The sequence below is a fragment of the Listeria immobilis genome (assembly GCF_014322765.1).
Taxonomy (GTDB): Bacteria; Bacillota; Bacilli; order Lactobacillales; family Listeriaceae; genus Listeria; species Listeria immobilis.
Map to the genome: position 1 here is coordinate 173015 of NZ_JAASTZ010000002.1, position 57671 is coordinate 230685.

General features: G+C 35.6%; 51 protein-coding genes and 1 pseudogene (2 of these 52 running past the window's edge). 33 read left to right on the plus strand and 19 right to left on the minus strand.

What is annotated here, in order from left to right; genetic code table 11:
* From HCJ50_RS02090 to HCJ50_RS02100, 3 genes are all read right to left on the minus strand, one after another.
* Positions 1-127: the 5' end (the start) of a DUF3298 and DUF4163 domain-containing protein gene (locus tag HCJ50_RS02090; RefSeq protein WP_185345945.1), read on the minus strand. 722 nt of this gene lie to the left of the window's left edge; the window shows 127 of its 849 coding nt (coding positions 1-127); its start codon is at positions 125-127; its stop codon lies beyond the left edge, outside the window.
* Positions 120-623, minus strand: coding sequence for an RNA polymerase sigma factor (locus HCJ50_RS02095; RefSeq protein ID WP_185345943.1), 504 nt, complete (start codon positions 621-623; stop codon positions 120-122). The genes HCJ50_RS02090 and HCJ50_RS02095 overlap by 8 nt, the downstream gene beginning before the upstream one ends.
* 219 nt (positions 624-842) lie before the next feature.
* On the minus strand, positions 843-1475 hold the full coding sequence (locus HCJ50_RS02100; protein ID WP_185345941.1) for a Crp/Fnr family transcriptional regulator: 633 nt from the start codon (positions 1473-1475) through the stop codon (positions 843-845).
* A 306-nt stretch (positions 1476-1781) separates the two neighbouring features.
* Between HCJ50_RS02100 and HCJ50_RS02105 the strand changes: the two genes are divergently transcribed.
* Together HCJ50_RS02105 and HCJ50_RS02110 are read left to right on the plus strand one after the other, a co-directional pair.
* Complete coding sequence (locus HCJ50_RS02105) at positions 1782-2465, plus strand: NlpC/P60 family protein (RefSeq protein WP_185345939.1); 684 nt, start codon at positions 1782-1784, stop codon at positions 2463-2465.
* Positions 2466-2651: 186 nt separating this feature from the next.
* Positions 2652-3077 (plus strand): GNAT family N-acetyltransferase, encoded by a 426-nt coding sequence (locus HCJ50_RS02110; protein ID WP_185345937.1) that lies wholly within the window; start codon positions 2652-2654, stop codon positions 3075-3077.
* Between the two features lie 6 nt (positions 3078-3083).
* Here HCJ50_RS02110 and proC read toward each other — a convergent pair whose 3' ends face one another.
* Entirely contained in the window at positions 3084-3884 is an 801-nt protein-coding gene (proC, locus tag HCJ50_RS02115; protein ID WP_185345935.1) for a pyrroline-5-carboxylate reductase, read from the minus strand.
* Positions 3885-4196: 312 nt separating this feature from the next.
* Here proC and HCJ50_RS02120 point away from each other — a divergent pair, with 312 nt between their 5' ends.
* The 7 genes from HCJ50_RS02120 (at position 4197) to HCJ50_RS02150 (ending at position 8199) form a co-directional block, all read left to right on the plus strand.
* A complete protein-coding gene (locus tag HCJ50_RS02120) occupies positions 4197-4679 on the plus strand; it encodes an SRPBCC domain-containing protein (protein ID WP_185345933.1) in 483 nt (160 codons plus the stop codon).
* A gap of 314 nt (positions 4680-4993) precedes the next feature.
* The gene (locus tag HCJ50_RS02125; RefSeq protein WP_185345931.1) at positions 4994-5410 is read left to right on the plus strand and encodes a DUF4064 domain-containing protein; all 417 of its coding nucleotides are present in this window, start codon (positions 4994-4996) and stop codon (positions 5408-5410) included.
* A complete protein-coding gene (locus HCJ50_RS02130) occupies positions 5401-5799 on the plus strand; it encodes a hypothetical protein (RefSeq protein WP_185345929.1) in 399 nt (132 codons plus the stop codon). The genes HCJ50_RS02125 and HCJ50_RS02130 overlap by 10 nt, the downstream gene beginning before the upstream one ends.
* Positions 5800-5903: 104 nt before the next feature.
* A complete protein-coding gene (locus HCJ50_RS02135) occupies positions 5904-6911 on the plus strand; it encodes an inorganic phosphate transporter (protein WP_185345927.1) in 1008 nt (335 codons plus the stop codon).
* A gap of 15 nt (positions 6912-6926) precedes the next feature.
* A complete protein-coding gene (locus HCJ50_RS02140; protein WP_185345925.1) occupies positions 6927-7307 on the plus strand; it encodes a VOC family protein in 381 nt (126 codons plus the stop codon).
* Positions 7308-7371: 64 nt separating this feature from the next.
* A complete protein-coding gene (locus tag HCJ50_RS02145) occupies positions 7372-7764 on the plus strand; it encodes a DUF1149 family protein (RefSeq protein WP_185345924.1) in 393 nt (130 codons plus the stop codon).
* Between the two features lie 12 nt (positions 7765-7776).
* Complete coding sequence (locus HCJ50_RS02150) at positions 7777-8199, plus strand: NusG domain II-containing protein (RefSeq protein WP_185345922.1); 423 nt, start codon at positions 7777-7779, stop codon at positions 8197-8199.
* A gap of 65 nt (positions 8200-8264) precedes the next feature.
* On the opposite strand, the gene ppsA is transcribed toward HCJ50_RS02150, so the two are convergent.
* Entirely contained in the window at positions 8265-10865 is a 2601-nt protein-coding gene (ppsA, locus tag HCJ50_RS02155; protein ID WP_185345920.1) for a phosphoenolpyruvate synthase, read from the minus strand.
* A gap of 200 nt (positions 10866-11065) precedes the next feature.
* Positions 11066-11974, minus strand: coding sequence for a hypothetical protein (locus HCJ50_RS02160; RefSeq protein ID WP_311769588.1), 909 nt, complete (start codon positions 11972-11974; stop codon positions 11066-11068).
* A 427-nt stretch (positions 11975-12401) separates the two neighbouring features.
* Between HCJ50_RS02160 and HCJ50_RS02165 the strand changes: the two genes are divergently transcribed.
* The 3 genes from HCJ50_RS02165 (at position 12402) to HCJ50_RS02175 (ending at position 15060) form a co-directional block, all read left to right on the plus strand.
* Entirely contained in the window at positions 12402-12581 is a 180-nt protein-coding gene (locus tag HCJ50_RS02165) for a hypothetical protein (protein WP_185345916.1), read from the plus strand.
* Positions 12582-12607: 26 nt separating this feature from the next.
* Complete coding sequence (locus HCJ50_RS02170) at positions 12608-13417, plus strand: ZIP family metal transporter (protein ID WP_185345914.1); 810 nt, start codon at positions 12608-12610, stop codon at positions 13415-13417.
* Between the two features lie 260 nt (positions 13418-13677).
* On the plus strand, positions 13678-15060 hold the full coding sequence (locus HCJ50_RS02175) for a polysaccharide deacetylase family protein (RefSeq protein ID WP_185345912.1): 1383 nt from the start codon (positions 13678-13680) through the stop codon (positions 15058-15060).
* A gap of 129 nt (positions 15061-15189) precedes the next feature.
* On the opposite strand, the gene HCJ50_RS02180 is transcribed toward HCJ50_RS02175, so the two are convergent.
* The 3 genes from HCJ50_RS02180 to pbp4 form a co-directional block, all read right to left on the minus strand.
* The gene (locus HCJ50_RS02180) at positions 15190-15960 is read right to left on the minus strand and encodes an endonuclease/exonuclease/phosphatase family protein (protein WP_185345910.1); all 771 of its coding nucleotides are present in this window, start codon (positions 15958-15960) and stop codon (positions 15190-15192) included.
* Positions 15961-15976: 16 nt separating this feature from the next.
* Complete coding sequence (locus HCJ50_RS02185) at positions 15977-17257, minus strand: module of peptide synthetase (RefSeq protein WP_185345908.1); 1281 nt, start codon at positions 17255-17257, stop codon at positions 15977-15979.
* A 209-nt stretch (positions 17258-17466) separates the two neighbouring features.
* Entirely contained in the window at positions 17467-19503 is a 2037-nt protein-coding gene (gene pbp4 / locus HCJ50_RS02190; RefSeq protein WP_185345906.1) for a penicillin-binding protein PBP4(5), read from the minus strand.
* Positions 19504-19673: 170 nt separating this feature from the next.
* Here pbp4 and HCJ50_RS02195 point away from each other — a divergent pair, with 170 nt between their 5' ends.
* The 3 genes from HCJ50_RS02195 (at position 19674) to HCJ50_RS02205 (ending at position 22047) form a co-directional block, all read left to right on the plus strand.
* Positions 19674-19997, plus strand: coding sequence for a hypothetical protein (locus HCJ50_RS02195; RefSeq protein ID WP_185345904.1), 324 nt, complete (start codon positions 19674-19676; stop codon positions 19995-19997).
* A gap of 132 nt (positions 19998-20129) precedes the next feature.
* A complete protein-coding gene (locus tag HCJ50_RS02200) occupies positions 20130-21065 on the plus strand; it encodes an LCP family protein (protein WP_185345902.1) in 936 nt (311 codons plus the stop codon).
* A 235-nt stretch (positions 21066-21300) separates the two neighbouring features.
* A complete protein-coding gene (locus HCJ50_RS02205) occupies positions 21301-22047 on the plus strand; it encodes a hypothetical protein (RefSeq protein WP_185345900.1) in 747 nt (248 codons plus the stop codon).
* A gap of 64 nt (positions 22048-22111) precedes the next feature.
* On the opposite strand, the gene HCJ50_RS02210 is transcribed toward HCJ50_RS02205, so the two are convergent.
* The 8 genes from HCJ50_RS02210 to HCJ50_RS02245 all read right to left on the minus strand — a co-directional run bounded on the left by HCJ50_RS02210 (position 22112) and on the right by HCJ50_RS02245 (position 32212).
* The gene (locus HCJ50_RS02210; RefSeq protein ID WP_185345898.1) at positions 22112-24031 is read right to left on the minus strand and encodes a BglG family transcription antiterminator; all 1920 of its coding nucleotides are present in this window, start codon (positions 24029-24031) and stop codon (positions 22112-22114) included.
* A gap of 78 nt (positions 24032-24109) precedes the next feature.
* Positions 24110-25561 carry a glycoside hydrolase family 1 protein gene (locus tag HCJ50_RS02215; protein WP_185345896.1) on the minus strand — a complete coding sequence of 484 codons (1452 nt, stop codon included), beginning with the start codon at positions 25559-25561 and terminating at the stop codon, positions 24110-24112.
* 2 nt (positions 25562-25563) lie between these two features.
* On the minus strand, positions 25564-26802 hold the full coding sequence (locus HCJ50_RS02220) for a PTS sugar transporter subunit IIC (RefSeq protein ID WP_185345894.1): 1239 nt from the start codon (positions 26800-26802) through the stop codon (positions 25564-25566).
* Between the two features lie 4 nt (positions 26803-26806).
* Positions 26807-27139 (minus strand): PTS lactose/cellobiose transporter subunit IIA, encoded by a 333-nt coding sequence (locus HCJ50_RS02225; RefSeq protein ID WP_185345892.1) that lies wholly within the window; start codon positions 27137-27139, stop codon positions 26807-26809.
* Complete coding sequence (locus HCJ50_RS02230) at positions 27114-27452, minus strand: PTS sugar transporter subunit IIB (RefSeq protein ID WP_185345890.1); 339 nt, start codon at positions 27450-27452, stop codon at positions 27114-27116. The genes HCJ50_RS02225 and HCJ50_RS02230 overlap by 26 nt, the downstream gene beginning before the upstream one ends.
* Before the next feature lie 491 nt (positions 27453-27943).
* Positions 27944-30112, minus strand: coding sequence for a transglutaminase-like domain-containing protein (locus HCJ50_RS02235; protein WP_185395461.1), 2169 nt, complete (start codon positions 30110-30112; stop codon positions 27944-27946).
* A complete protein-coding gene (locus HCJ50_RS02240) occupies positions 30109-31260 on the minus strand; it encodes a DUF58 domain-containing protein (RefSeq protein ID WP_185345887.1) in 1152 nt (383 codons plus the stop codon). The genes HCJ50_RS02235 and HCJ50_RS02240 overlap by 4 nt, the downstream gene beginning before the upstream one ends.
* A gap of 4 nt (positions 31261-31264) precedes the next feature.
* Positions 31265-32212, minus strand: a complete 948-nt coding sequence (locus tag HCJ50_RS02245; RefSeq protein ID WP_185345885.1) for an AAA family ATPase — start codon at positions 32210-32212, stop codon at positions 31265-31267.
* A 143-nt stretch (positions 32213-32355) separates the two neighbouring features.
* Here HCJ50_RS02245 and HCJ50_RS02250 point away from each other — a divergent pair, with 143 nt between their 5' ends.
* The 5 genes from HCJ50_RS02250 (at position 32356) to HCJ50_RS02270 (ending at position 38947) form a co-directional block, all read left to right on the plus strand.
* Entirely contained in the window at positions 32356-33951 is a 1596-nt protein-coding gene (locus HCJ50_RS02250; protein WP_185345883.1) for a PucR family transcriptional regulator ligand-binding domain-containing protein, read from the plus strand.
* A gap of 134 nt (positions 33952-34085) precedes the next feature.
* Positions 34086-35369 carry a cytosine permease gene (locus HCJ50_RS02255; protein WP_185345881.1) on the plus strand — a complete coding sequence of 428 codons (1284 nt, stop codon included), beginning with the start codon at positions 34086-34088 and terminating at the stop codon, positions 35367-35369.
* Complete coding sequence (locus tag HCJ50_RS02260) at positions 35370-36470, plus strand: DUF917 domain-containing protein (protein ID WP_185345879.1); 1101 nt, start codon at positions 35370-35372, stop codon at positions 36468-36470. It begins immediately after the preceding gene.
* Positions 36463-38013, plus strand: a complete 1551-nt coding sequence (locus HCJ50_RS02265; protein ID WP_185345877.1) for a hydantoinase/oxoprolinase N-terminal domain-containing protein — start codon at positions 36463-36465, stop codon at positions 38011-38013. The genes HCJ50_RS02260 and HCJ50_RS02265 overlap by 8 nt, the downstream gene beginning before the upstream one ends.
* Positions 38014-38221: 208 nt before the next feature.
* A complete protein-coding gene (locus HCJ50_RS02270) occupies positions 38222-38947 on the plus strand; it encodes an NADPH-dependent F420 reductase (protein WP_185345875.1) in 726 nt (241 codons plus the stop codon).
* 20 nt (positions 38948-38967) lie between these two features.
* Here HCJ50_RS02270 and HCJ50_RS02275 read toward each other — a convergent pair whose 3' ends face one another.
* On the minus strand, positions 38968-39963 hold the full coding sequence (locus HCJ50_RS02275; protein WP_187127462.1) for an HD domain-containing protein: 996 nt from the start codon (positions 39961-39963) through the stop codon (positions 38968-38970).
* A 250-nt stretch (positions 39964-40213) separates the two neighbouring features.
* Between HCJ50_RS02275 and HCJ50_RS02280 the strand changes: the two genes are divergently transcribed.
* The 8 genes and pseudogenes from HCJ50_RS02280 (at position 40214) to HCJ50_RS02315 (ending at position 51567) form a co-directional block, all read left to right on the plus strand.
* A complete protein-coding gene (locus HCJ50_RS02280; RefSeq protein ID WP_185345871.1) occupies positions 40214-40606 on the plus strand; it encodes a PH domain-containing protein in 393 nt (130 codons plus the stop codon).
* Between the two features lie 269 nt (positions 40607-40875).
* Positions 40876-41979 carry a 23S rRNA (adenine(2503)-C(2))-methyltransferase RlmN gene (gene rlmN / locus HCJ50_RS02285; RefSeq protein WP_185345869.1) on the plus strand — a complete coding sequence of 368 codons (1104 nt, stop codon included), beginning with the start codon at positions 40876-40878 and terminating at the stop codon, positions 41977-41979.
* A 111-nt stretch (positions 41980-42090) separates the two neighbouring features.
* The gene (locus HCJ50_RS02290) at positions 42091-42585 is read left to right on the plus strand and encodes a GyrI-like domain-containing protein (RefSeq protein ID WP_185345867.1); all 495 of its coding nucleotides are present in this window, start codon (positions 42091-42093) and stop codon (positions 42583-42585) included.
* Between the two features lie 158 nt (positions 42586-42743).
* A complete protein-coding gene (gene isdG, locus HCJ50_RS02295) occupies positions 42744-43109 on the plus strand; it encodes a heme oxygenase IsdG (protein ID WP_185345865.1) in 366 nt (121 codons plus the stop codon).
* Between the two features lie 143 nt (positions 43110-43252).
* Positions 43253-43834 carry a nitroreductase family protein gene (locus HCJ50_RS02300; protein ID WP_185345863.1) on the plus strand — a complete coding sequence of 194 codons (582 nt, stop codon included), beginning with the start codon at positions 43253-43255 and terminating at the stop codon, positions 43832-43834.
* A 58-nt stretch (positions 43835-43892) separates the two neighbouring features.
* Positions 43893-44063 carry a 50S ribosomal protein L32 gene (rpmF, locus tag HCJ50_RS02305; protein ID WP_185345861.1) on the plus strand — a complete coding sequence of 57 codons (171 nt, stop codon included), beginning with the start codon at positions 43893-43895 and terminating at the stop codon, positions 44061-44063.
* Between the two features lie 588 nt (positions 44064-44651).
* A pseudogene (locus HCJ50_RS02310) lies at positions 44652-50706 on the plus strand (bacterial Ig-like domain-containing protein).
* Positions 50707-50838: 132 nt separating this feature from the next.
* Positions 50839-51567: an NUDIX domain-containing protein gene (locus HCJ50_RS02315; RefSeq protein ID WP_185345859.1), complete on the plus strand. Its 729-nt coding sequence runs from the start codon at positions 50839-50841 to the stop codon at positions 51565-51567.
* Positions 51568-51604: 37 nt separating this feature from the next.
* Here HCJ50_RS02315 and HCJ50_RS02320 read toward each other — a convergent pair whose 3' ends face one another.
* Positions 51605-52498, minus strand: coding sequence for a LysR family transcriptional regulator (locus tag HCJ50_RS02320; protein WP_185345857.1), 894 nt, complete (start codon positions 52496-52498; stop codon positions 51605-51607).
* Between the two features lie 197 nt (positions 52499-52695).
* Between HCJ50_RS02320 and HCJ50_RS02325 the strand changes: the two genes are divergently transcribed.
* The 5 genes from HCJ50_RS02325 to HCJ50_RS02345 all read left to right on the plus strand — a co-directional run.
* Positions 52696-54690 carry an NAD(P)/FAD-dependent oxidoreductase gene (locus tag HCJ50_RS02325; protein WP_185345855.1) on the plus strand — a complete coding sequence of 665 codons (1995 nt, stop codon included), beginning with the start codon at positions 52696-52698 and terminating at the stop codon, positions 54688-54690.
* Between the two features lie 99 nt (positions 54691-54789).
* Positions 54790-55665: a shikimate dehydrogenase gene (locus tag HCJ50_RS02330; RefSeq protein ID WP_185345853.1), complete on the plus strand. Its 876-nt coding sequence runs from the start codon at positions 54790-54792 to the stop codon at positions 55663-55665.
* Between the two features lie 65 nt (positions 55666-55730).
* The gene (gene aroD / locus HCJ50_RS02335; RefSeq protein WP_185345851.1) at positions 55731-56489 is read left to right on the plus strand and encodes a type I 3-dehydroquinate dehydratase; all 759 of its coding nucleotides are present in this window, start codon (positions 55731-55733) and stop codon (positions 56487-56489) included.
* Positions 56490-56589: 100 nt separating this feature from the next.
* Positions 56590-57183: an SGNH/GDSL hydrolase family protein gene (locus tag HCJ50_RS02340; RefSeq protein WP_185345849.1), complete on the plus strand. Its 594-nt coding sequence runs from the start codon at positions 56590-56592 to the stop codon at positions 57181-57183.
* Positions 57184-57369: 186 nt separating this feature from the next.
* Positions 57370-57671: the 5' portion of a DMT family transporter gene (locus tag HCJ50_RS02345; RefSeq protein ID WP_185345847.1), read on the plus strand. 652 nt of this gene lie beyond the right edge of the window; the window shows 302 of its 954 coding nt (coding positions 1-302); the start codon lies at positions 57370-57372; its stop codon lies beyond the right edge, outside the window.

Sequence of the window (57671 nt, forward strand, 5' to 3'; positions counted from 1 at the left end):
TTGATATAATGCTTCTTTTAATAGAAAAAATCCGTTTCTGTGTTTTTTTATGCAAAGATTGTTGGATTACTCTATCTAGTTCATTGGGAATTGGTGTGTTTTTATAGTTTTGTCGCAATTTATTCATCGTGATTCAACTCCTCATTGTTGAGAGTTTGACGAAGTAACTTAATAGCTTTATAAAGTCTCGTCTTTGTTGTGCTTAAATTTCGGTTGATAATGTAAGAGATATCTTCCAAACTTAAGTCTTCAAAATAACGTAAGACAATCACTGTTTTATATTTTATTGGTAATTTCTCAAGCTGGATTTGTAGATCGATATTTTCATAGTTATCTTCCACCAACCCATGTAAGGAAATGAGATTATCTTGATTCATAACAATTAATTTTTTTCTTTTTCGAAGGAAATCAATCGATGTGCGCACAACGATTTTGTAAAACCAACTCTTCAGGGAGTCTTTATTTTTAACAGTATGTAAACTGATAAGTGCTTTTTGAATAGAATCTTGTATAATATCGAGTGCATCTGCTTCTGTCTTTACGTAACTAAATGCTAAACGATAGAAATCTGCTTTATTCTCCGTAATACAATCTACGAAATAATCTTGCATAGCTTTATTCATATTATGGTGCTCCTCTCACTATCCATATAATAGACGAATAACCCCGACAAAAAGTTTGTTTTTATTTAAAAAAATTTTGTAGCAAGCAAAAATGGGGAAAGCATGCCTGGTGTTACATTAAATATAATCTATTTTTGAATAAATGAACATAACAAAAAAAGGCACTATTTCCGCAAATGTTTTTGGGAATAGTACCTTTTAAAATTGAGTAAAAATAATTTAAATAGCTATTGATTTAACAAATACTTTCTCGTTTTTCCGTTTCACTAGGCTTTTTTCTTCTAAAGTTTCTAATTTGTTATATAAGTTTTTCCGAGACATGGAACCGTATTGAGCCATTTTTGTTTTATTTAAGAAGGTTGGTACTTCATAGTAATCTTTTGTAGTTTCTTCGGGTTTTGTTTTTTCGCATACTCGTTGTAATGTATAAACAATACGTTCGTCAGCAGGTAAATCGTGTTTCATCAATTCGAAACAAAGAGCGGATGTATTAGAAAGCACTGATTTTAATAACCACTCCATATAAGATACTTTGTTAGCTGCAAAATTTAAAAAGTATTCGCGATCAACAAAAATGATTTTGGCATTTTCGTCACAAACTAGTTTCAGTTGCATATCGACATTTAAATCAAAAGGAGATAAAAAGACAATATCACCAGCAGTGAAAAATTGTAAGATTTGTGAATTTTGATTTTCTAGGTGTAGGATTCCTTTTTCAAGAATTAAGAAATGTTTTAATAAATGACTATTTTCTAAAGTCGTACCTTCTGATAATGTATCATAGGTTACCCAGTCGTTGTCAGCTTTATTACTTTCCAAGTCTTCTAAAATTAATTCTAAATTTTTTTCCATAATTTCCTCACCTATCCTTATACATAGATTAACATTCTAGAATGAGAGTCAATCAGTAAAAGTATAAGAATTAAATGAAATTCTACGAAGAAATTCTGTGAAGTAGATGAGAAACTTATATTTTTGTAAGAGGTTTTTAAAACGTTTGTTACTTTGATACTATAATATTAAAAAGAAAATAATCATAAATTTTGCTTCATTTGAAAAATAAAACTGTTACATAATAACGCGAAGTTTTAAAGTGGTTGTTGTATAACTGTAACATTGAGTTGGTATGCTAGCATTATATAAAAAGGGGTGCGTGTATTGAAAATAATAGCAACGAGAAGAAAGATTTTTTTTGTGTGGATAGCTTTAATGATTTCTTTTACAGTACTATTTCTACCGACAAATAATGCATTTGCAGCGACAACTTACAAGATGACAACTACGGCCGATGTAAATATTCGCACAGCTGATAACACAAAAGGGAAGGTTATCGGATTTTACAAAAAAGGCACGACGGTTACTTTTACTGCAAAAACTAAAAATAATTGGTATAAAACAACATTTAAAGGCAAGACTGGTTATGTCTCAGGGAAATGTGTAACTACATATAAAGCTCCTGTCGCTGTGACACAAAGTTTTGCTTCTCTAAATAATGAAGCAAAAAAACATATTGGTAAACGCTATAAAATGGGTGCGACTGGTCCAAGTTGCTTCGACTGTTCTGGTTATACACAGTATGTTTATTCTAAAGGGATTAAGAAGTCCATTCCTCGTACCGCGAAACAACAGTATGCATCTGCCAAGAAAATTAAAGCAAGTGAATTAAAAAATGGCGATTTAGTTTTCTTTAATTATGGTAAAGGGATTGCTCATGTTGGTATTTATGTTGGGAATGGAAAGATGCTTAATGCACAAAACAATGGAGTTAAATATGACACTATCAAATCTGGCTACTGGAAAAAATATATTGCTGGTTATGGTCGTGTAACAAATTTAAAATAAATGATAAAACATCACTTGGTTATAGTGAAGTTTGAACTGTAGACAAAATGAGAAATCAATTTATCTACAGTTTTTTTGTCTTTTAATAAGGGTATTTATATAAAATAACATCGTAAAATGCTTTCGTAACATCAATAAAAGCGCGAAGTTACTAAGAAATTAAAACAGAGGCAAGGAGGAATGGAGATGGCGTTTCAAATAAAAGAATTACCGTTTGAGGAAGTTGGAGCAAAGGTAGCAGAGGGGTTGCTGGATCATAAGGAACGACTTGGTTATGATATACCAAAAAGTGATATGATACCTGTTAGTTTTGCGATATTAAATGATGCTTTAGAAATGGTTGGCGGGGTTACAGCAAAAATTAGCTATGGAGAATTACATATCTCACTACTTTCAGTGGATAAAAAAGTTCAAGGACATGGTTTGGGAACGGCGTTAATGAATAAGATAGAGACATACGCGAAAATGCACCATTGTCATCATATAACAGTAACAACATTTAGTTACCAAGCTCCGGAATTTTATAAAAAATGCGGATATACGGAGCTTGGCCGAGTTCAGGATTTCCCTTTAAAAGGAGTAGAAAAGTATTATTTTGTTAAATATTTATAAATCAACTTACATAGAACTATTTTTTAATGCAGCTGCTTGAACAGCATTTATTACAGCTGAACGAAAGCCGTTATCTTCAAGTGATTTTACAGCTTCAATCGTTGTTCCACCAGGAGAGGTTACCATATCTTTTAATTTTCCAGGGTGTTCCCCGGTTTCGAGAACCATTTTTGCGGCACCTAGAACAGCTTGTGCAGCGAATTTATAAGCTTTATCACGTGGTAAGCCATTCTGGACAGCGCCGTCTGCTAAAGCTTCTATAAACATATAGACATAAGCAGGCGAAGAACCACTTACGCCAACAACGGCATCAATCAAACTTTCCGGAACGACTTCTGCTTTACCAAAACTTGTAAAAATTTTAGAAACGATAGCTGTTTCTTCAGCAGTTACACTTGCGCTAGGCGAAATGGAGGACATACCTTCGCCAACTAGTGCAGGTGTATTTGGCATGACACGAACAATTTTAGTTTCTGAAGTAGTTAGCTGTTCTAAATCAGCAATCGTTACCCCAGCAGCTACTGAAATAATTAGTTTATTTGGAGTAAGCTTTTCTTTTATAGTAGTTAGTACCTCAGAAATGGTATATGGTTTGACAGACAAAATAATAATATCAGCTTGTTCCGCTAAATATTGTGCGTTAGTCGTTAGCTGGATGTCGTTAAATTCTGTTTCAAGTGGCTGTAATTTCTCCATATTTCTACCACAGACAAATAAGTTTTTTTGATCTATAAAAGCCGTTTTTGCAAGACCGCGAATCATTGCTGTCCCCATATTTCCTGCACCGATAAACCCAATTTTAGTCATACTGTAATTCGCCCCAATCAATCTTTTTTTTCTATTATCTCATGTTGTCCGGTTTTGTCCAATATTGGATGATTTTCATAAGAAAAAAACTTTTGCTAAATATCAATAATTAAGTGTAGCTAAAAGGTGACTAATCAAACAACTACAGTTTTATCTGTTTTTGAAATGGAAGTTTCGGTCGCCACTATTCATTTAGCTGTTTTTTTGATGTTCATAGATGCTCAATTAAAGGTTCATTAAAGCCTAATCTTTCTTTTTGCGATAATGACCAAACTATGCGAAAATAAAAGCAAATTGCTAGGGGTGATTTGTATGAAAGAAAGTATTGAAAAGCATGTTGGAAAACCTACAAAAGTTAGCTTCGAACTAGAGATAAATGCACCAGCTGCAAGTGTTTTTTCGTTATTAACTACAAATGATGGATTAGCTCAGTGGTTTAATGAACTAGAAATAGGTGAATCTGGACCTAGCGGACATCTGCTTTTTGTGATGACGCCAGAAGAAAAAATAACCATGCCGATTTTAGCATGGGAAACGGACAGAATAGTGAGTTTTGAATGGGATGAAGATAATGTTACTTTTGAATTATCTAAATTAGCAAAAAATAAAACACTAGTGACTTTCACCGAACAACTTCAAACAATTACCGAGCATACCCCAAGAGACGTGGCAGGCTGGCATATTTGCTTGAAGAAATTACAATCGGTAGCCGAGGGAAGCGACTACGATTTTGATCAAACTGAGTTCGAGTCACTTTTTTCAAAGTATCAAAAAGCATTAAAGAGCGCTATATAAAATAATAATGTCAAGCCTTAAATAAAGCGAAACTAGTTTTATTTAAGGCTTTTTTGGCTGGAACTAAAAAGTGGTTATGTTTAAAAATGAAATATAAGTATGACTTGAAGAAAATACATTTTTCGGAATGATAATACCTACAAATAACTCAATCTAAAGTAATAATTCAGCTTAAAAAGAAATAGTTCACTTTTAATACTATTAGCAAATGGCTTTTTTCGTGAATTTTTCGTGAATTTTTACACTTTTCCATTTGGTCAAGCATGATTTCGTGGTACACTATAGGGAGAATAGTTAAACAAATGGAGGATTTAATGAATAGACAAACAGAATTTATTTTACTAATTATTGGTGCATCATTTAGCATTCTAACTTTTTTCGGAGCTGCTTTATACGCTGTTGTATTTGGATTTAGCACTTTTTTGATGTACGCGGAGCCTTATTCCTATAGCAGTGGTGAAGATACATTTGTGGCTGGGTTATTTACTTTCTTTGCAGTTGTAGCTGCATTGTTCGCTGTAGTTTCTGCAGTTTTCGGTTTTATCGGTGCATTTAAAATTAAGAATAACCATGCAAAAGTAAAGACTTTTGGAACATGTTTTATTGTTCTAGGTGGATTACAAATTTTCACGATTTCAGGAATTTTATTTTTAATCGCTGGAATATTAACAGTTAGCAAAAAGGAATATAAAACAAATTATAAAGAAGATGAGGGGATAAAATGGGAGTAGGAGTACTTTTTCCAATATTGATAATATTTGTGATGATACTTAGCTTAGCTGCAAAAGCGCTTTTAGCTATTTGGGTTTATAAAGACGCTGAACAACGTGGAATGAATGCAATTCTTTGGTGTCTACTTATGGTTTTCGTCAATGTGTTTATTATATTGGTAATCTATCTAATCGTTCGTAGAAAAGGCGAAGTAATGAAGAAAAACCTGGGATTACTAATCAGTGGGATTGGAATAGCAGTTGTTAATACGCTGTTGGTAATTATTTGTTTTGTTGGTCTAATCTTCTTTATCGCAAACGATGGAGGTATGCACAATATGATGGACGGCTATAATTATGATGATGATTATCATTTCGATGATAGCTATGACTATGATGAAGACTTTTAAAATATTACTTAGAATCTGTTGCTAAGATAAGAACAGGTTCTTTTTATTTTTATGATAAAAGGGTATATAGTACAAAAAGGAATTTCGACAAGGGGAACTGCTGAATGGATACAGTTATTTTAATTACGATTATTATCGTGTTTATGGGATTAGCGTTTGATTTTATTAATGGTTTTCATGATATTGCGAATGCTGTTGCTACAAGTATTTCGACAAGAGCTTTAAAACCACGTGTAGCAATAGGATTAGCAGCAATTATGAATTTTCTTGGAGCGATTTCTTTTACCGGGGTAGCAGAATCATTAACGAAAAGTATTGTGGATCCGTTCTCTCTCAATAATGGGGAGTTCGTCGTGCTTTGCGGGCTTATAGCAGCGGTCATTTGGAATTTGATGACTTGGGTTGTAGGTATGCCTAGTAGTTCCTCACATGCGCTTATTGGTGCGATTGCAGGTGCTTCAATTGCTTCTGCCAGCAGTTTTAGTGTACTTAATTGGGCTGGATTTACAACAATTATCATCGCGCTTATTGTATCGCCAATTATTGGTTTTACAGTCGGATATTTGATTTATTCTTTATTTAAAAATTTATTTCACGATAAAAAATTAGGAAAAATGAATCGCCGTTTTCGTTTTATTCAAATTGGGACGGCGGCTCTGCAAGCTTATTGGCATGGGACGAATGATGCTCAAAAAACGATGGGGATTATCACACTAGCTTTGGTTACAAGTGGGTTGTTAAAAGAATCTGCAGGTATACCTTTTTGGGTACAATTGAGTTGTGCTGCTGCGATGGCGATTGGATCATCAGTTGGTGGTTACCGTATTATCAAAACAGTTGGAACAAAAATAATGAAAATCACCCCAGTTACAGGAGTTGCTTCAGATTTAAGTTCTCTCACAGTTATTATGACCGCAACGTTAATTCATTTGCCTGTTAGTACCACACAAGTAATTGATAGTTCGATTATGGGAGTTGGAACAGCTAACCATAAAAAAGAAGTGAATTGGCGGACAGGGAAGAATATGGTGGTGACTTGGTTTATTACATTACCACTAGCGGGACTTTTAGCGGCCGTGGTTTACTGGGTTTCCGCAGCGATTTTCTTATAAAAAGGAGGTTTATGTATGAAAATAGAACATATTGCATTATGGACTAGAGATATAGAAAAAATGAAATCATTCTATGTTACATACTTTGGAGCAACAGCAAATGCCAAATACGAAAATAAGACAAAAGGATTTATATCTTATTTTTTAACATTTGAAACAGGGGCGCGTCTTGAAATAATGAAACGAACAGATATAGTAGATGGAGTAGCAGCTGAAAAATTAGGTTGGGCTCATATAGCGATTGCAACAGAGTCAAAAGCGGCGGTTGACGAGCTAACAGAAAAACTAAGAGCGGCAGGGTTTGAAGTTTTAGGAGAAGCAAGGACTACAGGAGATGGCTACTACGAAAGCGTTATTGCGGATCCAGAAGGAAATCGAGTGGAAATCACTTGCTAAAATGAATTGTCACAAATTAAAATATCCTGTAGTATAAAGATATACATTATAATGAGGTGAATTTGTGGATATAGTAACGAATAAAATTATCGTAGAAAAATATAACTTTGAAACAATTTTGGAAGAAAATGGACAAATCGAAAATAAAATTGAATTAGAAGTCCATGAAGTAGAACCAATTGGTGGAAACGATGAACTAATGGCGAAAGGGAAAATTTTTAAGATAACTATTCCTTTTGTATTAGTACTTGAAAAGTTTCGGATAGATGGTAGAATCAGCCGTATTGTCCAAGTGAAAGATTATTTTGGTCAGTTTTCAGATTTAGCTATTCCAGATGTAGAAGGATTATCTAACCCATTAATTGATTATATCAAGCGCTTAACGTACGATGTGACGGAAATTGCGTTTGATGAGCCAGGGATTAGTCTTGATTTTAACGCTAATCATAAGAGCTAGTTAGGAGAGGAAATGCGTCAATATATGAAAATGGTTCGCCCATTTGATGTTATTATTATCACTATACTAATATTGGGCTCATTTTTACCATTAATACTTTTTACTGCTGCTGAAGCAAAGACGGCTAGCGATGAAGTTATTGCGATTGTTTCGCAAGACGGAAAAGTTATTCGGAAGATCACATTAACAGGTCATAAAGGAAACGAACAATTTACCATTAAGGGAAAAGGCGCTCAGTATAATTTGATGGAAGTGGACGATGAACGAATCCGAATTAAAGAGGATAACAGTCCCGATCAAGTTGGTGTGATGATGGGCTGGAAATCCAAACCTGGGGATACAATTGTTTGTTTACCGCATAAAGTTTTTGTGGAAATTAAATCAACAGCTAAAGAAAGTAACGATCCAGATACGGATTTAATTGTACCAAATTAGGAAAATCCTTTTAGCTAAGGGAACAAAAGCCCCGTGATCTCAAATAGAAATCACGGGGCTTTTGGTTAGTTAAGTATCTCAATATAGCCGTCTGTCCCATTTACGCGTATCAGCTGTCCATCTGATATTATCTTGGTTGCATTTTCCACACCAACCACTGCCGGCAAACCATACTCGCGGGCAATTACTGCGCCATGTGTCATTAGTCCGCCAACTTCAGTAATAAGTCCTTTTATAGAGACGAATGTAGGTGTCCAGCTTGGATCGGTAAAGGCAGTAACTAAAATATCGCCAGGTTCTAAATCTGCATGCTCCATATCTAAAATAACTCGAGCGCGACCTTCAATAACTCCTGAAGAAACAGGTAAACCAAGAATAGCATTTTCTGGGAGATTGTCCCGGCTATATTCACCTCTGATAATCTCGCCATCTGAAGTAATAATGCGTGGAGGAGTTAGTTTTTCAAAAGAGGAAAAATCTGTTTTACGAGTAATTATAAGCGAATAGTCAACTTGATTTGTACGGATAACTTCATGCAGTTCTTCAAAATAAAGGAAATAAATATCTTCTTTTTCTTTTATCACACCACTATCTACAAGTTGTTCGGCAGCTCGCAGTAATGCTTTTTTATAGATGAAATAGCGATTTATCATACCGTATTTTGGATATTCTCGGTAACCAATAAAATGACGCAAAATAGTTATTTTTTCTTTTGTTTCAGCAGCTTTTTGTTCACCATCAGGTAGCAGCTTTAGCCGACCTAATATCTCTTCTGCTTTGTTTTTTGCTGCTATTTCCCCTTGCTCAAATTTCTTTTTGCTCGCATTAGGCTCGAAGTTTTTCATGTTACTTAGAATCAATGGAATGAGCGTCATAGGGTTTTCTATCCAGCGAGTTTTCGTTAAGTCAATTTCTCCAGGGCAGCGCATGCCATATTTTTTTAAATATGCTTCGATAGCTGTTTTTGCTTCATTACCACCAACTATTGTATCAAGTTTATCTAAAAAGTTCGGATCATTTGTATTCTCCAAGTAGTTTATCACGGCTGGGTAGGGGCGAATGGCATCTGCAACATCTAATAATTCTAAGCCCATTTGTGAAGTAATGTTATTTGGCGCTGATTCGGACAAAGTGTCAGCTACATTTTTTTCGGAGAGCCATTTATTGATATGTTCATTTAACCAAGCGGAAGCATCCATTCCAGCCATAATTGCATCAATACTAATAGGGTTGAAGAGGACATTTTTTAATTCTTGAATATCGTCTAAAATAAAATCAAATAAATCGGCGCCATTTTTTGTTTGGATAGCTTGATTTAATTTTTTTAAGGATGCTTCACTTTGCGCTATTAATTCTGAGATAACAGCTACATCGGGAACGCTGCGGTTAGCTAATTTTACGGGTGAAGGGGTAGGGCTGTTGGTGCTATCTTCGGCTTGCATTTTGATAAAATTCTCACGAGAAACAATGGTGTGAAGAGCATCTTTCATAAGTGGGTCTGATTGTCCAAGCGAATTTACCATAATATCTCTCGTTGCAGGAGAAGAGAGGCTTTTAGTAATGTCGACAAATAATCTACCGCCAGCTGGATGCATTGAGGCAGGAGTTGTCATTAAATAAAAAGATAATCCAAGCGGCTTCATTGCATCTGTCATCATTTGTTGATGGGCTACAGAAACATAAACATGATTTTCTTGATCTTTCATTTCTGGGACTGGATAAAGTGTGGTGATTGGCCGACTTTGAACAATATAAAAAGTATCACTCACTAAACACCATTCAATATCTTGGGGTTTGCCAAAATGTGCCTCTATTTTTCTGCCAATACTAGCTAATTGTAATATTTGTTGGTCTGTTAATGCTTGTGCTGTTTGCTCGTTTTTTTCAAGTTGGCGAGTTTCAGTTCCGCCTTGATTTAATCCATAAATAGCTAACTTTTTCGTAGAGATAATTTTTTCGATGATTTTATTATTTTGCACTTTATAGGAGTCGGCAGAGACTATCCCCGAAACGAGTGCTTCACCTAGGCCGAAACTAGCGTCAATAGAGAGTGTTTTTCGATTGGATGTGATTGGGTCAGCTGTAAATAAAATTCCAGATGCTTGAGGAAAAACCATTTTTTGAATTACAACAGCTAGATAAACTTTGCTATGATCGAAGTTATTTTGAATTCGATAAGTAATTGCTCGTTCCGTAAACAAAGATGCCCAACATTTGCTAATATATCGGAGTATTTCGTGCTCTCCGATAATATTTAAGTACGTATCATATTGTCCGGCAAAAGAGGCGTAGGAAAGGTCTTCCGCAGTCGCACTAGAACGAACGGCAAAAGCATCATTTGCGCTATAATTCAAAAGAAATTGGCTTACTTCTGTTGAAATAATCTTTGGAATGGGCAGCGTTTCTATGAGATTCTGAATAGAAATACTAATTTTGGAGATTTTCTTTTTATCATTTGCATTTAGAGGAGCTAGTTGTTTTAGTAAATCTTGAAATTCGTTATTTTCTATTAATGTCTTTTTATATGCTTCTGTAGTTAGGCAAAATCCTGGTGGGACAGAAATTCCAGTGATTTTTGAGCATTCTCCTAAATTCTTTCCTTTTCCTCCTACAAGTACTTCATTTGTTTTATTAATTTCTTGAAATCCTAAGACATATGGTTTCATTTAATCTCCTCCAATTCTTTTGAAAAATAATTCTTGACTAAAATAGACTCCACAAGGTATAATTAAAATAGGGATTACTTTAGACAAAAATAATAATTCGTATACATCTAACTAAATTTACCATAAATAGCGCTATTTTTCAATAATAAATGTAGATAAAAAGCCAAAATTCTTTAAATAGAATTTTGGCTTTTGTTTTATTATTGTTCAAATTTGCATAATGTTAGGCCACGAGACTGAGCGTCGGATACGGTTACGGCAGTTTCACCATTGGAATTATTTAAACCGCGACAATTTTGATCATAATGGTATCTTTTGCCGTGTTCGGTAATATAAACCATCTGTCCTTGTTCGTTACTAGTATCTGGCTTTGCGGCAGCTCTTTCAGCAGCGACACGTTTATCCTCTGCCGCTTTTTTCTCTGCTGCTATTTTTGCGGCTTCTTCGGCAGCTTTCTTATCGGCAGCTATTTTTGCTTCCGCTGCACGCTTCTCTTCTGCAATACGCTGTTGTTCTTCCGCTGCAATACGCTCTTTCTCAATTCGTTCATTTTCGGCTTTTTCAGCAGCGATACGTTCTTCCTCTGCTTTAGCAGCAAGCTTCGTTTCATAACCTTCACTTACTTCCAAAGAAAGAGTCTGTTCTTTGGTTTTGCCATCAATAGTAATTGAAAGTAGGGCTTCACTTGGGTGGTCAAATTCGTTAAGTGAAATACTAAATGCCCCTTTATCATCTGCTGTGGTGCTAGATTCTGGGCTATCTTCTAAAACAAGTTTAACTTCTGCTCCAGGGTTCGTTTTTCCTTCAATAACGATTGTACCATTATCATCTGTTGTAAATGATTTTTCTGCTTTTAAAAGTGTTTTTACAGCTTCTTTTTTTGTTTTTTCTGATTTCGTTTTTTCCTCTTGTTTTGGTTTCTCGGTCGCGGCTTCATCTTCTGCGCTTGGAATAATTCCTACCCCAATAATAATTGCTAAAATAGAACTAAGTATAACAATTTGTGTTTTTTTACGCGGCCAAATTCCTCTTTTAGAACGTCTAATCCCAAATATTAGTACACCTATCCCTGCTAAAAACAGCAATGTTCCTAATCCCGTCATATTAATCTCCCTCTCCCTTTTTTGTCTATCATATTCATTATAGTATGATTGCTCATTAATACACAAGATAAACCGGAAATAAATACTTAATTTTTTATACGTTCAGCTAATGAACTGAATAAAATGCCACAGAAAAGTGTGAAAATAATAAAAATAGTTACAGATTTTAACCATAGTTCACTAGAAAAAAAGCTACTATTTATAGAAAAAAAGGATAGAACAGGACCGATAAAGGCAAAAAGAAAGGTGATGGGAATAGAGCGAAAGGCGGATTTAGCAATATATTTAAAGGTTTTTTCGATAGTAATCTTCCTCTCTTTTAAAGTTTCCAAAAGAAGTATACTATAAAAAGTTCCAAAATAGTACTCTCTTGAATATTCTTCACGATTGCTTTATCATAAAGAAAAGATAAGTGTTTTGGAGGTGTGGAAATATGACAAAACCAATAGAGGAATGGAGCGCTAAAGCGGAAAAAGCTGCTCGGAAAACTGGTGAAGTTGCAGGGACAGTTGCAAAAGTATCTGTTTATGGTTCCATTTGGGCTGTAAAAGCTGGTGTCCACAAATCTCGGACATTTGTACAAGGATTCAAAAACGGTTGGTCTGGTAAATAAAACCATGGGAAAAGGGAGAAAGTGAATTGTTAAATTACTTATCATCATTAAACCCAGTACTGCTGGCGCTACTTGCTGGTATCTTTACGTGGGCATGTACTGCGGCTGGAGCATCATTAGTATTTTTCTTCAAAAATCTTAATAAAAAATGGGGCAATGTGATGCTTGGATTTGCTGCTGGTGTTATGCTGGCTGCTAGTTTTTGGTCACTTCTTGCACCTGCAATAGAAATGAGTGCTGATTGGGGTAAGTTTTCTTTTGTACCAGCGCTGATTGGGTTTCTATTAGGTGGTATTTTCTTGCGTGTTATTGATAGGATTATTCCACATTTACATTTTGGCTTTCCAGAACAATCAAAAGAGGGACCGAAAACATCTCTTAGAAAAAGTATTTTATTAGTTTTATCCATTACTATTCATAACATTCCAGAAGGTGCAGCAGTTGGTGTAGCTTTTGGGGCAGTGATAACAGGAGATACGGAAACATTAATTACAGCAATTGTGTTAGCGCTTGGTATTGGTATTCAAAACTTCCCTGAAGGTGCGGCTGTTTCGATTCCACTGCGCGGAGAAGGATTATCTCGCGGGAAAAGTTTTTGGTATGGACAATTGTCAGCGGTAGTCGAACCGATTTTTGCTGTCATTGGAGCAGTGTTAGTGGTTTTTGTAACACCTATTTTACCATATGCACTTGCATTTGCAGCTGGGGCGATGATTTTTGTTATCGTAGAGGAATTAATACCTGAATCTCAAGTAGAAGGTTCGGCCGATTTAGCAACCGCGGCGACAATGGCAGGATTTGCTGTGATGATGATCTTAGACGTAGCACTTGGATAGAATTTATCTAAGTGTTTTTTTATGACTAAATTTATATTTGCGGATTAAGCGTATTTAATGTAAAATCAATAGTGAAACATTTCACAATAAGCTAGTTTTCAGGTATATTCCTGTGACTATACATTCGACACGGAAAAAAGCTCCCACTTTATCCGTGTCTTTTTTGGTACTTTTAGCCTATTTTTAAACGATTATTTTTTACTGTATAATTGTCATATAAGAAAAGCTGGGGAAGGCGATTCTTAGATGAGGTGTCTACTGTGCGAATCAGATGGTTTAGATTATCAGTAGCAGCTATTTTCCTTATTATTATACTTGTAGTTGGAATGAAAGAATTTCAAAAATATCAATTTACAAAGTCTCGTAATAAAGTAATAGCGCAAATGGATAAGCTAATGGCAGAAAAAAATGGCAGTGAATTTCGCCGTTTGGAAAAGGTGAAAGATGGAGTCGAAATAATTTCTTATATTCCTAAAACTGCTACAAAAGAAGATAACAAAACTATTCAAAATGAAGTGAATGAAGCCATCGACAAAGCGCAACTTGAAAAGGCAGAAATTATTTTTTATACTTTTCAAAAGCGGAAATTGGTTAAAAACGCAGTATCTTATAAAGTGGAGCAATATGAGTATGTTAAAGAAGGTCAAACAAAACTATCGCTCCAAAACGAAAAAGATATATGCAAAAATTTAGTAACGGATGCTGAAACAGGCAACTTACTAACACTTGAAAATGTTCTACAAAAGAGTGATGAAACAAAAGTAAAAATCAAAACAGCTGTAGAGCAAGAACTTATTAAATCAGGGGACATTCCTTTAAAAGACATTGGGGTTTTAGGGGAAGTTAAGAGTATAGCTAAATGGACAGATACAAATTTTGGGCTAACGGATACAGAATTAATTTTACCGATTGAAGTACCTGGATATTTAAAAATTAAAAAGGTTAATTTAAAATTAGCTGATATTGCGGATTTGGTCAATAAACGTTATTTACCAGCTGATATTAAAGTTCCGGCTACACCAAAAGCAAAAGCAGGCAAAAAAATTGCGCTTACTTTTGACGATGGTCCAAGTGCTTCAGTAACACCTAAAGTACTTGAAACATTGAAACGCAATAAGGTTAAAGCAACTTTCTTTGTACTCGGCTCCCAAGCGTTACAAAATCCGGGATTAGTAAAACGTGAATTAAATGACGGTCACCAAGTTGGAAGTCATTCATGGGATCATCCACAACTTACAAAGCTCTCTAAAAAAGAAGTGTATGATCAAGTTTTGAAAACGCAAAAAGTCATTTTTGATCAAACTGGGTATTTTCCAACAACAGTCCGCCCGCCTTATGGTGCGGTAAACAAAGAAGTAGCCGAAGAAATGGGTCTTCCGATAATTCAGTGGTCAGTTGATACAGAAGATTGGAAGAACAAAAACCCGAAAATTATCACATCAAAAATCATGGCAAGTGCTTCAGATGGTGCGATTGTGTTAATGCACGATATTCATTCAACGACAGAAGCGAGTCTTGATAAAACCATCAAACTGCTAAAAAAACAAGGTTATCAATTTGTCACTATTAATGAGTTGTTTAGTGAAAAATTACAAGTTGGAAAGCAATACTTCGATGAAAGTGAAGCGAGGATAGTAAAATAATTTTATTTTGTTTAATTTGAACGTAGACAATGTGTTAAGTCATTTTGTCTGCGTTTTTGTTTTAAATGTTCTTAAGATGACTAAATTAATGAGTTAAATAATGGAGAAATTTCCGGTATGGTAATGAAGCTATTTCCAATCCACAAGGGCTGTTACTGGAAAATGATCAGAAGCGGAAAATCCGTTCACTTCATCTATAATTGTTTCATAAGTGATAACCTGAAAAGCATTGGAAACAAAGATATAGTCGATTCGCTGCAACTGATTTTCCGGGCGACGGGGATTAAAGTCATGGAAGCTGCCATTTGGACCGATAGCCGGAGTTTTAGCTATTAATTTTGCATCCTGATATTTTTCAATAATGTGCTGGTAAGTTAAAGTGGTGGGCTGGCTGTTTAAATCACCAAGTAATATTAGTGGCGCTCCTTCTGAAATTTGCTCAGCTCGTTGTAATAAAAATTGAATGGCAAATAATCGAGCTTCTTCCGATACATGGTCTAAATGAGTGTTAAAGACAAAAAATTGTTTTCCGTCGTTATCTGCTAATTTCCCCCAAACACAAATTCGTGGAAACATAGCGGTGGCATAAATGGAAGGAACATCAGGCGTTTCTGAAAGCCAAAAATGACCGCTCTCTAATAAAGTGAAACGATTAGAATTATAAAAAACAGCAGTAAATTCACCTTTTTCAAGTCCATCTTCACGACCAACACCAAAATAATCCCAGTTAAGCATTTTCTGAATATCAAGCATTTGCTGCAAAACTGGTTCTTCAACCCCTATAATGTCCCAGTGATATTTTTTTAGTAATGAGTTAAGTAGTGGCTTACGTATTTTCCAACTCTTTTTTTGGTCAGAAGTATCATCAAAACGAATATTAAAACTAGTTACATGAAACATTATTTATCCTCCTTTTTTAGGATACTGATTTTATTGCAAGCAATTCGTGGATTACTTTATCCAAAAAATCTTTTTGCCATTCGTGATCATTTGTTGTCCCGTGTAAATTTGTACTAAGAGTAAGTTCTCCACGAAAAGTAGTTGCTGCAACTTGAAAAAATGGTGCATATTTTAACGAGCCACAAATGAAGCAATCCGTTAAATAGCTATTTTTAAAGTGGAGTTTTTCTTCATCAATGATTCCGATGTTGGTGAAGCTGGTTGTTGGAATAGAATATAATTTTCCAGAAGCTTTTTTTGCAAAGGAATAGCTTTTTTGTTTAAAAATAAATTCTAATAAATAATAAATTCGTAAGGGGCTTAAGCTGTTTTTTTGAGAGTTAAGTGATTTTTTCACTACTTGAAGAGCTTTTTCAAAAGAAGCTAAATCATCACTCGCGTCAATTTGGCATGTGATGTTGGCGGTTAGGTTGGTAATTCCCTGACTCGTTTTATTTGGTAAATATTTACGCAAATCAGTCGGGCAATCAATCGACATAGCGTGCTGTCCAGTTGTTTGTTGGGTGGTTCGGGTCATTGCAGCAAAAAGAACATCATTAACAGTTGCATCGTGCTGTTTAGCATAGGTAATAACTGCCGGAAAATCAGTTTTTGAAAGTTTTGTCCAAATGATTTTTGGGTTTTCTGGGTCGCCTTGAAGTGGGAACGTTGGGTTGTTAATCGTTTTTTTGTCAGATGCATCGGTTAAAATTTTTCGTTTCTCTTTCCGTGAAAACTGATCAAAAACTTGTTTTAATTTCCGAGAGCCTAAACTTAAATTGGCTTGATAAGATGGATTAACTAACAAGGCAGAATAAAGCGCACTCAATAAGTACAAATATTCTTTAAAACCGGCGCCATCAGCAAGCATGTGATTCATAATAATTACAAGTTGATCAGCTGTCTTAGTTCGCACAATAGTGAAGCGGATTTGCGGCCCATTTTCGGTAGATAATTTTTTAACGAGTGCACGATTTACTTCCATTTCTGGATTAGTAGTTTCAATAAGAAAAACGAGGTCATCAGCAGAAAAAACACTTTCTTGCCAAAACGCTCCTTTTTTTGTTTCTTTAAAATGACAGAGAAGTAGGGGGAGTTTTTTCGTAGACATTAGGACAGCTTTTTTTAAAGTGGTAAGATTTAAATGACTATCAAATGTAAGAACCGTATGTAAGTGATGATCGTTTTTCATTTTCTCACCAGAAATATAGTGTTTAATATCAGAAGGTTCAGCCGGGTATTTCATGATTTTCACCAATGAATTTCCTCCTTTCTTCGGTTGGAATAGTTGTTAATAGTTTCCCTGAATAAGACGGAGCGAAACCAATTGGTGATTTAAAATAGTACAGCTGACTTTGTTTAGAAACGAGTAAATGATTTATACACAAAGTTATTAGAAACGCTGAATTTTGAATGGTGGGATATAAAAAAGATTGGGACTCGCAAATAAGAGAGCCCCAATCTTTTTTATTTATACATACTTTCGACTACTGGTTTTAATTGATCAATAACTAGTCCACTGCCACCGCGACCTTTGACGTTTTCAATCATTCCGACCATTAAATAATTTGGATTATCAGCATCAAAGGCATAAACAAATCCATTTTCAAGTCCATCTTCACCTTGTTTTTCTTTTAGTTCAGCGGTACCTGTTTTAGCTGCGATATTGTGTCCTTGGATTTGGAGATTGTGTGCTGTTCCGGCTGGGTCTGAAACAGTTTTGATTAATGCCGTTTTTACTTGATTAGCGGAAGTTGCTTCGGTTGCTTGTGTCGTTTTTCCAGCTTGTTCTTTCATGTCTAATTTTGGGTAAGGCATTTTCCCGTTGTTGGCAATAGCCGAGTAGGCGATAGCTTGCTGGATGGGGGACATAAGTAATTCACCTTGGCCATAGGAGGTATCTGCCAGTAAAATATCTGAATTTAGCCCATCGTTGGAGATTTGTGCTGGCTCCATAGTGAAAGGTAGATTATACTCTTTAGCAAAATCAAATTTTTCAAGTCCGGTTGTTAGTTTGTCTTTGCCGATTTCTAATCCTTCTTGTGCGAAATAAATATTATCTGAGTGAACAAGGGCATCCGTCATATTCACTTTTGGAACGTCATGAACACGAGTGACAAAATATTTACCCCAAGAAGCATCTTTTTGCCATTTTAGTCCAGAGATTTCACGGACTTTATCTGGTTTTGTAATACCTGTATCAAGCCCGATAGTTGCTGTAATTGTTTTAAAAGTGGAGCCAGGAGCATAACGATTTGCATATCTAGCTAGAAATGGTAGTCGTTTATCATCATTGTATTTTGCATAATCTTCTGCAGTAATACCAAGCACCATTTGATTTGCATCATAAGAAGGTGTACTTACTAAAGCTAAGAGTTCGCCATTTGTTGGGTTGATCATTGTGACAGCGCCTGTTTCTGAGCCAAGACTATCGAAAGCTTTCTTTTGAACGGCAGCATCAATAGTTAGCTTTATTTCTTCACCATCTTTACGATCGATTTTTTGTAGTGTGTCTTCTTGTTTTGTTTGGTCATTGATAATTTTGATTGCTCCACCATCTTTGCCGCGAAGTTGTTTATCATAATAACGTTCTAATCCGTTTTTACCAATAACATCGCCAACACCGAGTTTAGGATTTTTTTCAATATCTTCTGCACTTACTTCGCCAACATAGCCAATTAAATGCGAGGCAGCTTCATTTAATGGATAAGTTCGGAGTTCTTTTTGTGCATATGTTAGACCTGTTGCTTCAGGAAGTTTATCTTCATCTAGTGTAACAAGTGGAACAAAACTGTCTGCTTGAACCCATTTTTGTGCTAATTGTTTGTTAATATATTCCGTTGAAATGTCTAGTTTTTTACTAATGTCTTGGATGTTTTTCGTTTTTTCATCACCTTCACCTAGTTTGGAAGGGACGATACCAGCTTCGGCAAATTGACCTTTTGTTGCAAGCGGGACACCATTACGATCGACAATTTGACCACGTGTTGCATTATCTTCCGTTAGCCGAACTTTGTCAGTTTTCACCATTCCTGGGAAAATAAGAGCTGGTTTCCAGTCGATTTTCCAGTCGTCCCCTTGTTTAGAAATGGTTGTTTGATATTTTTGTGTAGCTAGTTTTCCTAAGCTAGTACGCATTTCCAGATTGTAAGTTAGGTTGAATTTTTTCGTTTTATCATCATAAACCGATTGTAGTTTTTTGACTTTAATATTTTCGGCGCCAATGCCACCATATACGGTTTGGTATTTTTCTTCCATTTCTTTGGCGGTAACTTCTACTTTTTTGAGAGATGCTGTGGTGACATTATTTCCAAGACTATCGTATTTTTCTTTAGCGATGTTTGAGGTAAATGTTTCTGCAGCAGCCAAAGCTTCTTTTTCATCCTTATGTTGATTTTGTATGAAAAAATAAATGGCAAGACCTATCAGGACAATAACGACGGCGATAATTCCTATAATTAGGGACTTCTTGCTGTTCCTTTTTTTTCCATTTAAATTAGTCATAATACACCCCTTATATTCATAATTGTTCAACTAATTATATCAAATGATAGGAAGAATACGAAAAAAATTAAGAAAAACTTTAGAATTGCTGGACATATTTTTTTCTAATTGATGTCATAGTTTGTTCTTATTTACTTGTTAAAGTAGTAATAACGAAAGGATGATGCTAGGTGGAAGAGATGGAACAACAAGAAAAGAAAATCGTTTTTCGCGGAAAAGGTATCCATAATAAATGGAAGTGGAGTACGATTATTGTTAGTATTCTCTCTGTCATTATTATTAGTGTTTTGAGTTATCAGCTGTATTCAGTTAGTCAAAATAGTCCGGGAAATAGTAGTGGAAACATGCAACAAGCTCCTAGTGGAGACGGAGCCCCAAGTGGAACTCCGCCATCTGGTGAACCCGGTCAAAATCCTGGCAGTTCGGATGATAGCAGTGATTCAGGCACAAGCGATAGTAATAGTGATAGTACAAGTAGCGATAACACGATATGATTCTCTGCCCTCTAAACAGCTTGTTTTAGAGGGTTTTAATTAATCTTTAAAAAATCTTATGTTATTTTCACTCTCTTTTTTTGTCATTTTATTGTAATATATAGGTAAGTTACAATAAATGAGGTGTGTAAAATGGCAAGACATGCGCAGAAAAAAAAGCGCCGTACTCGTAAAGGTAGAGTTTTTGTTACTATTTTATTGGCATTATTAATTTTAGTTGGTGTATTTGCAGTTATTGGTTATTTTCAATATCAATCTAGTTTAAAAGAAGCGCAAAGTGATAGCAATCTAAAAGACTATACATTCAACGGAGTCAAATCAGATGGTGATGCGATTAATGTATTGCTGATAGGTAGTGATTCTCGTGGAGCAGATCAAGGTCGTTCAGATAGTTTGATGATTGCTCATTACAATAAAAAAACGAAAACACCTAAACTAGTATCTATTATGCGTGATACTTATGTGGATATTCCAGGTCATGGAAAAAACAAAATCAATGCGGCATATTCTTATGGTGGTCCAGAACTTGTCCGTCAAACAATTAAAGAAAATTTTGGTGTCGATGTTGAGTATTATGTCGTAGCAAATTTCGAAGGTTTCCCAAAAATTGTTGATACACTTGCACCAGAAGGAATTAAAATCAATGCAGAAAAAGATATGTCGAAAAATATTGATGTAAGTATTAAAAAAGGCGAGCAAGTGATGGATGGAAAAACATTACTACAATATGCTCGTTTCCGTAAAGATGCAGAAGGAGATTTTGGACGAATTCGTCGTCAACAACAAGTGTTAGAAGCATTAAAAGAACAAGCTCTTGATGTAGGTGATGTAACAAAAATTCCAGATGTAATTGGTAAGCTTCAAGGCTATTCATCTACAAATCTACCAACTGGGACGTTAATGTCTGTTGGTTCGGATTTCTTACTTGGTAAAACAGAAAATATGGAAAAATTTGCTATCCCTGTTGAAGGAAAATGGCATAATGAACGAATTGAGGGAGCAGGTTCTGTTCTTCGTTTAGATGATGTCGCTGCAAACGCCCAAGCATTACAAGATTTTTTGAAATAAATTAGAGCACGGAAGTTCATTCTTCGGATTTCCGTGCTTTTCTAGTTATAAAATACAGTTAATCTACACGCGACTCACTGCTTAATATACGAAGGTGCGGTAACAAAGACTATCCAATTTAGATGGAAAATCGGCACAAAATAATGATTAAGAAATGATAGGCTAGTTTTAAATTTCTTTTTTTGCTTAGGATGGCTTATAATGAATACATATTTGAAAAGGGGGAAGATACTTCGTGGAAAGTGTAACAAAAAAAAGGAAATGGAACTGGGCACAGATTCTTGCAATTTTTGTATTAATAACGCTCCTTATTTCAATGGTTTATGCAGTTATTAACTTGATTTCAGCACCATCTGGAACTGTTCCTGAGGGAGAAAAAACAAAGGCGGATTATACGCTAATGTTGATGCAATGTGTACTGGGAGTGGTGGTCTTATTTTTACCATCATTGATTAGTAAGAAAATGCATTTTGTCATACCAAATGCCATGTATATTGTATTTATCATTTTTTTGTACTGTGCGATTTATTTGGGAGAAGTTCAAAGTTTTTATTATTTAATTCCTAATTGGGATACAATCTTACATACGTTTAGTGGAGCGATGCTTGGGGGACTTGGTTTTTCAATTGTTAGTTTACTGAATAGTGATGAGCGTGTAACACTTTCAATGAGTCCGGTATTTGTAGCGCTTTTTGCATGTAGCTTTGCCGTTTTTTTAGGAGTTTTCTGGGAGTTTTATGAATTTACGGCAGATAGTTTTGGAATGAACATGCAAAAAACTATGTTAGAAGATGGAACAATGCTTCAAGGTCATGCAGCGGTTGCGGATACGATGGGTGATTTATTCGTCGATTTCCTTGGTGCGCTAGTTGTTGCGATTGTTGGATACTTTTCCATTCGCAAAAATAAAAAATGGATGCTCAATTTTGAATTTAAAAAGATTGATGTGGAAAAAAATAAACCGATTTCTGACAAAAAGTAATTATTTTGGCTATAAGCAATGTCTATCAGGATCTTGCTTATAGCCTTTTTGTTTGGGAAATAATTCATTCGCTGTAATAACCATCAGAAACCATTAATTGAATGAGTGCAGAGATAAAGTCAGCACGATTAGTGTTTTTTTTGAGATAGTTTACATTCAATTCATCAGCAAGTAGTTCTATCATTCTTGGGAAAATTTGATTAAACTCTTCTGAATTATTTTTGTCTACTGATAATGCAATAATTAAATGAACTTGATTGTCAGCCCACTCTATCGGCTTTTTAGAATGAATTATGATGAAACCTGTTTTGTAAGACATATATTTTATTGCATGTGGAACAGCAATACCGCTTGGAAAGGAAGTTGCAGAAAGATTTTCCCGCTCTTCAAGGGCAGCTTTATATCCAGCTGGAACATAATTTTTTGATTGGAAGGTAGAAGATATAAGTTCAAAAATGGCTTCTTTAGTGATGCTCTTATTTAAATCCATATAAAAACCTTCTGGTATTAGCCTAGGTAATATATGAGTAAGTTCCGTTTGATATTTTTGGTGTTTTATCTGCTCGATTTTTTTTCTAATAATTTTCATATCTTGAGGTGTGATAAATTCTTTAATAGTAATAAAGGCAATGCTGGGGGGGAGAAAATAATCTTTTTTTAATGAGACTTGGGTTGAGATAATTAGTTCGGGTAGTACGGTTAAATCTAATTCCAGTAAGTCTTCAATCATATCAACAATGGTTAGCTCGTTACCAAAGTCATCTTCAATTTTTTCCTTCATTTGTTTTTCTTGCAAATTGTAACGGGGTGTAATAATTACCGCTTTAATTTGTTTGTTCTTTTTTTGCTGATTTTCCATAAAAGAACCAATATGCAAGGCTAAAAAAGCTATTTCATCATCAGAAATAGTTATATTTAAATCGCTAGAAAGAACAGAGGAAAGATAGACGGCAACATCAAATAGAACGGGATACTTTACTTTAATTTCCATTAAACTTAGATTGCGGGAAACCTTTTTTTCTTTGGAGCGTTTATATAAATTTTGAACATGAAGTAGTAGCCTGCTTTTAAACTGGTTATCAGAGAAATCAATTAAATAAATATTGCTGATTTCATTAAGGGCTCTATCTAGTGAATGAAGTACATCCGGTTCTACAAATTGTAAGACATCAAAATTTTCTTGGCGATATTCCCCTTCATAGAGAATGTTTAGCTCTTTTATATCATCTAGTAACAGGTCAACATGAAATTGTTTAGAAATTGCTTGCTGAATTTCTGCTATCGCTCGAAAGGATTTGTATATTTTTAAGGAATCAGCATCAATGGAAGTAACGATTTGAGAACCTTTAGCCCGGTCGATAGCAATAACTAAATGTAAAATAAAATTTCTGAGGAAATAAGTATTTAATGGCAAATCGTAACGCTCAAATGCGCGTTTCGTTAATGTGTTAATATAATCTAATGGGATGGTATCTAAAAAATTTTGAATATCAGCCTCGAATGCGAGACCATCTTGTTGAAGCGGACTAATGAGTTGGATCATTAGTTGACGCTTGTTTTTCGTTGCTCCCTCCAAGGTATAGCGCCCATTATTTTGACGAATATTTACGTCATAACGGTTGGCTAATTTATTCAGCGCAAATAAATCAGAACGGATACTCGCGTCTGAAAGGTATAATGTATCTGACAAATCAAAAACATCTACTCCTTTTGAAGCGTTTTTGAAGAGTTGACGTAAAATATAGAATCGTCGACTGTTTATGGAGTGATTTTGGATTGTGGAATTGGTTTCGCTTGGATTACTATATTTATACCCTAAGCGACTGACTTCAATGGATACTAAGCCTTGTTGATTGATTGCTTTTACGTAATTTCTGATTGTTCTATCTGTCACATTTAGAATATCAGCTAACTCTTTTGCAGAAATGAATTTATTAGTAGAGATTTTTTTTAGGTATTCGATTAGTCGCTCTTTATTATGCATGATATCAGTCCTTCATGTTTGAAGAGAAAACTAACTACTGAAGCACTAGTTAGTTTTCTCTAAGAGTGAATAGAAATCTTAAATATTTGCACCGTTAGTATGAATAACTTCTTTGTACCAATGAAAACTATCTTTCTTGATACGTTTTTTGGTGCCGTTACCTTCATCGTCTATATCTACATAGATAAAGCCGTATCTTTTTGACATTTGTTGAGAGGAACAACTGACAATATCAATTGGTCCCCAAGCACAAAATGCAATTACTTCAACTCCATCATATATAGCTCGACCAATTTGTTCAATATGTTTGCTTAGGTAATCTATGCGATAATCATCGTGAATCTTGCCATCAATAATCTCGTCATAAGCCCCTAAACCATTTTCGGCTATAATAATTGGTTTATGATATCTATCTGCATACTGAGAAAGCGTATGGTATAGTCCCTGAGGATCAATATTCCAACCCCAAGCGCTTTCTTCCAAATAAGGGTTTGCTGATGTGGATTCAGGCTTTTCATTATTTACCTCGTTATTGACCATTTGAGAAAAGTAATAGGAGATAGCTAGGTAATCCATTGTATTTTCTTGTAATAGCTTCACTTCATCTGGAGTGATATTTAGTGAAATACCATGTTCGCTAAAATAGTTTTTAGCATATTGTGGGTAGGACCCGTTAAATTGTACATCAGTAAATAAATATTGCATGCGATTATGTTTCATGGCCAAAACGATATCTGCAGGTTTACAAGAATATGGGTATACTGTTCCATCAGCGACCATTGTTCCGATTTGTAAATCAAAAGGCAGTTGTTTCGCGTACTTTCTAATTTTCGCACTGGCAACTAATTGATTATGCACGGCTTGATATTCCGCTTGCTCCATATTTTCAAATTGGTCGTTGCATATTGCTAATGATAAGAAAGGTTCGACTTGAATCATGTTGATTTGATTAATAATAATCCAATATTTCACTTTGCTGCCAAACCGGTCCAACAAAGTTTTTCCATATCTTTCAAACATATCAATTACTTTTTTGTTATGCCAGCCACCGTAGTTTAAGGTGAGGTTGATAGGTGTTTCGTAATGAAGCATCGTAATAATTGGTTCGATGTTCAAAGCACGCATTTTATCAATTAAGCGGTCATAATATTCTAAAGCAGCTTCATTTGGCTCAGCCTCTGTTCCATTCGGAAAAACACGTGACCAATCAATTGAAGTACGAAAAGTTCGAAACCCCATCTCTGCCAAAAGCTCTAAATCTGTCTCGAAAGTATGATAAAAATCAATTCCGTGTCTTTTGGGATAGTAGCTGGATGTGTCTTTTAAGTTTTTGGACACTTGTTTTAATGTCATTCCTTGTTTTTCTAGCTGTTGAATTTCTTGATTGGAGAGTCCTTTAAGATATGGCTGAACATCTGAAGTGTTTGGCTGTTTCCCGCCAACATCAAAGGCGCCATCAGCCTGACTAGCAGCAATTGCTCCACCCCATAAAAAATTATCTGGAAAGTGATTATATTTATTTTTTTTCATCTTCATTCTCCTTCCGTTAATTCAGATTCAACGGTCTGTTTATCATATACTTTGAAAAATGGATAATAAATAATCCAAGCAATAATAAAGAGAGCAAAAAAGTAAAGCATTCCAATAATAGAGGAAGTGGTAATCCAGTTCAAAATCGGACCAGGCAAGTACCAAAGTTGAAATGGTTCATGTGGAATCGGAACAATACCCACTTTCATAACAAACCAAGTTATTATTGGAGCAACGAGTCCATAAATCCACATTGGCACCATTAAAATCGGATTATAAGCAACAGGGGCACCAAATACAATAGGCTCATTAATATTAAATATTGATGGAATGAGTGAAGCTTTACCAATCAATTTTAAGCGCTGTGAACGAGCCATAAACGCCAACATGATACAGAGTGGTAAGGTTCCACCACCTCCGCCTATTAAAAATAATTGCATTGTTTCAGCAGTGAAAATATTCGCTACTTCTTTGCCAGCTTCAAAATTAGCTTGGTTTGCGGCGATAGCAGGTAACACAATTGCCGATTGAACTGGATAGATAACCCATGTGGAAATCCCAAAAGTATATAAAAATGAAAAGCCAAGAAATGAAATAATAACAAAGCCCCAAAAACCGCCGCCTAAATGCACGAGTGGCTCAAAAATAGAATTAACTATGCTATATAAACTTATATTTAATTCAAAAGTAAATAGCCATCCTACAAATAGTATAAAAATAATTGGAAGCAAAGTGTTAAACCAAACGGCTACGAAATCGGGAATAGCGGAATCCTCCCCAATAAATTTCCATTTAGAAAATAAATTCATGATGAAACCAACAAATAATCCTGAGACAAGCGCCGCAATCATACCTCCAGCCCCTAATGTATTTAAATCAAATTGAATGGCATTAGTTTTTGTAATTGTTGGAAAAACTAGCATTAAGAAAAAAGCAATACCAGCTAAACCAGCTTGTTTAGAAATATTTACATGGCCTTTACGTTTCATTACTGCTTCAGGTATTAAATAAGCTAGGAAAATAGAAAGCAAACCAAAAGAAAATGTGCTAATCATGGTTAAATCTGGAAAGGCATCCCAAAATTCACCAATGATGGATAATAATGTAGCAAAAGAACCAATAAAAACCATCGGCATTGCAGTTAGAATGGAGTCTTGAATCGCTGCAAACCAGGTGTTTTTGGCGATTTTATTAACTCGTGGTGAAAAGTGGTCGGTCATCCATGACATAAATTTATCCATAGTATCACCCTTTTAATTTTTTATAAATCTTAATAATTTCCTTCATTAAATTAATCTCTGTTTTTACTGTCATTAAAGTGTCTTGCGCATGACCAAAGAGTGGGGAGTAAGGGATTTCAACACCTTCTGCCTCTTTTTGCAGGGTGCTAGTTTGTGTTTTATGGGCGATGACAACCTCGTTATTTGCTTCTTGCATGAGGTTATCAGCTTGCTCAAATTCGCCATCAGCTGCTTTATTTACTGCTTGGAAAACAAAGTCTCTGGCATTTCCGGCGTGAAGAATAACGTTCATTGATAATAGGTTTAATTCATTAGGATCTACTTTTTTCATTTCCATTATCTTCCTCCAATATTTTTTCGGCAAAATTTATCAAATCAACACCATTTAGCGAGCCATACACTTTCTGCGGAATAATACCGTATTTTGTTCCATTTTGCTCGCAAGCTGTTTTCACTTCCTCTATCATATATTTCAGATGAGGTGCGACTAATAGTAAATCTGCACTACCCAAACTATCATATAGCTCAGATTCACTTTTTGCTTTAATATCAAAATCTTTTGCTGCTTTCTTAGCTGCTTTCCTTGCAGAAGCTGCCATAAATCCAGATGATGCACCTGCACCACAAATGAGTAAAATATGCTTTGTCATAATAATTACCTCCTCTATACGTATAGCATAGCAATTATTGTAATCGCCTTCATTTAAATAAATTTCCTATTAGTAGGAAATTTATTTAAATGAAGATATCGACCAAAAATTAGATTAGTTATCAGGATTGTAGAAAAACAGAGTAATTAGTTTTTTGCTATTTTGCGTTACTAGTATAAAATGGACTATATATTTTAAACTCACAGAATTAGCGCTATAAAGACTATCTACTTTTTCTACCTAACTTGAAAAAATAACGATGAAGCAAGAACGATACAGGAGGAGTAGTTTTTTGGGGGAGGAGATAATATCCTTAGAGATCCGTTAGAGCATATTACAATAGTCATTTTTATAGTAAACAAAAAATTGGTTGATTTGAGTCTATTAAAATACTGACTTCATATCAACCAATCTAAAGGTTAGTAATATACTTTATGAGATTTACATTATAGTGAATGTCTTTGCTTTTCTAGACGCTTACTGCGGATTACTCAACTGTCTTTTTTTTGCAGGCTAAGAATAATTTCTCGGATATAATTTATTTCGCGATCTGTTATTTGCTTTTTAGCAGGCATTTGACTATAGAGTTGTGTTTCATAAATTCTTGTAAGTTTCGAAAAACTATCTATTTGTAAATTATTATCAACTCGACCAGCAAATTGGCGTAGCGTCTCACTAGATTGACGGTTGTATTTGTATAAACCTAGTATTTTTAATAATCTATTAAAAGTGGTACTAAGTAAGGGTCTATTTTTTATTGATTGAAGCAATAGATAACAGCAAATCCACCGTCTAAAGATGACTGTTAAAATAAGAAGAAGGAAAATGAAACCATCTAGTATTAAAAAAGCCCACTGAGGAATATCAAAATTTGCAGTTGAAGTATTAGTTTTTGTGGTTTTTTCTTCCGGTGGTTCGCCAGTGGAACTACTGCCAGCTTCTTGTTCAGGAGTTTGTTCTGGCTGCTCAGGTTTTGCTGCTTCACTCGCGCTTTCACTTGGATTATCTGGTTTATTTGCCGTTTCTGTTGTTGGTTCTTGGAAATTCTCTGGGTTAGAAAAAGTGGCAGTTGGCTCAAATGGAACCCAACCAGTACCTGGGAAAAACACTTCTGGCCAAGAGTGAGCGTTATTATTCGTTATTGTATAGATGGATTTGTCGCCATTAGTTTCCTTTTCTCCTTCGCCAGGAGTGTATCCTTTTGCCCAACGCGCTGGAATTCCAAGTGTTCGAAGCATCATAACCATCGAAGTAGAAAAATTGTCACAATAGCCAATTTTAGTTTCAAATAAAAATTGATCTACATAATCGGCGCCATTCGGTGTTTCTTGAGCGTCATCAGTACTATAAGTAAAGTCACCTGATTTACTTAAATAATTTTCAATCGCTTTTGTTTGATCGTAAATTGAATTGGCATCTTTTGTCACTTTGTTAGCAAGAGTTGTAATGCGCTTTGGTAAGTCACTAGGCGTTTGGGTATATTTGGAAATAAATGCATCTGGTAAAGTACTAAAATCGGCATTTTGCATCTTTTCAATATCATAAACGGGTGTTTGTAATTGAATAGTGTAATTTTTAATAGTATTTGCAGGTGTAATTTTTTCGGTTGTTAAATTGGCGTTAAATGTGTCAATAGCGCTATTAATAGTTTGCACTCCGTAAGGGTAAGGCACATATTCGCTAGAAGCTTCAAAACTGATTTCGGTTGTTTTAGTGTCGCCAGTTGTTTCTTCAGAAAGTTGAATTGGGAAGTCATCACCAGAAGAAAATGTTTGTAGTTCGGTTGACTTTTCATTCGCCCAACCCGTACCAGTATAAATTCGTTTTGATTCTATACGCCAATAATGACCATTTTCAGTGCGTGCTTTAAAGACAGTTGCATTGTCTTTTTTCAGAGCACCGCCAAGCTCGGTATCATCTTCGCTATAACCAACCGTACGTGTCGTATTAATTCCAAGAGCATTGCGGATGACAGGAACGGGGTCCGGCCAAATCGGTGCTTTTTTTGGTAGCATTAACGAACTAAAAACAAAAACAGCGAGTAGAAATAGCACAAAAGCATGATATTTAAAGCCATTACGTTTAATCGAATCAGAGTTTACCCGGTTTATGGCAGTAATTCGGCTCGTTAAAGCAAGATGTAGTAACAAGAAACCTTCTAAAACTGTTCGAACAATGGCCCAACTACTATTATAATTTGTAAAAGTATTAATAACAGCAAGATAACTAACTGTTAAAATAAGTACACTCATAATTCGTTGTTTCCGTAAAATGCTATATGTCGTAATATAACTAAGTAGCCACAACGCAATTAGAAAGACAATGAGAATAAAGTCCATTGAAATGTCAGATGAGCGGAATTGAACCATATTAGTAAAACCGCCAAATGTGGTTTGGAAAAACGAAGAAAACCATTCAGTTGAAAAAATTCCTGCTTTTGCATAATATATTCCGGATACAATATAGATCATTCCAATATGTAGCGGAATAGTCCAGTAATATTTTAAACGAATGAAAAAACTAGCTAGTGAGATGGTGATAAATAGAATTATCCAGGTTGCGGTATTTAATTCAGTTAAATTAGCAAATGGATAAATCCACTCAGAAATAAGTAAAACAGACAAAATAAATAGTAAAAAAATCGAGAGCTTTTTCTTCATCCGTTTTCACGCTCCCATCGGCTCATCAAGCTGGCAGGCTCAAGAAATATAGCACCAGCTGCATCAACTGTTTTCGTTTGTTCATACTGAAATGTAATAATTTGCAGTTGTTTATTATCAGTTAAGCGAGTAACTTTTTGCATTAACATTGTATCCACAGTTGGAGTGAATAGCAGGATTTTCTCGCCATCATGTAAGTTATTATCAAGTGAATCTTGTAATATTAAACTATCTTCTGGTTTAAGTTCAGCAAATGCGGTCGAAATTTCTTGTAATGTATTTGCATCGACAGCAGGGGCGAATTTGGTTATTTTATCTCCTAAAATACTAACGCGAATTTCCCCTTGATCTTCAGAAATTTTCCGAATGAATGAATAAGCGGCACGTAAAGATAATTCAAAATACGGATGATTAGCGCCATAAAAAATAACGGACAAACGAGATGTGGCGCTATTTTCAAATTCACGTGTCATCAATTGATCTGTTCTAGCAGAAGACTTCCAATCAATTAAAGAAATTCGATCACCAGAAGTGAATTCGCGCAAACTGTGCAAATTAGAATTCTTTTTAAGCGTCCAGTAAGCAGCATTTCGTTCATTTTCAGGAGAAGCTTCTCGGATTTTTTCTAGGATGTCAGGAAAGTAACTGGGATAGACAGTGAATGATTTTTCGGAAGATGTGTGAAAAGAACGTTCCAACAACCCGAAAGCATCACTTGTTTCTAAATCAATTGGCGCAAAAGTATGAATACCTCGAAGCCCTACAAAGCTCTGAAATGTCACAGTGAATTTTTTCTTGAAAAGTGGATATACTAATTGTTGACGCGCATTTGTTTGCCCAAAACTAAGTGGTATTTTTTGCTGAAATAACAAATAACCCACTGGATAATGAGATTTTCGCGTGAATGTCACTTGCATATCTATTAAATCACCATCATGATAGGTGTTTTTTGCAAAGTGACGATGCACGTTCCAAGCTTTCAGTGGGTAAACTGACGATAGCAATAATACAATGATAATAAAACTAAAGAAGTATGTTAGAAACCAACTTGCAGTATCACCTTGAAACAAAGTATACGACCAAAGTCCAGCATAAATTAGTAATAAAATAATCCATCTAGATGCCAATAAGAGACGTTTTTTTAACATCCGTTTACCTCTTTTCTACCGGGACTGATGTGTTTTTCAGAATAGAAGTAATGATTGATTCAGGTGTTTCCTCGTTATAATAAGCCTCTGATTTCAAAATTAAACGATGGGTAAAAATTGGAGGCGCTAAATACTGAATATCATCTGGAATAACATAGTCGCGACCTTCAATAAGTGCAAAGGCTTGTGCGGCTTGCATAAAAGCTAACGATCCACGAGGACTAATCCCCAGTGCGACCGAAGCATGTTCTCTAGTGGCAGTAACTAAACGAATAATATAGTTTTTTAAAGCATCATCAATAAAAACGTGTTTTGCTTGTTGTTTTAAGTCTAGTAATTCGTTCAGGGTTACGACTTGCTGAGTTTGGTCGAGTGGATCTTGATATTGTTTTAATGTAAGTAATTGCATTTCTTCTTCTGCAGTCGGATAACCAATATTTATTTTTAATAAAAAACGATCTAGTTGTGCTTCTGGTAGTGCATAAGTTCCCTCATATTCAATCGGGTTTTGAGTCGCCATAACAAAAAAAGGATTGGCTAGTTTGTGGGTTATTCCATCCACCGTAACACTATTTTCCGCCATACCTTCTAAAAGTGCAGCTTGTGTTCTAGGAGCAGTACGATTAATTTCATCTGCGAGAACGATATTCCCCATTATTGGACCTGGACGAAATGCAAAATCACGGGTTTCTGGATTGAAAATGGATACCCCTGTTACATCCGCTGGCAATAAATCTGGAGTAAATTGAATTCGTTTGAAAGATACACCAATTGTTTTTGCTAAAGTACGCACCATCATTGTTTTACCAACTCCTGGAACGTCTTCAAGTAATACATGCCCTCCAGCAAGTAGTGCTGTTAAGCTTAATTTAATTACATGTCGTTTACCGACGATTACTTTTTCCACTTCATTTATAATTTGTTCTATTTTAATGGATGGCTCTGCAGACATAATTTGCCTCCTATTTTTTAGTTGAAATTTTCTCATTTATGTATTAATGCTACTATAATCGACCTTGAATGTAAAAGATTTGATGCGTGATGGACATTTTCTAGGAGATTGTTTACACTAAGAATAACTGGAGGCGAGAAACTTTGAGCGTAAAATTAGAAGACTTAATGAAATTACCTTCTTTAAAAGAAGCGAAAGTTGTGGCTGGAAAGTCAGGTTTATCTAAGCTAGTTTCTTCTATTTCTGTTTTAGAGAATACAGAAGTGTCTCTCTTAGATGATGAACTATTTAATAACAATGAATTTTATGGTAGTGAAATAGTAGTTTCTGCCTTTGTGAATATTTGTCATGATGTCGAGGCGCAGTGCCGGACAATTGAACGATTACACAAGGTTGGCGAAGTGGCATTAATTTTATATTATGTGGGGATTTTTATTCCGAAAATTGATAAAAAAATGATAGATTTTGCGAATGAATTGGATTTTACGATTATTGTGATGCCTGAAAACGAGCTGTCGCTAAGGTACAGTGAAGTAATCTATGAAGTAGTAGAAGCAATTGTGAAACAAGAAATGACGGATACTAATTTTGTAGGTGAGTCGCTGGAACAGATTTCAAATGTTAGACCAGCACAGCGAAATATTGATACAACACTAAAAATTCTTTCTGATAGGACACATGTATCGCTTGTTTTAACGGATAATTCGTTTCAAATAATTAATTCGATTACTTGGCCAAGGAATAGGCAATGGGATTTTGATGAAATAATTGAAGGGTCGAAACAACTAAATGAACATGAACTTACAAAGTGGACAGTGGATGAGCGAGCTATTTATGCTGCTAGAAAGCCGATTTTTCAAGATGGGATGCAAGCGATGCACTTATTTATGATAAAGGAAAAAGACTCACTTACAACGGATGTTGCAATGCAAATCAGTGAGGTAGTTCAAGTGTTTATGAATTTATGGGGCAAAAACTATGTTGAAATTAGCACAGCGGAGTTAATGAAAGCTATTTTAAATGATGAAAGTTTGAAGATGCGCCGACTTGGAAAAATTTTAAATGTTGATGTTTCTTCTATTAAATGGATGTGGATTGTGAAAACAGAAGAAATTCGCGATAATGAACAAGTATTAAGTGAATTAAAGAGCTTTGTTGCAAGTCATTTTAATGTTTCGTTAATCGATTTATTTGAAAAAAATATTGTTGTGCTATTAGATAACTCAGTTGCGCAGAGGGACCGGACACACACGGCACAAACTTTTGCAGAGATGATGAAGCAACTCGGAATTAAAATGAAAATCACTGTTTGCCAAGGAATGGAACAAACCTCAGATGTGCAATATGCCTATTCACTTGTCAATGAAAATAAGAAAGCGGCTAATGCAATTTATGCTAGAAAGCTAATTTATTCACTGCAAGAAATTGATTTTGCGGCAAAATGTGTGGAAATTGTTGGAAGAGGAGAGCTAACAATTGCAGATCATCTGCGCCCGCTTAGACCACTTGAGAATAACGAAGAATTGCTTGAGACGCTTTCAGTATTTTTATTAGAAGGAGAATCAAATTATAATCAGGCAGCAAATCTGCTCTTTCTTCATAAAAACACGATTAAATATCGGATTCAACGGATAAATGAATTATTGCAATACCCAGTAACGAAAATTCCTGAGTCTTATAATCTCTATTTAGCGGTGGCGGTTAGAAGGCTCCTTAGTGAAACGAACAATAATAATTAAAATCAGCGCGATTTTTGTCTAAAGTGACAAAGATTGCGCTGTATTTTTTTTATTCTGATAAATACAAATGATACCTCGTTCTTATATAATTAGTCATTAATATAACTATTACTATAAAAAAGGGGCGAAATAACATGACAACGAAAAAAACAGAGCAACAAACACAATCTTGGCAAAGCTTAGCATTTGTATGGACTGGAGCAATGATTTGCGTACCTAGTCTCCTTGTTGGGGGAACGCTTATTTCAGGTATGGCTCTTTGGGAAACGATTTTAATTGCGCTTATAGGATATGGTGTTATCGTCTTATTTATGATATATCAAGGAATGCAAAGTAGCGACTTAGGTCTTCCGGCAGTCAATGTAGCAGCGCAAGTATTTGGCGAGCAAGGGAGTAAGAAAATTATTTCGATTATTTTAGCAATTGCTTGTCTTGGCTGGTTTGGTATTCAAGCTAATGTCTGTGGAGCAGCTTTTTCTCAGTTTTTAGGTATTTATGGTATTAATCTTCCTGTACCAATTTCTTCCTTGATTTGGGGAGTAATTATGCTACTTTCGGCACTTTATGGAATTCGAATTTTGAGTATTTTAAATTATATTGCCGTTCCAGTTCTATTATTCGTTTGTGTCTATGCTTTAGTTGTTTCGCTGAGTGGAGATGGCTTATCTATTGTTCAAAATTACAAACCAGTTGGACATATGTCATTCATGTCAGGTTTAGCCATTACGATAGGTTCATTCGCTTTAGGAGCAGTAATTGCTGGTGATTACTCTCAGTATACTAAATCACGTAAAGACGTTGTAAAGGCTGCAATCGTTGGGATTTTACCGTCTGGGGTATTGATGATAGCTATTGGTGCGATACTTGCTCTTACGGCGGGAACAGCGGATATTTCTGTTGTATTTACTAATCTTGGACTACCTCTTTTAGGAATTATTGGTTTAATTTTAGCTACATGGACTACAAATGCGGTGAATGCATTTTCTGGCGGTATTGCAATTATCAATGTATTTAATATCTCTGAAAAATACCATAAAGCCGCTGTGGCAATAACTGGTGGACTTGGAACACTCCTAGCAGTAATTGGAATTCTAAACCACTTTGTACCAATTATGTCCGTTCTCTCAGCGATGGTTCCACCTGTTGCAGGCGTGATGATTGCTTCTTACTGGATTATACAAAAAGGGGATAAATCCAAGTGGGCTCCTGTAGAAGGGGTAAACTGGCTTGGATTAAGTGCATGGTTGATTGGTGCAGTAATTGCAGGGATTCCAGTTATTTTAACTTTCTTCCCATCATTGCCACAATTACCAAATCAACCATTAATTGGAATTGTTTTGTCGCTTGCTGTTTATTTAATTGGAGCGAAAGTTTTAAACGGAAAAACGAACAATGTAGAAAACTTGGAGGGAAAATAAATGCGTTATTTAGATGAACAAGCTATTGAAAATATTGCGATTGGTGCCGCTTTTTTAGGAACTGGTGGGGGTGGAGATCCATACATCGGTAAAATGATGGCACTAACAGCAATTAAAAAATATGGACCAGTACAACTTTTATCTCCTGAAGAAATTTCGGATGATGATTTTTTTATCCCAGCAGCAATGATGGGTGCGCCTTCTGTACTTATTGAAAAATTTCCAAAAGGCGATGAGTTTGTCCGTGTGTTTGAAAAATTAGGAAGATACTTAGGTAAAGAAGTAAAAGGAACATTTCCAATGGAAGCAGGCGGAGTTAACTCAATGATTCCGATTGTTGTGGCGGCTCAACTAGGCTTGCCGCTAATTGATTGCGATGGTATGGGGCGTGCTTTTCCTGAACTACAAATGGTAACTTTCCACTTAGATGGTGTTTCAGCAACACCAATGGCGATTACCGACGAAAAAGGCAACATTGGGATTATGGAAACTATTGATAACAAATGGACTGAACGTCTTGCTAGGGTGACTACTGTCGAAATGGGCGCGAGTTCACTTGTTAGTTTATATCCTTGTGATGGAGCGCAAATTAAACAAAGTAGTATTAAAAATATCGTGACACTTTCAGAAGAAATTGGCAAAGTGATTCGAGAAACTTCTCTAGATGAAGCAGATAAATTACAAAAATTAATAGATGTAACGCATGGTTATCATTTATTTGAAGGGAAAATTATTGATGTGGTGCGCGAAACTCGTGCAGGCTTTAACTTTGGTAGAGTAAAAATTGCTGGTTTAAATAAAGATACGAATAGCGAAGTAATAGTCCATTTCCAAAATGAAAACCTAGTCGCAGAGAAAAATGGAGAGCCGATTGCAATAACACCAGATTTAATTTGTATGGTTGATTTAGAAACATTAATGCCAATCACGACGGAAGCACTAAAATATGGTAAACGAATTCGCGTGATGGCACTTCCTGCAGATAAAGCTTGGCGGACAGAAAAAGGAATTGAAACAGTTGGGCCACGCTATTTTGGCTATGAAGTTGACTTTGAACCATTAGAAGAACTTGTACAAAAGGAGGAACGCCGCCATGTATAAAATAGGAATTGATGTTGGTGGTACAAACACAGATGCGGTTATTTTAGATGAAAATCAAAACCTCATCCATAGTGTCAAAATGCCAACTAGTGAAGATATTGAAACAGGAATTACCGAATCATTACATCGTGTCTTAAGTGAAACGGGAATTGATCGTTCGAAAGTAACACATGCGATGCTCGGAACAACACAGTGTACAAACGCGATTGTAGAGCGCAAAAAACTGGCAAAAGTAGGCGTTTTACGTTTAGGCTATCCAGCAACAGCATCCGTTTTACCATATACAGCTTGGCCAGAAGATATGGTAAGCTTTTTATCGGGAAAATACAAATTAACTGGTGGCGGCTATGAGTATGACGGTCAAGTGCTATCCGAAATTAATGAAGAAGAAATTCGTGCAACTTTGGCTGAATGGAAAGGGGAAGTCGAGTCTGTTGCAGTTGTAGGCGTCTTTTCTTCCTTAAAAAATGACCAAGAATTAGCAGTGCAACAAATTATTACAGATGAACTTGGCGCAGATATTCCAGTATCCATTTCATCTACAGTTGGTTCCGTTGGGCTAATTGAACGTGAAAATGCAACCATTTTAAATGCGGCGCTTTTTAAAGTTATTGCGGCAACTAGTAATGGTTTTGAAAAAGCACTCGAGCAAGAAGGAATTGAACACGCAGAAATCTATCTGTGCCAAAATGACGGAACATTGATGTCACTGAATTATGCAAGACAATTCCCAATTTTAACAATCGCTTGTGGACCGACGAATAGTATCCGTGGCGCATCCTATCTTGCAGGATTAAAAGATGCAATGGTACTTGATGTTGGTGGTACAACGTCGGATATTGGAGTACTTACAGACGGATTTCCTCGTGAGTCTTCACTGGCGGTTGATGTTGGCGGAGTAAGAACTAATTTTAGAATGCCGGATATTATTTCGATTGGTCTTGGTGGCGGTAGTATTGTTCGCGAAAATGATGGCGAAATCACGATTGGTCCAGATAGCGTCGGTTACCGGATTTCTGAAGAAGCACTCGTTTTTGGTGGGGAAACCTTAACAACTACGGATATCGCCGTTCGTCTGGGAATGGCAGATATTGGTGACGCGAAATTAGTCGCACATATTCCAACCGATTTTGCTGAAAAAGCATATGAGAAAATCGCTCATATGACGGATGATGCGATTGATAAAATGAAAACGAGCTCGAGTAACGTGAATCTTGTTTTAGTTGGTGGTGGAAGCGTGATTATCCCTGATGAAATTACAGGTGTAGCTACGATTTTCCGTGATAAAAACGGACCAGTTGCTAATGCGATTGGCGCGTCGATTTCACAAATCAGCGGACAATATGAGCAAATCTACATCTATTCGCAAATCGCACGCGAAGAAGCTTTAGAAGATGCAGAACAAAAAGCAAGAGAACAAGCAAGCCTTGCTGGAGCTGTTGCAGACACGATTGAAGTCGTAGAAGTAGAGGAAATTCCACTTGCTTATCATCCAGGCAACGCTACAAGGTTACGAGTGAAAGTTGTCGGAAATTTGGTTTAAAAATAGCACTTCCAATTTAGAAAAGTAAATTGGAGGTGTTTTTTATACAGATATAGGAATAAAAACTATTATATTAGCACCAATCTCCATCAAATGCTCACAAAAAACGTACCTAATTATGTTATACTAAATTGAGTTGAAGGAAGTTATTTCTTCATTTAGCTAAACAAATAGGTAATTAAGTCTAAGAGAGAAGGATGATATAATTATGAAAATTGGTATTATCGGAGCAGGTCCAATCGGTACCACTCTATCCAATAAGCTGTCAGAAAATGGACATGAAGTAAAAATTGCTGATGTCCGTAGTATAGAACGTTTAAAAAACAAAACATTTAGCGGAAAAGCAGTAGATGTAGAAGATGTTATAGTTGATATAGATATGTTAATTTTATCCATTCCTACTTTTGTTATACCTAGCATTGATCGCATAATAGCTCAAGTTGCAAAGGAAGTTATTATTGTCGATACTTCAAACTACTATCCATTTAGAGATGATAAAATTGAAGCTATTGAAAAAGGTGAAGTTGAAAGTATCTGGGTATCGCAGCAAATTGGTCGCGACGTAGTGAAAGCTTTTAACAATCTATTAGCCTATACATTAGCCAATAAAGGAACACATCAAGATGATAAAAATCGTATTGCAATAGCTGTTTCAGGGAATAATATTGTAGAAAAAGAAAAAGTAATGCATATTGTAAATGAAGTAGGTTTTGATGTTGTAGATAATGGGGATTTAAACAACTCATGGAGAGCACAACCTGGGACACCTGCTTATTGTACTGAATTGACAAAAGAAGAATTAAAAGAAGCGCTAGAAAAAGCTAACAAAGAAAAAGCTCCGTCACTTAGAGAGAAAGTCATTGCTAGCTTTTCACCCGATTTTAACCATGAAGATATTGTTAATTTGAATAGAAAAATCTATAATGAAAAATAGCTATATTCTCAAAAAAGAAATCAGTCAGTAAGATTGGTTTCTTTTTTTGGTTGAATGACTTTCAAATAAATACCAGCCTGACTTTTTTGAGTTGCCACCTGATTCATTTTCCGCACTTTTTCAGAAATATCCGCCACAGGAATAAGTAGACCGTTCACTAAAACAGATGGATTAATCAATCGTGTTTTTTTCTTTTGATGAAAAGTGTAATCTGAGTAGTTTTCCTCTAAACGAACGTCACTCCAAAGGACTTGAATTTGTTCTTTTACATCTGGATTTTGCATTAATTTAGCCAATAGTTCTACATCTGTTAGCTGGAAATCAGCAGTTGTGATGGTTTCTTGCTGCAAAGCCAATCGAAGTGCAATCGCTAAAAACTCATTGGCAAATATATTCAGTGGATCATAAAAATAATCAATTACTTCCGAATAATATTGTTCTACAAACCATTCTGCAGTATATACATCCGTCAAATAAATCTGCCCATTTATAACTACTAATTTATCCAAAAAATGTGCTATTTCTGCCAAACTGATTTTTTCATGCCGATATAAGTCAACTAATGTATAATCAATCCGGTCTGCACAAAGTTCAGGTGCTTCCTGTTCTAGAATCTTCCACTTGGAAATATCTGCTAAAATTTCTTCATAAGAAAAACCATATTTTTCTAAGATAGTTGGAATAGTGGAGTTTTTAACAAAGTCTTCAAAAATTTGTTCATGATAATCCTCTTTCTCCAATTTAAGAGCCTCATCAACTGTATGAGAAAAGGCAGTATGAGAAATGTCATGAAGTAAACCAGCAATTTGTTCCTCCAGAGATCCACCAAATCGTCGGATAAACAGCATCACACCAATAGAATGCTCCAATCTTGTTAGGTTCCAAAGCGGATTCACTAAATAACTAGCGCCGCCTTGATGTATTTCTCCAAGTCTTGTTACTGAAGGACTTACAATTAATTCTTCTAGTACTTTTTCAATTTTAAAAGTTCCATAAATCGGGTTGGTAATTTTCATCGTTGCACCTCCTTTTTAAGTATAACGTAAAAAATGATTCTTCTCATAATGTATTCCATTAAAATATATAGCAATTATTTGTTAAAAAAGTGATAGATTAGGCAAAATCTATATGCTATAATGAGTATTGTCTGAATAAAGCGTTTTCTTATTCAGTTCTCACTAATAATAGTTCTTTCTTTTGCATTTGGTAGAATTTGAAAACAGTGAGATTTTTGGCAGCAAAATATATCAAAAAAGGATGGGTTTTATGTTTGATAAGTTAATGGGAAAAGCTTCAGTGGTTACCGAGTCTTCTTATGGAATTGAAAGATTTTTAGACGAAGATGAGCAAATTATTCGTGTTTTTAAATTTGTAAGAGATGAATTAATTATTACTTCAAAAGGGATTTTTAATGTCGATGCGCAAGGCTTAACAGGGAAGAAAGTTGAATATAAATTTTTCCCAGTAAAAGCATTGAAACACATTTCTATTGAAACAGCTGGAACTTTGGACCGAGATTTTGACTTAAAAATTGGTGTTGACGGGAATACGGTAGTGACACAAGATACTTCATACTCTGCACCACTAACATTAAAAGTACACAAAAATGATACAGAACTAGGTATGGAACTCTTTAAAACAATCAAAGGAATGCTATAAAATTAAAAGTAATTTTAAAACTACATATTTCGGACAAAACTATCGCTGAAAATGGTGTAAAATGTTTGAAATGCAAAAAATAATCGTCTTTTTTAAACTATAAAACGTTTAAAGACGGTTATTTTTCAATTTTAAATAAAAATTTTGTCAAATGTATTAAGGTTGGACAAAAATCTTAACAACGTATTTCCGAAATAGCATTGCTTGTGAACGACAAAACAGCTATAATCTTTATAGACGAAATACAAGACCTGAAAAGAGGCTGAACAATGGAAAAGAGCTCCATTTATGGATTAACATGGGCAAAATTAACGGAATGGTTAGAAGCACACGGCCAGAAGAAGTTCCGCGCAACACAAGTATGGGACTGGCTTTATAGAAAACGCGTTAAAACTTTTGAAGAAATGAGTAATGTTCCAAAAGAAACAATTGAGCTATTAATGGCCAATTTTGTTATGAACACTTTAGAAGAACAGGTCGTTCAAGAATCTAATGATGGTACGACCAAATATTTATTTAAATTAAGTGATGGCAATTTAATAGAAACAGTTATGATGAAACAAGAATATGGATTGTCTGTATGTGTGACGACTCAAGTTGGTTGTAATATCGGCTGTACTTTTTGTGCAAGTGGATTATTAAAGAAAAGTCGTGATTTAACAGCAGGCGAAATTGTAGAGCAAATTATGAATGTGCAGCATTATTTGGATAGTCGCCATTTAGAGGAAAGAGTTAGCCATGTTGTAGTCATGGGAATTGGTGAACCTTTTGATAATTACGACAATGTAATGGACTTTTTACGTGTAATTAACCACGATAAAGGTCTTGCAATTGGGGCAAGACACATCACTGTATCGACTAGTGGATTAGCACCAAGAATTATTGATTTTGCAAATGAAGATTTTCAAGTTAACTTGGCGATTTCTCTTCATGCTCCGAATAACGAGCTTCGGACAAGTATTATGCGCATCAACAAAACCTATTCGATTGAAAAACTTATGGAAGCTATTCACTACTACGTTGAAAAAACGAACCGTCGTATCACTTTTGAATATATTATGCTAAAAGGTGTCAATGATCATAAAAAAGAAGCGCTTGAACTGGCAGCACTTCTTGGAGAGCATCGTCATTTAGCTTACGTTAACTTAATTCCGTATAACCCTGTAGATGAGCATATTGATTATGAACGTAGCACAAAAGAAGACGTATTGGCTTTTTATGACACTTTAAAGAAAAATGGCATTAACTGCGTGATTCGTCGTGAACATGGAACGGATATTGATGCAGCATGTGGTCAACTGCGCAGCAAACAAATTAAGCGTGTTGGTGTACGTGAAAGAATGAAACAAAAACAAGCAGCAGCCGAAGAATAATAATCAGGCTATCTAGTTTCCATTTGGAGATTGGATAGTTTTTGTTTATACTAAAATTAGCGAATACTTACACAAAATAAAGCAAACTAATTCTAGAAGGAGCGATTAATCATGGAAGTAGAAATCGTCGAGAGAAATGCTTTTTCAGCTATAGGAAAGAAACGTACTTTTTCCGTAAAAAATGAAGGACAAAAAGAAAAAATTACTCAGTTTTGGCAAGAAGTAAACGAGAATGGTGATGCAGAACGAATTGAAGAGCTTGCCGAATTCGCGACTATTGATGGAATTCTTGGCGTTGGTTTAATGAGTGAGGAACAATTTGCGAAAGAAGAAATGGATTATTATATTGCAATTGAGACAGAACAAGAACCGCCAAAAGATATGGAAAAAATAACTATCCCTGCAAGTAAATGGGCTATATTTAAATCTATAGGACCTATGCCATCCGCTATTCAAGAAGTTTGGCAATATATATTTAGTGAATGGCTACCAGTGAGTGATTATAATCATGGACCTGGTCCGGAATTAGAAGTTTATTCGGAAGGTGACACATCCCAACCAGATTATTATGCAGAAGTTTGGATTCCCGTAATAGAGAAAAAATAATTAATCAAACAAAGAGTAAATTATCCGCTAATTTGCTCTTTGTTTTTTTGTATAGTAGAGCAATAATTTCTATAATTGACATTGATAATCATTATCAATATAATAGAATGAACAAGCTAAACAGACAGACATCACAATTATCTAAGGGGGAAGTAAGGATGATTATTGTAACGAATACGATTAAAGTAGAAAAAGGTGCAGCAGAACATGTTATCCGCCAATTTACTGGGGAAAATGGTGATGGGCATCCAACAAAAGATATTGCAGAAGTAGAAGGTTTTCTAGGTTTTGAACTTTGGCATAGCCAGCCAGAAGATGAGGACTATGAAGAAGTAGTTGTTACTAGCAAGTGGGAAAGCGAAGAAGCACAGCGCAATTGGGTGAAAAGCGATTCTTTCAAAAAAGCACACGGAAGAACAAAAGATTCTAGAGCGCAAAGAGAAGATCGTAAAGGGATTGTCGGAAATGAAATTGCTCGCTTTAAAGTAGTTCATGTGCAAAATCCAGTAATTACGGAACAATAAATGATTCAATTTAGCAAGCCTTGTATCCACTATATAGGCTTGTTTTTTTGTTATAACAAAAGTTGATTTACTAGCAAGCTGTAAACAACTCATGATATAATTTTTTTAAATGATAACCTTTATCATTTAAGGGGGGAATAGGAATGATAAAAAATACTATAATGGAGCGCCGTAGTATAAAAAAGGCAAATGATGCACCAATTTCAAGAGAAACTATCAATTCACTATTAGAACAAGCAGCATTTGCACCTTTTCATAGTAAAATAGAGCCTTGGAATGTTTATATTCTTCATACACTTGAAGAAAAAGAACGCTATATTGAAAAAATAATCGCCTTTAATGAGCGTGAACAAGGTGTAACATTTTCAGCAGCAGAAGTAGCAGATTTAAAAGCCGGCTATGCCAAGAAAATTATTACACCACCTTATTTATTAATCATTACTACTAAAATTATTGGTCATGGTAAAAAGGATTTTGAATCTATCGGAGCTACAAGTGCCTTTATTCAAAATATGCAACTACTAGGTTGGGAAGCTGGTATTGGGATGATTTGGCGTACAAATAAATTCATTTTTGATAATAAATTCGCAACTGATTTAGGTATTCCAGCCGAGCAAAAAATCATCGGAACATTACATCTAACAACTTTGGAAGAAATTCCAGAACCAAAGCCACGTCGACCTTTAAATGAATGGGTGACTGATTTAGCAGATTTGTCATATTGATGTTTCACAAGTTTAGCGTTACAATAGTACAAGTGTAAGAATGAAGGAGGCGAGCAAGATGGCAGTTCCAGCTAGACGTACATCCAAAGCAAAGAAAAACAAACGTCGTACGCATAAAGGCCTAACAACACCAGGCTTGAGTCGTGATAGTGAAACAGGGGAATACCGGATGTCACATCGAATTTCACCAGATGGTACTTATAACGGTCGAACAATTATTGAAAAATGATATGCTGCTTTTATAGAGATATTTTATGATTTCAAAGGAGAAGACGAATTTTCGTTTTCTCTTTTTTTGTTGTATTAAATTTATTAACTACTAATTTTCACAATGAAGTAGGCGGGGAAAGCAGAAGAGGATGATTAATTGTGGAAAATAAAAGAATGTTAAAATCGAATACTTGGCAGTTTTAAACATAATGATAGTCCTTCTTTAGCGATTTATTTAATAACAAACTTAGTAGCAAAAGTGAAGGTATAAAATTGTCTTCTCTCTTTGTTTCGCTGTTTTTAAAGAGAATATTAATTCACAATTACGCTATGTATTTAGTTTATTTCGAGGTAAATGTGTCCGTTTTGTGTCGAAAATACCTCTCGTTTGTGTCTAATGTTTGAATGAGATGTGAATTCTAAACATATATTTTAATTAGATGCCAAAATCCAATATACAGCTCGTCGATTCGTCTGGTAATATTAGGTATTGCAAGAGCCTATACTGCATATAAACAATTTCAAATAGTAACTCAGACAAGTGAAATTGCAATATATATACGTGATGAATTATCAGCTATAAACTACTTAGGAGGAGAATTTTTTTATGATTAGAACAACTAGAATAAAACGGTCTTTGTTAGTAGTAATGACATTTATTACTAATACTAACCCAGATGAATTTGGGCGCTTTTCATGCGTTTGCAGAAGAAAAAGACAATGATTCGGTTTCTTATGAAGTTCAATCTGAATTGTCAAGTGATAAAAAGAAAGCCAAACTTCAGCTTAAGGCAACTTCAAAACAGGAGCAAGTGAAAATCCTGTCAGTGGAAACACCTGATGGCGAAGTGATACAAGGTGAATTAGCAGAATATACAGCAGAAGAAAATGGCACGGTCCAATTTTTAATTAATTATCAAGATACTGGTTCAGAACAAGAACCAATAACAAAAACATATACTGCAACTTATGATGTAACTGGAATTGTCTCGGAAACAAAGGAAAACACAGCTGAGAATAATACTACAAGTCAAGAAAATAATACAAGTCAAGAAAATACAACTACAAGTGCAGAAAAATCAAATCTAAAAGGGCTTCAAGCAACTAATACATCCCTAACATTAGATATACCAAATTATGATCAAACTGCCTGGGCTAATGGAGACATCAAAACAGTCAATGTAACGGTAGATTTTAAAGATAGCACTTCTACAGGTAAAAAAGTGAAATTCACATTACCAGATGGAATGCGTTTTGTTTCTATACCAGTGCCTAATAATTATAAAGCAACTAGCGGAGTAGACAAAAGCGTATTAAGTTATTTAGGAGCAGGTGATCCATTAGGAAGTGCTACTACTTCATTAACAGTTCCAAGCCAAGAAACTACCTATGGAAAAGCTACTTATGGAACAGTAAGTTATGAGCTTGATCCAGGAACCGAAAAAGCTAGTTTTAGTTTTTCTGTTAGAGTAGACGCGGCAAAATACTACGGGACAACCGACTTACAAACGCCTATAAAAGCTGAAGCATTTATGGGAGATTCTAGTACACCAATCGCTTCTTCGGAACAATCAGTTCACGCGGAAGGGAACAGTGTAGTAGGGTATGCATATCAAAATCATGTAAAAACAATGTTCCGTAGTTGGTATGGAGTTCTAACAATGAGTGAGACTCTAGCAAGTACTGATACAACAGATTCTTACAATTATACAAAAACATATTCAGTCGTAAATGGTTTAAATGAGGTGGATGGTCGCGGCTCATCGTTCTTTATACCAAAACATGTAACCACTACACTATATTATCCTGAAGGAATGGAATATGTAGGAGTAGTTGATGCTTATGGAACATTAAGAGGGAATACCGCAAACAAAACAATCACCCATGTTCCAAGCGAAAATAAAGTTGTCATTGATTATAAACAACTGAATTATTTCGGAGCAGATGATACTATATATGCAATAAAATACAAAATACCAAAAGGAACACCAGCTGGAACTTATACAGCGCCAAAAGTACCTCATAGTGTTATTACCACATATGATGATAAAGTATTTGAAACCGATGCACTTATAACACAGTCAAGCAATGTAACAACACTGGTTGAAAAAGATGTATGTAAAGTAGTTGATACTGCAGCAAATAAAATGACATTAACTACTACTAATCGAAATATCAACCCTGACAATGAGACATGGGCAGGTAACATTCGAATCGAAAATAAAACCACAGCGGGTGTGAAAACCAATCAAGTTTATCACGTCAAATTTGATGAAAACTGGGAAGCATACACATCTAACTTACCATTTGATGGAACTATTTCTGGTAATAAAATAACGAATCTCCAGTATAAGACCAATTTAAATCCAAACTATCAAACTTATAGTGGAACCCTACCAAAAACAAATGCCAACAGAATGGCAACATTGGATGCCAAAGCAGTTGGACTTCAAGATGGAGAATATTTTACCGAAATCCAAGCTAATGTAGGGGATTTTTCTCCGGGTTATATGAATACAAGCCCATCAGCAACGTACTCACCTCAGTCTAGTATTTCATATGGGAAAGTAAAAACAGGCATAAATTCTGTTAAATTTATTGCAGAAATCTGGGATGCGGATGATGAGGCGAATACGAAAGCATCTGGCGTATCCACCTATTCCGTTAATAATACTATCACTTCTTCAGCAAATGGGAGAGCAACTTTTTACAATGAAGATGGAGTGGCAGTGAAGACAGCAAGAGCAGGCGAGACGCTAACAACGAAAGCATCTTTACTATTATTTGAGTATCCATATGGAACTCGCACAGTCCTTAATAACCCAAATGTCTATTTACGTGCAATTGATGGAACAAAAATTTTACCAGCATCGATTAAACTTACCGACCAAGATGGACAAGATGTTGACTTTACTGTTAAAGCAGAAACAGCTAATAATGGAGATAAAGTCTATGTTTTAAAGACAAATAATGTGTCGGTTGGGGGCTATATCGGGTATCCATCAAAGACCAAGTACTTGAACTTAACATATGATACAACGATTGATGTAACATTAGATAGAAGCATTAATACAGATGCGCAAGAAATGATTGCTTGGGATGCAATCGCCGCATCAGCAGTTAATTATTTTCCAGATACAGGAGTAGATGTGAATAAAAATGGTAATACAAATGAGCGACTAATTTCTGTTAATAGTAGTACACTAAGTATTCCTAAACAAGATACAGTAACAGTAGAAACTTTCCTAAATGTAGATGGAGAGGGTGCCAAGTCTGCTTATATTGCAGGAGATGACACAACAGTTTCTTACTTTACACCAGGAACAAATGCAGATTATACTGTGCAAATAACAAATACTTCTTCAAGCAATGCGAGTACGTTTGAGCTTTATATTCCTATTCCAAAAACGGGTCAAAACTTTGGTTCAAAATTCCAAAGTGAAGCCTTCAAATGGGATATGAAGCTGAACGGAGCACTTCCTGTAACAGCAGAACAACAGTCGCAGTTTGAAATCAGTTATGCGACAACTGCTACAGAAGCTAATTATCAATCAGAGGATATTTATGCTGCTTCTCTTACTAATTATGAAAACGTCAATATGGTTCGAATGAAAGTAAAAACACAAATTAATGCTGGCGAAACGCAAATTTTCAAAGTACCTCTAAAAGTAGATGAAACTTTTGATTCTGCAACAGCAGGTAATAAAATTAGCGAACGCGATGTTTATAATCCTTTTTATCGAGTAATCACAAATACCTTCTCAGGAACTTTACCTGGAACAACGGTAGGTGCTGAACTCGTAATTGCTGAAGTATCCGGGCAATTGTTTAACGATAAAGATGCAAATGGTTTATATGAAGCGGCCAGTGGTGATGAGCCATTAGCGAACGAAACCGTAGAACTTTATAAATGGAACGAAGCTAGTTCTAGTTATGAAGCATACGTGAATAATGGAGAAAATGTTACAACCAAAACCAATGCAAATGGGACATACAAATTTGATTATCATTCAGGTATAGCCTACGGGAAATATGCTGTGAAGTTCCCTAGTAAAGCAGGCTATCAATATACTTTGCAAGATGTTAGCAGTAATGATGCCGTTAACAGCAAAGTAGCATTTTCAGGTGCGGATAAAGGATGGGTCAAAGATATCAATCCAACACAACCAACAGCACAATCAATTAGTGCAGGTTATTTAGAATATGAACCTAATCAAGACTTAAAAGTAAATTTAAATGAAAAATTAGTTCAATCTGGTAATAGTTTAAAAGTTACTTTGCCAAAAGTAGCTTTAACAAGTGGGGTTGCTGCGGAAGATACAATCGAACCAGCCTTCTTCCAAAATATTCAAGCAGCTACAAATGGTTATAAATGGACATCAGCAGATACTAATATTGCTACTGTACAAACATTAAGCGATGGTTCTGCGGCTATTGTAGGCGTTTCTACCAATGGGAAAACAATCGCTACAACAGACTTAATGATAGAACTTCAAGATGTTTATGGCACAAAAACCACTTCTACAGCGCCAGTTTTTGTTACAGAAACTAACGGAACTGTGACGCAAAAAGATGGCTTTACAATTGGTGCAACAAATTTTGCTATAGAATATAAAGCAGCAGCGGAATTAACAGAATCACAAGCACTAAGTCTAGCAAAAACAGCTGCCTTTGAAGAAGTGAAAAATGGCGTTAATTCTAGCGCTGAGGACCGTTCGAGTTTAATTCAAGTAAATGCTGCACAACTTGCCGCAATTCAAAAAGGTTCTAACCAAGGTGGCACATATCCGCTCACTTATACGGTAACCAAAGACGGTAAAACAGCAGAAGTAGTTATTCAAGTAACCGTTGCAAAAGATTTAACAGCAGTAAATGCACATGATTCCACAATTTATGTGGGAGATACTTGGACAGCAACTGACAATTTTGACAGCGCCCTTAATAAAGCAGGAGATGCAGTTAACTGGTCAGATATTCAAACAACAGGAATAGTAAATACAAATACAGTAGGAAATTATCCAATCACTTACACATATGCAGGTATTTCGAAAACCATTAACGTGACAGTAAAAGATAATTTAACCGCAGTTAACACGCATGATTCCACAATTTATACAGGAGATGTGTGGAATGCTAAAGACAATTTTGATAGCGCCCTGGATAAAGATGGGAATTTAGTAGAATTAAAAGACATTACTGTAACAGGAACTGTAGATACAACAAAAGCAGACAAGTATGAGATTACCTACACATATGCAGGTATTTCTTCTAAAGCAACTGTCATTGTAAAAGAAAATAAAAAAGGTGTTAGTGCCCATGACTCGACAATGTATGTTGGCGACAACTGGACAGCAAAAGATAATTTTGATAGTGCCTTTGATAAAGACGGTAATGCGGTTAATTTTGACGATGTTCAAGTTACTGAAAAACCAACTGTGAACACGAATAAAGCAGGTAGTTATCAAATCACCTACAGTTATGATGGTGCATCCAAAACCATTACATTAACTGTAAAAGATATTCAAACAGCAGTAAATGCCCATGATTTAACTATTTATACTGGTGATAGCTGGAATGCAAAAGATAATTTTGATAGCGCACTAGATAAAGATGGTCAAACAGTTTCTTTCCAAGACATCCAAGTAACAGGAACCGTAGATGCAGCACAAGCAGGCGTTTATCCAGTTTCTTATAGTTACGATGGTGTTACTACAACGATTAACGTGACTGTGAAAACCGCTCAAACAGCTATTCAAGCGCATGACTCGTTAATTTATACAGGAGATACTTGGAATGCGAAAGATAATTTTGACAGTGCTGTAGATAAGAAAGGTCAAGCAGTAGATTTCCAAGATGTTACTGTAAGCGAAACGCCAAACGTCGATATGGAAACACCAGGCGTTTATCAAGTGACTTATAGTTATAACGGTGTTTCTACAACAATTAATGTAACAGTAGAACCAAGACAAACAAGCTTGACTGTTCATGACACAACGATTTATGCTGGAACTAAATGGAGCACAAAAGATAATTTTGATAGTGCAACAGATAAAAAAGGCGACAGTGTTTCTCTAAGTGACATAGCAGTAAGTGGCTCTGTAGATTACGAAACACCTGGAACATATGAAATAAGTTATCTTTATGACGGTGTAAAAGCTGTAGCTCATGTGACTGTTTTAGAAAATCATGCAAAAATCATTGTGAAGGATAGCAATCTTTCATTTGACGCTAAGTGGGATGCGAAAGATAACTTCATTAGCGCAACTAACCGTGAAGGAGTAGAAATCAACTTCTCTCAAGTGAAAGTATCAGGAACAGTAAATACAAATAAAGCAGGCACATACAAAGTGACCTACACAATAGATCCAAATGAAGGAACTGTGGATGCTGGGAAAGAAGAAATTCAAGTAGTAGCTACCATTGTAGTAGCTGAAAAACCAGCATCGCAACCTAATCCAGCTAAACCGAATAAACCTTCTAAAGGAACTACTACTTTAACAGTGACAAGCACGAAGCAACATGCAGCAACATATAAAGATGCAAAACCACTTCCAAAAACAGGTGACCAAAGTAATAATTGGACAATCTGGGCAGGTATCTGCTTACTTGGGATTGGGCTACTAATGAGCGGCTTCTTATACAGAAGACGTAAACAACAATAATTGATAGGGATATGCCGCAATATTAGGCATATCCCTCTTTTATTTAATTGCTCTCTATGTAACAAAGTCGCTGTTTTATGATACTATAATAGAATGAATAGATAACGAAAATGAAAGGAGGATGATGTTGAGGTGACAGAGGAATTTGTAAAAAAAGAAGATGCATTAAAACACTACCAAACAAGTGAGTTTCGCACTCCAGACGGTTATACGAGCGATATGGTGCTAACAACTGTAAAAGAATTAAACGGGAAACCAACGCTACATGTCTTATTAATCAAGCGTGCAGCTAAGAACGCAGAAAATCGTCCGAATATAGAAGGCGGCAAATGGGCAGTTCCAGGAGGATTTGTTGAAGAAAGCGAGTCAGCAGAACAAGCAGCTGAACGCGAACTTCAAGAAGAAACTAATTTAACAGGAATTCCCTTAACTGCTTTTGGGGTGTTTGATACACCTGGAAGAGATCCACGAGGTTGGATTATTTCACGAGCTTTTTATGCGATTGTTCCAGTTGAAGCTCTAGAAAAGCGCGTGGCTGGTGACGATGCGGCGGATATTGGTCTTTTTCCAATGGAGGAAGCACTTAAATTACCGCTAGCTTTTGACCACTTAGATATGTTAGAAAAAGCTTTTAAGGCAATCACAGAAGAATTTTTATTAACTACCGCAATTCGTGATTTTTTGCCAGAAACATTTACAGCAGAATTGCTCTTTGAAACGTTAAGTGGCTGCACGAAACCAGGTATTTTACCAGATGAAGTCGAATTTATGGAGAATATCGAATACCTTCCATTTTTAGAAAAAGTGGATACACATTATCAGTTTATTTCTGATGCAGAAGCAGGAAGTATCTATTATTAAATACAGAAGGAGCAAATGCCAAATTTGCTCCTTTTTTCTATAAGAAATGTTTCTCACCATACTGAATTGCAAAATCTTTGAATGCTTTTGAGGCGGGAGATATATAGTGGTTTTTTAGGCTTGCAAGATAAATAAAACGGTCGTGCTTTGGTTCATTGATAGATAAAACTTTGACATCATAATGCGCGAGCGATGATATTTTGGGCATGATGGAAATGCCATAATCAACACTCACTAGCCCTACCATAGCTGTATCTTCTTCTACATAACAACCAATTTTGGGCTTAATATTTATTTCTTTAAAAAGAGAATCAATCAGCGGTCTAAGTCCACTAGTATCAGCAAAGAAAATATAAGAATAATCAGCCGTATCTTTTAAATCAATGGAGTCAAATTTGGCAAGGGGGTGGTTGTTAGGTACAACAATGACAAGTTCTTGTTTAGTTAATGGTATAAATTCAATATCAGGTTCATTTTCGACATAGGAGCAAATTGCTAAGTCGAATTTTTCATTTTTTAAATCAGGGATAATTGATTTAGTGGCCCCTTGAAAAAAGGAAAAAGAAATATCTTTATGTGGTTCTGATTTTTTGAAATTTTGGACTAACTCAGGCACAGTATGGGCACCCATTGTATAAATAAAACCTAAATCAATATTTCCGTGAGAAGGGCTGGTTAATTCATGCAGTAGTTTTTCTCCTTTTTCAAGCTCAGCAAGAGACTTCTCTACATAAGTTAAATAAAAACGGCCATATTTTGTTAAACGGATATTACGTCCTTGTTTTTCGAATAAATAAACACCAAGTTCACGTTCGAGTTCTGCGATAGAGTGACTTAAACTAGGCTGTGTAATAGATAATTCAGCAGCAGCAATCGTATAATGTTCTTTTTCAGCTAATTTTTTAAAGTAGTATAATTGACGCAAATTCATCGGTAAACCTCCTTGAAATACCTTGATAACTCTATTGTATTCGATTGCATAGAAAAAATCTATGGATAAATAGAAAAATATACATTAGATTAATAATTTATCCTGTTTTATAATTAAAAGGAAATAAGATTGTGCATTATTGAACGTGAATAATGTAACAAATCATTTGCTGAGATTATAGTCGCAGGAGGCTTATTATGACAGATTATCCGAGTATATTTGAACCACTTACTGTAAAACGAATGACGATTAAAAACCGTGTAATTATGCCACCTATGGGAACGAACCTTGCAGGATTAAATGGCGAATTTTTAGAAGAACATATGGCTTATTATGAGCAAAGAGCTAAAGGTGGAACTGGACTGATTACAATTGAGAATGCTTGTGTGGATTTCCCATATGGTACAAATGGGACAACGCAGCTTAGAATTGATAACGATCAATATATTCCAGGTTTCTACAAACTAACTGAACGTCTTCATAAACATGGTACTTGTGTATCTATCCAAATCAATCATGCTGGTGCTTCGGCTTATCCAGCTCGTTTAAATGGTTTACAACCCGTGTCTGCTTCCAATATCCCATCGAAAAAGGGTGGAACAGTTCCTCGTCCGCTAACTGTAGAAGAAATTTACGATATTGTGGATAAATACGGAGATGCTGCTAGACGTGCGCAACAAGCAGGTTTTGATGCAGTTGAAATTCACGGCGGACATTCTTACTTGCTATGCCAATTTTTATCACCACTTTATAATAAACGAACAGATGAATTTGGTGGAACGCCGGAAAATCGCGCTCGAATTGTAAAACTAATTTTAGAAAAAGTTCGTGCCGAGGTGGGTCCGTTTTTCCCTATCATGCTTCGTTTTAGTGCGGATGAATTTGTCGATGGCGGGAATCATTTAGCAGATATATTGGAATTACTAGACTACTGCCAAGAAGAAGCGGATATTTTAAATGTATCGGCGGCAATTAATGATAATTTATACTTGCAAATTGACCAAATGAACTTAGAAGATGGTTGGAGAAGCTATCTTGCTAAAGCAGTCAAAGATAAATTCGGTAAACCAACGATTACTTCTGGGAACATTCGAAGTCCAAAAGCAGCGGAAAAAATCTTATCAGAAGGCTATGCTGATTTACTTGCGATGGGGCGTGGCTTGATTGCTGAACCTAATTGGGTAAATAAAGTAGCTGCTGGACAAGAAGAAATGCTACGAAAATGTATTTCTTGTAATATCGGTTGCGCGGATCACCGCATCGCAAAATCTAAACCAATTCGTTGTACTGTTAATCCGGACATTATCCATGAAGATAAATATAAAGAAACAAAAGTGACTCGTCCAACGAATGTAGTTGTTATTGGCGGGGGAACAGCAGGGCTTGAAGCAGCTTGTACTGCAGCTGAAGTTGGTTGCAGCACAACACTGATTGAAGCAAATGAACAAACAGGCGGCTTAGCACGAGAAATCGCCAACCTTCCTGATAAAAGTAGAATTGCCGATTTTCCTAATTATTTAGCGAACCGAGCAGAAAAACTAACCAATTTAAAAATTATTACAGGCACTAAAGCTGATACTGCGCTTATTGATACATTTAATCCAGATGTGGTTGTTAACGCCACTGGATCCAAACCATTACTTCCACCAATTAAAGGTTTGTTAGACGTGATTGACAAAGAAGACAGTAATGTTCATTCTATTTTTGGATTAATTTCTAATATAGAAGCATTTACTGATTTTAGTAACAAAAAAGTCGCAGTTATCGGTGGTGGTGCAGTTGGGCTGGATGTTGTTGAGTACTTCTCAGAACGTGGCTCAGATGTTACAATTGTAGAAATGATGCCGCTTCTAGGAAAAGATTTAGATATGATTACACGGCTATCAATGATGGACATTATCGAGAAAAATAATGTTGATGTTCAAACAGAAACAGCTTTAACAGAAGTAGCAGCAGATCATTTTAAAGTGAAGCATGATGGCGTAGATGCAGAGATTCCATTTGATTATGGTTTTGTCTGTCTAGGAATGCGACCAGAGCGCCCACTAATGGAAGCATTAGAAGCATATGGAAAAGAAAAACAAATTGAAATCGTAAATATTGGCGATAGCGCGGCAACTAGAAAAATTTTAGAAGGTGTCCGTGAAGGTAGAAATATTTTAACCACATTAGAAAGAATTGGCTCATTGTAATACGAAACGGCAAAGCAGAATTTGCTTTGCCGCATTCGCTCTCTATATAAGCTCACATTTTCACAAATAAACCTTATTTTGGAAAGGAACGATGTTATTATGACAAACAAAATCACAGAACGAATTACGGGACACACAGAGTTAATCGGTTTAATTGCCACACCAATCAGACACAGTTTATCACCAACAATGCACAACGAGGCTTTTGCAAAACTTGGGCTTGATTATGTGTACCTTGCTTTTGAAGTGGGCGACAAAGAATTAAAAGACGTCGTTCAAGGATTCCGTGCAATGAATTTACGTGGTTGGAATGTTTCTATGCCAAATAAAACAAATATCCATAAATACTTAGATAAACTATCTCCAGCTGCAGAACTTGTTGGAGCGGTAAATACAGTAGTGAATGATGATGGCGTTTTAACTGGTCATATCACAGACGGAACAGGCTATATGCGTGCTTTAAAAGAAGCTGGGCATGATATTATCGGTAAAAAAATGACGATTTGTGGCGCTGGCGGTGCGGCAACAGCAATCTGTATCCAAGCAGCACTAGACGGTGTAAAAGAAATCTCTATTTTTAACAGAAAAGATGATTTTTATGCAAATGCAGAAAAAACAGTAGAAAAAATCAATTCTAAAACAGATTGTAAAGCTAGATTATTTGATATAGAAGATCAGGAGCAATTACGTAAAGAAATCGCCGAAAGTGTTATTTTCACAAATGCGACTGGCGTTGGTATGAAACCTTTTGAAGGAGAAACATTATTACCAAGTGCTGATATGTTGCGCCCAGAATTAATCGTATCAGACGTTGTTTATAAACCAACAAAAACAAGATTACTTGAAATTGCTGAAGAACAAGGTTGTCAAACATTAAACGGTTTAGGAATGATGCTTTGGCAAGGCGCGAAAGCTTTCGAAATCTGGACACATAAAGAAATGCCAGTGGATTACATCAAAGAAATCCTATTTTAAAAACTTGCATTGTTAGAAAGTTATCGCTAATCTTAAGACATAATATTGAATGAGGAGAATTTTAGATGAATAAAGTAGTCGTAAAAAATGTAACTTTTGGTGAAGGTGCCCCGAAAATTTGCGTACCAATGGTCGGTAAGACAATCCCTGCTTTAAAAGAAGAAGCGGAAATGTTAAAAACGATTGATTTAGATGTAGTAGAATGGCGCGTTGATTTCTTTGAAGGTGTGGAAGATTTAGCTAAAGTGGAAGAGGCTTTAACAGAAATTCGTGTTATTTTACCAGAAACACCAATTCTTTTCACTTTCCGTAGTGCGAAAGAAGGCGGAGAATTAGCGGTTAGTGATGCATTTTACTTTGAACTAAACAAAATAATCGCTGCTACTAAAAAAGTAGACTTAGTAGATGTTGAACTTTTTAATGAAGAAGCAGATGTTGTAAGTCTTATTGAAACAGCACATAAAAACAATGTAAAAGTAGTCATGTCTAATCATGATTTTGATAAAACGCCTGCGAAAGAAGACATTATTTCGCGTTTAACTCGAATGGAAGCACTCGGAGCAGACCTTCCAAAAATCGCAGTTATGCCAAAATCAGCAGCAGACGTGCTAACATTACTTTCTGCTACTAATGAAGTATTCGAAAAATCCAACCAACCAATTATTACTATGTCAATGGCGGGAACTGGTGTGATTAGCCGCCTTGCTGGAGAAGTATTTGGTTCTGCGATGACCTTTGGAGCTGCGAAAAAAGCATCTGCTCCTGGTCAAATTGATGTCAATGAATTGCGCCATGTGCTAGAGTTATTGCATAAACAATTTTAAGAAGTCCGTTTTTCAAAACCTTAAAATTAGATTTAACCGTCTAAGTTTAAGGTTTTTTGTTATAATAAGGAAACAGGAAAATTAAAGGAGACAGAATTTAGTGAAGAAATTACTTTTTTTAGGTGATAGTGTAACAGACGCGGGAAGAGAGTTTCAAGATGGAGCTGATTTAGGGCACGGGTATGTAAAAATCATTGCAGATCAATTAAGCGGAGAAGACGTTACTGTTTTAAATCGTGGGGTTAGTGCGAACCGTGTAGCAGATTTACACCGTCGAATGGATACCGATGCAATTGAGCTTGCACCAGATGTTGTTACAATCCTAATTGGAATAAATGATACTTGGTTTAGTTTTAGTAGATGGGAAGATACGTCGGTTACTGCATTTAAAGAAGTTTACCGAGTGATTTTAACGCGAATTAAAGCAGAAACAGAGGCGCAAATTGTTTTAATGGAACCATTTGTATTACCTTATCCGGAAGATAGAAAAGCTTGGCGAGGAGATTTAGATCCAAAAATTGGCGCCGTCCGTGAACTTGCTGCCGAATTTGGAGCAACACTTATTCCACTGGATGGTTTAATGAATGCATTAGCTGTTAAACACGGTCCAACATATTTAGCAGAAGACGGTGTGCATCCGACAAAAGCAGGGCATGCAGCAATTGCCTCCATCTGGCTAGAGTTTACAAAATAAGTCTTTACAGGGATTTTTATCCATGCTATAGTTGATTCTATGCGATGAGCCTACAAGCAGTGACTTAAGTATCACTGCCCCATTTTCCGCGTTATAGCTTTGTGGAAGGCTGCGGAAAATGACGCTATCAAATGCCCCTTAAAGAAATTTAAGGGGCATTTTTTTATAAAAAAAGGAGTGTTTGTTTTGCAGAAAGAGAAGGCACAAATTAGACTTTATTTTTTACTAATAGCAGTGATGGCGAGTTGGGGTTTTAATGTTACTATGACAAAAATTTTAGTAAGTTATTTTCCAACAGTTACGATGACGTCATTTCGAATTTTCACGGCGGCAATCACGGTTATTTTTATTTTAATAATAACGAAAAAATTAAGATTACCTACCAGACGGGAATTTGGTTACATCATTTTAGCGAGTATTTTTAATATCGTACTGCATCATTTCTTTTTATCTAATGGATTAAGAATGACATCAGGTACAAATGCAGG

Coding starts and splice junctions, on each gene's coding strand:
- HCJ50_RS02095 (WP_185345943.1), bottom strand. CDS start 623: ATGAATAAAGCTATGCAAGATTATTTCGTAGATTGTATTACGGAGAAT.
- HCJ50_RS02100 (WP_185345941.1), bottom strand. CDS start 1,475: ATGGAAAAAAATTTAGAATTAATTTTAGAAGACTTGGAAAGTAATAAA.
- HCJ50_RS02110 (WP_185345937.1), top strand. CDS start 2,652: ATGGCGTTTCAAATAAAAGAATTACCGTTTGAGGAAGTTGGAGCAAAG.
- proC (WP_185345935.1), bottom strand. CDS start 3,884: ATGACTAAAATTGGGTTTATCGGTGCAGGAAATATGGGGACAGCAATG.
- HCJ50_RS02120 (WP_185345933.1), top strand. CDS start 4,197: ATGAAAGAAAGTATTGAAAAGCATGTTGGAAAACCTACAAAAGTTAGC.
- HCJ50_RS02125 (WP_185345931.1), top strand. CDS start 4,994: ATGAATAGACAAACAGAATTTATTTTACTAATTATTGGTGCATCATTT.
- HCJ50_RS02130 (WP_185345929.1), top strand. CDS start 5,401: ATGGGAGTAGGAGTACTTTTTCCAATATTGATAATATTTGTGATGATA.
- HCJ50_RS02135 (WP_185345927.1), top strand. CDS start 5,904: ATGGATACAGTTATTTTAATTACGATTATTATCGTGTTTATGGGATTA.
- HCJ50_RS02140 (WP_185345925.1), top strand. CDS start 6,927: ATGAAAATAGAACATATTGCATTATGGACTAGAGATATAGAAAAAATG.
- HCJ50_RS02150 (WP_185345922.1), top strand. CDS start 7,777: ATGCGTCAATATATGAAAATGGTTCGCCCATTTGATGTTATTATTATC.
- ppsA (WP_185345920.1), bottom strand. CDS start 10,865: ATGAAACCATATGTCTTAGGATTTCAAGAAATTAATAAAACAAATGAA.
- HCJ50_RS02165 (WP_185345916.1), top strand. CDS start 12,402: ATGACAAAACCAATAGAGGAATGGAGCGCTAAAGCGGAAAAAGCTGCT.
- HCJ50_RS02180 (WP_185345910.1), bottom strand. CDS start 15,960: ATGTTTCATGTAACTAGTTTTAATATTCGTTTTGATGATACTTCTGAC.
- pbp4 (WP_185345906.1), bottom strand. CDS start 19,503: ATGACTAATTTAAATGGAAAAAAAAGGAACAGCAAGAAGTCCCTAATT.
- HCJ50_RS02200 (WP_185345902.1), top strand. CDS start 20,130: ATGGCAAGACATGCGCAGAAAAAAAAGCGCCGTACTCGTAAAGGTAGA.
- HCJ50_RS02210 (WP_185345898.1), bottom strand. CDS start 24,031: ATGCATAATAAAGAGCGACTAATCGAATACCTAAAAAAAATCTCTACT.
- HCJ50_RS02215 (WP_185345896.1), bottom strand. CDS start 25,561: ATGAAAAAAAATAAATATAATCACTTTCCAGATAATTTTTTATGGGGT.
- HCJ50_RS02220 (WP_185345894.1), bottom strand. CDS start 26,802: ATGGATAAATTTATGTCATGGATGACCGACCACTTTTCACCACGAGTT.
- HCJ50_RS02225 (WP_185345892.1), bottom strand. CDS start 27,139: ATGGAAATGAAAAAAGTAGATCCTAATGAATTAAACCTATTATCAATG.
- HCJ50_RS02230 (WP_185345890.1), bottom strand. CDS start 27,452: ATGACAAAGCATATTTTACTCATTTGTGGTGCAGGTGCATCATCTGGA.
- HCJ50_RS02235 (WP_185395461.1), bottom strand. CDS start 30,112: ATGAAGAAAAAGCTCTCGATTTTTTTACTATTTATTTTGTCTGTTTTA.
- HCJ50_RS02240 (WP_185345887.1), bottom strand. CDS start 31,260: ATGTTAAAAAAACGTCTCTTATTGGCATCTAGATGGATTATTTTATTA.
- HCJ50_RS02245 (WP_185345885.1), bottom strand. CDS start 32,212: ATGTCTGCAGAGCCATCCATTAAAATAGAACAAATTATAAATGAAGTG.
- HCJ50_RS02255 (WP_185345881.1), top strand. CDS start 34,086: ATGACAACGAAAAAAACAGAGCAACAAACACAATCTTGGCAAAGCTTA.
- HCJ50_RS02260 (WP_185345879.1), top strand. CDS start 35,370: ATGCGTTATTTAGATGAACAAGCTATTGAAAATATTGCGATTGGTGCC.
- HCJ50_RS02265 (WP_185345877.1), top strand. CDS start 36,463: ATGTATAAAATAGGAATTGATGTTGGTGGTACAAACACAGATGCGGTT.
- HCJ50_RS02270 (WP_185345875.1), top strand. CDS start 38,222: ATGAAAATTGGTATTATCGGAGCAGGTCCAATCGGTACCACTCTATCC.
- HCJ50_RS02275 (WP_187127462.1), bottom strand. CDS start 39,963: ATGAAAATTACCAACCCGATTTATGGAACTTTTAAAATTGAAAAAGTA.
- HCJ50_RS02280 (WP_185345871.1), top strand. CDS start 40,214: ATGTTTGATAAGTTAATGGGAAAAGCTTCAGTGGTTACCGAGTCTTCT.
- rlmN (WP_185345869.1), top strand. CDS start 40,876: ATGGAAAAGAGCTCCATTTATGGATTAACATGGGCAAAATTAACGGAA.
- HCJ50_RS02290 (WP_185345867.1), top strand. CDS start 42,091: ATGGAAGTAGAAATCGTCGAGAGAAATGCTTTTTCAGCTATAGGAAAG.
- isdG (WP_185345865.1), top strand. CDS start 42,744: ATGATTATTGTAACGAATACGATTAAAGTAGAAAAAGGTGCAGCAGAA.
- HCJ50_RS02300 (WP_185345863.1), top strand. CDS start 43,253: ATGATAAAAAATACTATAATGGAGCGCCGTAGTATAAAAAAGGCAAAT.
- rpmF (WP_185345861.1), top strand. CDS start 43,893: ATGGCAGTTCCAGCTAGACGTACATCCAAAGCAAAGAAAAACAAACGT.
- HCJ50_RS02320 (WP_185345857.1), bottom strand. CDS start 52,498: ATGAATTTGCGTCAATTATACTACTTTAAAAAATTAGCTGAAAAAGAA.
- HCJ50_RS02325 (WP_185345855.1), top strand. CDS start 52,696: ATGACAGATTATCCGAGTATATTTGAACCACTTACTGTAAAACGAATG.
- HCJ50_RS02330 (WP_185345853.1), top strand. CDS start 54,790: ATGACAAACAAAATCACAGAACGAATTACGGGACACACAGAGTTAATC.
- aroD (WP_185345851.1), top strand. CDS start 55,731: ATGAATAAAGTAGTCGTAAAAAATGTAACTTTTGGTGAAGGTGCCCCG.